The following is a 56,815-nucleotide window of genomic DNA, read 5'->3' as shown; positions in this document are numbered from 1 at the left end:
ACGCCCAACTGGCGTCCTACGCGCGATGACGGTCGGCTACTACCTCACCCATCCGCAGATCGTGATCGATCCCGCCATCCCCGTTCCGCAATGGGGCCTGTCCGAGTTGGGAAAGGCGCGGATCGAGGCCATCACTGGCAGGCCGTGGGTGCGCGGACTCCCCCGCATCTTCTCCAGCGATGAGAAAAAAGCCATTGAAACGGCGCAGATACTCGCCCGAAATTCCTGCTGCCCGATCGAAATCGACGCCATGATGGGCGAGAACGACCGCTCTTCGACCGGCTTCCTTCCACCGCCCGAGTTCGAGAGGGCGGCGGACCGTTTTTTTGCCCAGCCTGAATTGAGCTTCCAGGGGTGGGAGCGGGCGGTGGATGCCCAGGCCCGCATCGTCAATGCCTTCAATGCCGCGCTGGATCGCTACGCGAGCGACGGCCCGGTGATGTTCGTCGGCCATGGCGGCGTCGGCACGCTTTTGAAGTGTTATCTCGGCGGCAAGGCGATTGCGCGCGACCATGACCAGCCGCCCGGCGGTGGAAATATCTTCGCCTTCCGCCTTTCGGACCGCGCGCTGTTATGCGATTGGGAGCCGATAGAGCAATTCCAGGGAAAGGTGTGAAGCGGTTTTTCCGGGAAAAAAGGAACTGTTTTCCCAGCGGATTGCGTAAGTGAATTCAAAACACTCAGCGGTGATTTCCATGGATGAGAATGCGATGCGCGACCGGCTGATCGTCGGCCTCGATGTGCCGACGGTGAAGGAAGCCGAAACCGTGATCGAGACCTTGGGCGACACGGTGTCGTTCTACAAGATCGGCTATCAGCTTGCCTTCGTTGGCGGGCTCGATCTGGCGGGCGAGCTGATTCGCTCGGGCAAAAAAGTGTTCCTCGACATGAAACTGCTCGATATCGACAACACCGTCGCCAAGGGCGTCGAGAATATCGCCAGGATGGGCGTGTCGATGCTGACGCTCCATGCCTATCCCAAGGCAATGCGCGCGGCGGTGGAAGCGGCGAAGGGAAGCGATCTTTGCCTGCTGGGCGTGACGGTGCTGACATCCATGGATGGCGCGGATCTGGCCGAGGCCGGCTATGTGGCCGACCCCGAAGCGCTGGTCTTGAAACGGGCGGAGCAGGCCCGCGAGGTGGGCATGGGCGGCATCGTCTGCGCCGCGCTTGAGGCTGCCGCCGTGCGCGGTGTGATTGGACCGGACATGGCGCTGGTAACGCCCGGCATCCGCCCCGCAGGCGCGGAGAAAGGCGACCAGAAGCGCGTCATGACCCCCGCGGAAGCGCTGCAGGCCGGGGCCAGCCATCTCGTCGTCGCCCGCCCGATTATCGCTGCACCCGATAGAAAAGCCGCTGCACAGGCGATTTTGGCGGAGATGGCGGGAGCTTGAGCGCAGGGTTGGCCAGCGATCCTTCCACCCCCGTCTTCGAGGCTTGGCTCACGCGAGCACCTCAGGATGAGGGCGAAAGGGGCGTCGGCGTTTCAGAACAAGAGATAGCGCTCCAGTAGCCCTCATGGTGAGGTGCGAATGGAGCTCAGCGGAATTCGCCTCGAACCACGAGGGCGCTTGGCTGGTCCGGAAAACATCGGCCGCTTTAAGGCATTTCACGGTTTGATGGAAACTGTTGCTACCGTGATCCCTTCACCCTCGCCCTTCGAGGCTCGCTTCGCGAGCACCTCAGGATGAGGGTGAAGGGGCGTCGGCGCTCGGTAGCCCTCATGGTGATGCGATTGGACCCTGAGCTTGTCGAAGGGGGAATTCGCCTCGAACCACGAGGGCGCTTGGCGCTGATTCCACCAAAACATGAACGGCTCTAAAGCCTCACCGCCGGATCGAACACACCCTTCACCATAATATCGAGCAGCAGGGGCCGCCCCGCATTACCATCCCCGGCGCGGTCGGCTTCACTCATGCCCTCCCACGCGGTAGTGACCAGCATCCGGTGCGCATCCCGCCCGACAAAGGCGGGGCAGGAGGGTTGGCGGGCCGGGACAGTCACGGTGCGGATGAGCTTGCCCTCGGGCGAATAGGCATGCACCGCGCCCGCGCCCCAGCAGGCATTCCAGAGGACGCCATCGGCATCCACCACGGAGCCATCGATGCCGCCATCCTCCGTCCGGTGATGGAATAGGCTCTTTTCGCCAATGGGAAGCCCGGTTTCCGGATCGGTATCGACGCGCCAGATGATGTTTTTCCGCGTATCGGCGAAATAGGCGACGCGCCCATCGGGAGAGAAACAGATCGAATTGGTGATGGTGATGCCGGTGAAAAGCTGGCGCACCTCGCCTTCGCGATACCACCAGATCGAGCCCGCGCCTTCTTCGGCGCGTCGGCCCATTGTCCCCAGCCAGAACGCGCCCGAGGGGTGAACGCGCGCATCGTTCGAGCGGGTGGCGGGATTGTCGGCCTCGATGGGTTTGTGCAGCGTCATCGCGCCGCTCTTGCGCTCGCGAATATAGAGGCCGTTCTCAGTCCAGACGAGTTGCCGCTCCGCGTCGATGACGCCAAGCGCGCTCGCCTTCATGCCGAGGTCATGAACCTTCGTCTCGCCATCCGGCCAGCTTTTTTCCATGAGCCGGCCCGCCAGAATGTTGAACCACCAGACCGTGTTGGTCAGGGGATCGTAGCCCGGCCCTTCGCCAAGCTCGCAGACGATATCGCAAAAGACTGTCGCGCTCATGCGTAGCTCTTTCCGTAGAAGACCGAATCATAGCCGGAAACCGCCATCCACGCCCGCTCCTTCACGTCCGCAACGGTCATGCCCGGCTTGTAAAGGCTGGAGCCGAGGCCGAAGGTGCGAATGCCCACCTCCGCATAGGCGGCGAACTCGCCTTCGGTAACGCCGCCCACCGCGCCGATGACGACACCCTTCGGCAGAACGGTGCTGATTGCCTTGATGCCGTCAGGTCCCAGCACGCTGGCCGGGAAGAATTTGAGCCCCGATGCCCCTGCCTTGCAGGCCGCGAGCGCTTCCGTCGGCGTGAAGACACCCGGCATCGTCACCATGCCCTTGGCGGAAGCGGCGCGGATAACCTCCGGCTCGACATTCGGGCTTACCATCAGCCGTCCGCCCGCATCGTGAAGCCGGGCGACATCGGCGGGGTCGAGCACCGTGCCCGCGCCGACAAGCACATCCGGCAGCGCCTTCGCCATCGTCTCGATGGAGTGGAACGGCTCCGGCGAATTGAGCGGCACTTCGATGGCCTCGAAACCTGCTTCGGCGAGGGCCTGCCCGATGGCGAGCGCCTCTTCCGGCTTGATCCCGCGCAGGATGGCGACGAGATCGCGCTTCAATTTCGGCCATGCAACGGGGGGAGCGTATGTCATGTCGGTATCTCCTCGATCAGGCGTTCAGGTTTGGAACCATAGTCCAGAAGCGGCGGCATGTAAGCCTTTTCTCACCGCGTCGTCGGCATCGACCGTCTCGCAGTCAAACCCTGCGTGCCCAAGCGCTTTGCGGTAAAGCCGCTCCATGCGTCCCGAGGCGACGAGCTGCACCGTCTTGAGCCCGGCAGGAGCCTTCGTCCGCGCATCCGCCGCTTCGGAGCCGATCACCAGGCCGGATAGCTTCGCCGCGGCTTCCGCCTCGCTCTGCCCGTTAAGCAGCATGGCGGCGCGGATTTCGAAGAGCGTGCCCAGCAGGCTGAAACCGGGAGTGAGCGCCTGAGTTAGACCTTCCTCAAACCCCGGCTGGTCCGCATCGACATTCTCGGCTCCAGCGCCGATGGAATGGCGCAGGATCGACTGCCCGGCGAGCAGCGCATAAAGCTCGCCGGTCAGATAGGTCGAGAAACCCGAAACCCTGCCGCCGTCCAGAGAGACCCATTTGGAATGGGTGCCGGGCATTGCGACGAGGCCGGTAAAGCCCGGCTTGCCATGGACGAGGCCGAGAAGCTGGGTTTCCTCGCCGCGCATGACATTGGGCTTTGCGCCTTGGCTAGCCAGCCCCGGCACGATACGGATATCGCGGCTTGCATCGGGAATGCGTGCCGCCGCCGCGAGGATGGTCTCGGGATCGGCGGGCACGTCCACATAGGGCGCTTCCACCCAGCCCTGCCGCGACCCGGCCATGCCGCAGATCACGACCGGCAGGCCATCGGGAGCGCCAAGCGCGGAAAGATGGCCTTCCAGCACATTGGCGAAGCCCTTGGCGCGCGAGGCGTCGAGTCCGTCATCGGCGCGCGCCTCAGTCAGCACATGGCCCTCGCGGTCCATGAGCCAGAGCCGGAAGCGGCTCGTGCCCCAATCGGCCCCGGCAAAGGCGGACGTTTGGCTCACAGACAGCCCCCGTCGACGATGATCGTCTGCGCCGTCAGCATCCGTGCGGCGTCGGAAGCGAGGAACAGGCACGGGCCGACCATGTCGTCCGGCTGGATCTCTTCCTTGAGCGACTGCTTGCCGACATGCGCCTTCATGCCTTCCGGGGTCGCCCAGAGCTGCTTCTGGCGTTCGGTCATCACCCAGCCGGGCGCAATCGCGTTGACGCGGATTTTATCTACGCCAAGCCGCCCGGCGAGACCCTTGGTGAGGCCGATAACCCCCGCCTTGGCAGCGGTATAGACCGGGAGATCCCCTTGATTCATCATGAAGGAGACGGAGGTGAAGTTGACGATCGCCCCGCCGCCCGCTTTGCGCATGCCCGGCAGCACCGCCTGCACCGCGAAGAATTGCGGGCGCAGATTGATCGACTGGTTCAGGTTCCAGTAATCCTCGGTCACCGCTTCGATTTCGTGACGGTCGTCCCAGGCGGCATTGTTGATGAGCACGGTGATCGCGCCATGGGCCGCTTCCGCTTCGGCGACAGCCTTGCGCAGCGCCTCGATGTCGCGCAGATCGGTGTTCAGATAGAGCGGGCGGTTGCCATAGGTCTTTTCCAGACGCTCGGTCAGCTCCCGCGACGGTGCTTCCGCGATGTCGATGAAGGCAACTTTCGCGCCTTGGCTGACGAAACCTTCCGTCAGCGACGCGCCGATGCCGGAGCCGCCGCCGGTAATCAGGACGGAGCGGTCCTTCAGGTCGGGAAACACGGTCGATGGCAGCATAAGAAATCCTCCCGCAATGGGTATGAGTTGCTAGGCTTTTGGTTGGTGGGAGGCTTAGCGTGTTTCAGCCAAATCGTATAGTATGATGAATAAAATTTCCTGTTATCGTGATTGTACCGGTGGCAGTTTGTGGGCCATTTCGAGCATAACGAATCGCGAAAGCATCGAGGACAACAATGGCATTGAAAATCGCGGTCCAGATGGACCATATCCGCTCCATCCGGATCGCCGGCGACACCACCTTTGCACTCTGCCTGGAAGCGGCGCGGCGCGGCCACACGCTTTATCATTATACGCCGGATCGCCTGTCGCTGCGCGACGGCATCGTCAGCGCGCAGATCGAGCCGCTGCAGGTGCGCGATATCGAGGGCGATCATTTCACGCTCGGGACGCCGGAGCGCCGCGACCTCTCGGACATGGATGTGGTGCTGCTGCGCCAGGACCCGCCCTTCGACATGAATTACATCACCACCACCCATCTGCTCGAGCGCATCCACCCGAAGACGCTTGTCGTCAACGACCCCATGTGGGTGCGCAACAGCCCGGAAAAGATCTTCGTCACCGAATTCCCCGACCTGATGCCGGAGACGCTGATCACCAAGGACCCGCAGGAGGTAGCGGCCTTCCGCCGCGAATTCGGCGACATCATCATCAAGCCGCTTTACGGCAATGGCGGCGCGGGCGTGTTCCATCTCCAGAATGGCGACCGCAACCTCGCCTCTCTGCTGGAGATGTTCGCGCAGATGTATCGCGAGCCGTTCATCGCCCAGCGTTATCTGAAGGATGTGCGCGCTGGCGACAAGCGCATCATCCTCATCGACGGCGAGCCGGTGGGGGCGATCAACCGCGTCCCTGCCGAGCACGACGCCCGCTCCAACATGCATGTCGGCGGACGGGCCGAGGCGTCGGAGCTGACGGAGCGCGACCGCGAGATTTGCGCCCGCATCGGCCCCTCGCTGCGCGAGCGCGGCTTCATCCTCGTCGGCATCGACGTCATCGGCAATTATCTGACCGAGATCAACGTCACATCGCCCACTGGCATCCGCGAAATCAAGCGATTCGGCGGCGCAGATATTGCCAGCCTGTTCTGGGATTGCGTGGAGGCCAAGCGACGGTGAGTATAAGGCAGTGATCTTTGCAGCCTCTTGAATAAGACCATGCTTATAAAACCAACCGTTCTATAAACGTTCTTGTTCGCCCCGCTGATCTGTGCTTAGCTTGTCTTGGGCATGAATTGAGGGGCGGGGATATGGTATCGCGGGTCAGCACCGTGGCGTTTCAGGGGATCGAGGCGGTCCCCGTCGATGTGCAGGTGATGATCGCGCCGGGCAAGATGGGCATGTCCATCGTCGGCCTCCCCGACAAGGCGGTGGCCGAAAGCCGCGAACGGGTGCAGGCGGCGCTCCATGCCTCCGGCCTCTCGATGCCGCCCAAGCGGGTGACGATCAATCTCGCGCCCGCCGACTTGCCCAAGGAAGGCTCCCATTACGATCTGCCCATCGCCGTCGGCCTGATGGCGGCGCTGGGCGCGCTTCCGGGCGATGCGCTGCAATCCTTCGTCGTGCTGGGCGAGCTCTCCCTCGATGGCACGATCAGCGCCGTGGCCGGTGTCCTGCCCGCCGCCATCGGCGCCAACCGGCAGGATAAGGGGCTGATCTGCCCGCATGCCTGCGGACCAGAGGCGGCCTGGGCGGGCGCGGAGATCGAAATCCTCGCGCCGCGCAGCCTCATCGCGCTCGCCAATCATTTTCGCGGCACACAGGTGCTCTCCCGTCCCGAACCGGCGATGCGGCTGAAAGCCGACAACCTGCCTGACCTCGCTGATATCAAGGGGCAGGAGACGGCAAAGCGCGCGCTGGAAGTCGCCGCCGCGGGCAATCACAACCTGCTTCTCGTCGGCCCGCCCGGCTCGGGCAAGTCGATGCTGGCGCAGCGCCTGCCCTCCATTCTGCCGCCGCTTTCGCCGCGCGAGCTCCTCGATGTCTCGATGATCGCCTCCATCGCCGGGGAACTCGCTGGCGGCAAACTCTCCGACCGCCGCCCCTTTCGCGCGCCGCACCATTCCGCTTCCATGGCGGCGATGGTCGGCGGCGGCATCAGGGCCAAGCCGGGAGAGGTGTCGCTCGCCCATAATGGAGTACTCTTTCTCGATGAATTCCCGGAGTTCACGCCGCAGGTGCTCGATTCGCTCCGCCAGCCGCTCGAAACCGGCGAATGCATGATCGCCCGCGTCAATCACCGTGTCAGCTATCCGGCCCAGATCCAGCTGATCGCCGCGATGAACCCGTGCCGCTGCGGCATGGCGGGCGAGCCGGGGCATCGCTGCGCACGCGGCCCGCGCTGCCAGGCCGATTACCAGGCGCGCATATCCGGCCCGCTGCTCGACCGCATCGATCTGCGCATCGAAGTGCCCGCCGTTTCCGCCGCCGATCTCATCCGCCCTTCGCAAGCCGAGAGCAGCAAGGCCGTTGCGGAGCGGGTGGCGCGCGCCCGCGCTGTCCAGAAGCGCCGTTACGAAACCCTTGGCTTGCCGCACATCACGACCAACGCCCATTGCTCCGCCGCGCTCATCGAAGAGGTCGCCGCGCCCGATTCAGGCGGACTGGCGCTTTTACGCGAGGCCAGCGAGCAGATGAAATTCTCCGCCCGTGCCTATCACCGCATCCTGAAAGTGGCCCGCACCCTCGCCGATCTCGACGGCGCGGATAAGGTCGGCCGCCTCCACCTCGCCGAAGCCATCGCCTACCGCATGAGCGGGGACAGGATCATGGCGACGGCGTGAGTTATGGGAGGCGTTGTAGGCATCTATACGGGAGGATTATATTTTGGGTCGAAGCCGGAGCGAAGCAATCGAGATGACCGAGCCGCAATTGGCCATCCAAGCGCCAAGGCCAAGGAACTGGCCGAAGCGCTGGCGCGCCGCACGGGGTTGCCGCTGAACCGGCTCATCGAGCAGGCGCTGGAGCATTATGCCATTGAGCTTGGAGAAGCGAAGCATCACCAGTCCATCGATGCGGCGTGGGACTTGGCAATACGGCCTGCCGCTATGATAGCGGTTGACACTCCGGTGATCGTCGCTATCGCTCTGAACGAACCGGCATTTCTTTAGAGCGGTTCACGTTTTGATGGAATCGCTTGGATGCCATTTGGCACCGTTGCTGTAGTGGAGCGGGAGAGGCATGGATTCCTGTGACAAGCACAGGAATGACGGCTGCTTAGCTGTTGGCGGCCCTTCTCCGACCTTTTCGCTTGGCAAGAGCGGTCCTTGATAGCGCAGAAACATCTCCACCCCGTCATTCCTGTGCTTGTCACAGGAATCCATGCCTCAACAGCTGTACTGACTCAACGAGGACGATTACGCGACCGTTTCCGTCTAAAAATGAAATGCTTCAGAGCATTTCATTTTTAGACGGAAACAACTGCGCGCCCCTCGCCTCCGTGGTTCGAAAGCATTTCGCAGTTAAATGGCCTCATTTAACGACCGCGACAATGCGACAAACTAAGAATCTAGAGCGAGCCAATGGATACGATTAAGCGCGACCCGCTCGAGGCTCTTCGAGAGGCTCAATGTCGGCACCTCACCATGGGGTAAAGGGGTGTGCAACGCCACAGTAGCCAGCGCGAGGGAGCTTGGCGATTCCATCAGGCAAGAACCGCTCTAAATATTCTACCCGCTATTCCACCGAGCCAACCAGCAGATTGCTCGGGGCTTCGATGCTGACCCAGCGGCCGCTATTGTTCGCCGCCTGGCGCTTCAGATAGGTATAGCTCGTCTCGGACCAGATTTTGACTTCGTCGGCGAGATTGTCGAGGACGAAATCGCCCCGGTCGGTGCGCACGGTCAGAACCGCGTGGCCCTCGCCGTCGCGCTTGCGAACCACGGTGATCAGCAGGTCGGAAAGCGGAATGCCGGCCTGTGCCAGTTCCTTGCGCTTGAGGAGCACATAATCCTCGCAATCGCCGAACACGGTCGGATAGGCCCAGTACTCTTCCTTGCCGTAGATTTCCTTGTCGGTCATCGGCTTGATCCGCTCGTTGACCGAGGCGTTGACGGCAACGAGCTGGCCCCACATCTCACGGCTAAGCTTCAACGGCGCGGTGTTTTCCGAGCGGTATGCGCATTCGAGCGGCAGGCGCTTGCAGAGCTCGTAATGGCCGATGGGCTGCGAGGTCAGCCCCCCGATGCGCATGAAATCGTCGGACGCCGCGAGGGCCGAAGAGGAAAAAGAAAAAAGCGCGCCGAGCATGACCGCACAGACCGCCCCCCAAGACACCACGCCCCTCGACATACACAACACTCCGCCGCACTTCTAATCGTTAACAAAACGTTAAAAGTTGAAACGGAGTTGAGTCAATTCGAAATGCCAATACTTAACAATTCAATTACATTTATGGTTAAGGCGCGAGGGGTGTGGGGATTGCAACCTAAAGCATGTCTCCCAAAAGTGGGAACCGGTTTTGGGCGAAGACATGCTTAAAAAACAAAAGCCTAAAGCGCGTTGCACGGGTGCGATTAAACGCAACGCGCTTTAGGCGGACGATGGGGGTGGTGGCGCGCGAAATGCGGCAGGTCTTGCCCGGCGCGATCCTTATGGCGCGGCTCTATGCCCTGTCGTTTGCTTGAATGAATTTGAGGATGCGCGGCGCAATCTCATTCCGGAACCGCGAGCCGTTGAAGACGCCATAATGCCCGACCTTGGGCTGCACATAATGCTTCCGCCGCTCATCTGGAATGTTGGTGCAGAGCCTGTGTGCCGCTTCCGTCTGGCCGAGGCCGGATATGTCGTCATTTTCGCCTTCGACGGTCATCAGCGCCGCCTTGCGGATGGCGGAAGGATCGACCGGCTCGCCGCGATGCGTCATCTCGCCCTTCGGCAGGTCGTGGCGGATGAACACGGTTTCGACCGTCTGGAGGTAGAACTCCGCCGGCATGTCCATCACTGCAAGGAATTCATCGTAGAATTCGCGGTGCTTCTCGGCGGAATCGCCGTCATCCTTTACGAGATGAAAGAAGAAATCCTTGTGCGCCGCAATATGCCGGTCGAGATTCATGCTCATGAAACCGGAGAGCTGCAGGAAGCCGGGATAGACCGGCCGCATGAAGCCCGGATGCGGCCAGGGCACCGACATGATGACATGATCGCGGAACCAGCCGATGTCCTTTTCCGCCGCCATCCGGTTGACGGCGGTGGGGTTGATCCGCGTATCGATCGGGCCGCCCATAAGGGTCATTGAAGCGGGGGAGCACGGATCGCCCAACGCCTCCATCCGCGCCACCGCCGCCAGCACCGGCACGGAGGGCTGGCAGACGGCGATGACATGGGTGTTTTCGCCGAGCAGTTGCAGCATCTCCATGAGGTAATCGATATAATCGTCGAGGTCGAACCGACCTTCGCTCGCCGGCACCATGCGCGCATCCACCCAATCGGTGATATGAACATCCGCATGGGGGAGGAGCGTCTCCACCGTGCCGCGCAGAAGCGTTGCATAATGCCCGGACAGCGGCGCGACGAGCAGGATTTTCGGGGCCTGCGGATGGCCTTCCGCCAGATCGCGCCGGAAATGGATGAGATTGCAGAACGGCTTTTGCCAGACAATCTCCTCCGTCACGGCGACCGCTGTGCCATCGATAAGGGTCTCACCGAGATTGAAGGCCGGCTTGTCATAGCGCCGCGTCGTGCGCTCGAACATCTCCATCAGCGCCGCCATGGACCGCCCATAGGAGCTTTGCGAGATCGGATTGTCCGGATTCTGGAAAAACAGCTTCGCAGCATCCGCCAGCGCCCGGTAGGGCTGCAAGGCAGCATGGTTTAATTCGTAAAGCTGATAGTACATCCAGTATGCCCCAACAGTATTTTAAGTATAAAGATATATAGTATATCCTATACTTGCACCCGTCCCCAAGCCTGAACATAAAGGAATACGAGGATATTGCAATGCACACATTTTTGAGAGGTTCCTCTCCCTGCCTTTCGGCGTCACAATCCCGCCAATGTCCTCATGCTTGCCTTTAAGAACCGGATCAGCCAATGCTGCGGATAACGGACCGGCCATTGCCCTGTCCGCCCGCCCTGGCTCCGTTCCGGTGCATCGCTTCAAAGGCCAGAAAATGACAGGCGCTGCCACGCGCAAGGCCACTCCCGACGACATTGAGGCGCTTCTGCGCATAGAGGAGCGTTGCTTCGACGCCGACCGGATATCGCGGCGCTCCTTCCGTGAACTGCTCGCAAGCAGGACGGCCGAAACCATCGTCGCCGAAGAGGATGGGGCCATTATCGGCTATGCGATGCTTCTCTTCCGCAAAGGGACGTCGCTCGCCCGGCTTTACTCGCTCGCCGTCAATCCGGACGCCAAATCGCGCGGCGTCGGCACGCGGTTGCTGGAGGCGGCGGAGCATGCTGCCTTCGACCATGACCGGCTCCTCTTGCGCCTGGAGGTGCGGGAGGACAATGCCCGGGCCATCGCGCTTTACCGGCGTCACGGCTTTCGCCCGCTCGGGCGCTGCCTCGATTATTATGCCGACCATTCCGACGCGCTGCGCTTCGAGAAGACGCTGCGCGGCGATGCGCCGGTTTCCGCCCGCGTACCCTATTACGAGCAGACGACGGATTTCACCTGCGGCGCAGCCTGCCTGATGATGGCGCTCACCGCCCTTATCCCCTCGGTCAAGCTCGATCCGGTTCTGGAAATCCGCCTGTGGCGCGAGGCGACGACCATTTTCATGCAGTCAGGCCCCGGCGGGTGCGAACCCTTCGGCCTCGCGGTCGCGGCCTATGAGCACGGGCTGAAATCGTCGGTCGCGGTCTCGACCAAGGCGTTCCTTTTTCTCGACTCGGTGCGCGATCCGGAAAAGCGAATCGTCATGGAACTCGCCCAGACGGATTTCCGCCGCCGCGCCAAGGCCTATGGCATCGGCGTCAGCCATAAGGGCTTCACCATGGCCGATCTTCGCGCGGCATTGGGGCGGGGCGCTACGGCAATCGTCCTCGTCAGCGGCTATCATATGTTCGGCAAGAAGGTGCCGCACTGGGTGCTCGCTCATGGCGACGACGGACGCCATATCATGATCCATGACCCTTGGGTGGAGGATGAGGTGGGCGAGACGGTCGCCGACGCCGCCAATGTCCCGGTGCCCTATGACATTTTCGACCGTATGGCGCGGTTTGGCAAAAGCGGCCTGCGCGCGGCGGTGTTTCTAGAGCATGATCCCGATAAAGTTGCAGATTTTTCGGGCAAGACGACGCGCGGCCAGCCAAGGAAAAGGACCTGACGATGCCCATCTGTGTCATTCTCGTCGGGCGCCCGTCCGATATCGATAACGGCGCAACCCCCCATAAGGTGATGACCACACGCGATTATCTCGCCCATCCCGCGCTGTTCAGCGGCCAGCGCCCGCGCATTATCAATCTCTCCCGCACCTATGCCTATCAGAGCCGCGGCTATTATGCCTCGCTGCTGGCCGAGGCGCGCGGCCATCGCGTCATCCCATCGGTCGAAACCATGATCGACCTTTCCGAGCGGCGGCTTTATGAGAATGCGATCCCTGAACTGGAGGACGTGCTCAACAAGGCCTTGAGCGCGCATCCGGAGCAGGCGCCTGCCACCATCCGGGTTTATTTCGGCTTTTCCCCCAGCCATCAGTTGGAGCGCTTCAGCCGCCTCCTGTTCGACTGGTTCCGCGCGCCTGCCCTCGAGGTTTCGGTGGAGACCGGCGAATGGGCGCGCATTCGCAAGATCGGCTTCGTCAACCTGGCGAAGCTCGACGAAGCGGAGAAGGCGCAGTTCAATCACGCGCTCGCCCGCTATACCCAGCGCGAATGGCGAGCCGCGCCGCAAAAGACACCAGCGCGCTATTCCTTCGCCACGCTGTGCGATCCGCACGAGGCGATGCCGCCTTCGACGGTTTCCTCGCTCAAGCATTGGGCGCGCATCGCCAGCCGCCTTGGCGTCGATGTCGAGCCCATCGGCAAAAGGGATCTGGCGCGGCTCGCCAATTACGATGCGCTGTTCATCCGCGAGACGACCTCGATCTCCAACCATACCTACCGCTTTGCCCGGCGCGCCCAGCAGGAGGGAATGCCTGTTATCGATGATCCCGTGTCGATGATCCGCTGCACCAACAAGGTTTATTTGAACGAGCTGATGCAGGGGAACAATGTTCCGGTTCCGCCGACGGTTATGATCGCGGGCGACGAGGATCTCTCCCGCGCCGCCGATCTGCTGGGCTTTCCGATGGTGATCAAGATCCCGGATTCCTCTTTCTCACGCGGGGTGAAGAAGGTAGCTTCCCACGGGGAACTGAAGGCGCTGGCGACGGCATGGCTCGCCGATAGCGACCTGCTTATCGCGCAAAAATACATGCCGACGAAATTCGACTGGCGGGTTGGCGTGCTTGGCGGCAAGCCGATTTTCGCCTGCCAGTATATGATGGCGCGGCACCATTGGCAGATCGTCAAGCACGATACCGGCAATGGCAAGCCGCTCGAAGGCGGGTCCCGCTCCTTTACCTTGGCCGATGCGCCGCCGCTGGTCATCGAGACCGGGCTCAGGGCGGCGCGCTGCATCGGTAACGGGCTTTATGGCGTCGATCTCAAGGAGACCGATGACGGCGTCTTCGTCATAGAGGTCAACGACAACCCCAATATCGAGCACGGCATCGAGGATGCCGCCGAAAAGGACGAGGTCTGGCTCAACCTGACGCGCTGGTTCATCGAGCGCCTGGAGCGGGGAAGGCAATAGGCTCCCCTCTCCGGATTATCCCGGCATACGGGTTTTTTCTATCTCGCTAATACAAACTTTTGTGTGCCCCGCGCCGATGAAACCGAGGCGGGCTGCCGCACCCTTGGAAAGATCGAGGATGCGTCCGCGAATGAATGGGCCGCGGTCATTGATGCGCACGACAAGCGATTTGCCGTTCCGCTCGTTCGTTACTTTTACCTTGGTGCCCAGCGGCAGCGTGCGATGCGCCGCCGTCATTGCGCTGGGGTTCATCCGTTCGCCCGAGGCTGTGCGCGAGTGGAGCGCATACCAGGAAGCGCCGCCGCACTGCGCTGAAGCCCCGATCACCGATGCGGAGAGAATGCCGGCCGTTGCCGCGGCCATGAATATCCTGCGTGTATGAAAGATCATGCCTTCTTCACTTAGCTGTTTCGGAAGTGCTTCCGGCAGATTATCCCCTGGGAAGCCAGGCTTTGCTGAAGTGAGAATGTGGCAATAAAAGGTTTCACCGAAGGTTACAAATCGAGTCACTTGCGTGATCTTTGAGGAAAATTATCCTATACATAAGTAGAGTGATGGTTAAAATTTAATTACTATTGTCAAATCTTCTTTATGCTTTTGCACCTGATGGATCATTTTACTTTGCCACCTCTGTTATCAGGACGAGGCGGGCAGGGCAGTCGCAAGTTGCGATACTTGGATTCCGAAACAGTTTCCGCGTTCACACGCCCGTGATTGGCTCGGGAGCCGGAATCGTTATTTGCCTCCCAAGTTTTATGGAGGTGAGGTCAAGTTGAGCATTTTTTTCGCGCGGAGCGCCGGATTTCGCTCTATAGAGCGTCTGTTCCGTGCGAAGGGAGCTGAAATCCGCCATGGGTGACAAGATCGAGGGCGAGAAACCGGGGCGGGGAACCTCCCCGCGAGCGTCTGGCGCGCTGCGCTGGGCCTATTTCGCCCTGGGCGTCGTGATGCTCGCGCTGGGTATCATCGGTGCTTTCCTGCCGGTCATGCCGACGACGGTTTTCATCATTCTCGCGGCTTGGTTTTTCGGACGTTCGTCGCCAAGGCTGGAACGCTGGCTGCTTGGCCACCCCACCTTCGGCCCGGCGCTGCGCGGCTGGCGCGACAAGGGCGCGATCCCGCGTCGGGCCAAGATCGCCGCCTGCGCCGGCATGACGGCGGGCTATGCGGTCTTCTGGTGGAGCGTGCGCCCTAGCTGGGCGCTTGGGCTGGGAGTGGCGGTTTTCATGCTTGCCTCCGCCGCCTTTGTCCTGTCCCGCCCCGACTGAGGCTACGGAACTCACCCAACAAGGCAGAGAGAAAATGACTGAATTGCTGATCCGTGGCCGTGTGCTGACATTCATCGAAGAGCCGCGCGATATCGCCGATACGGTCTCCTGCCGCTATGTCGAGGATGGCGCGCTTCTGGTCCGCGACGGCAAGATCGCCGCGATGGGCGACTATGCCGATATCGCCCGGCTTGCAGGTGAGGGGACGCCCATTGCCGATCACCGTCCGCACCTGGTCGTGCCGGGGCTGATCGACGCCCATATCCATTTTCCGCAAGTCCAGGCTGTCGCCTCCTACGCGGCCCAGCTTCTGGAATGGCTCAACACCTACACCTTCATCGAGGAGCAGAAATTCGCCGACGAGCAGCATGCTGAGTTCATTGCCGAGCGCTTCATGGACGAGCTTCTGCGCCACGGCACGACCACCGTTGCCGCCTATTGCACCGTGCATCCGCAGAGCGTCGATGCCTTCTTCCGTGCGGCTGAACGGCGGGATATGTGCGTCATCGGCGGCAAGGTGATGATGGACCGCAACGCGCCGCCGGCGCTCCTCGACACGGCGCAATCGGGCTATGACGATACGAAAGCGCTGATCGCCCGCTGGCAGGGGAAGGGGCGGCTGCATTACGCCATCACGCCGCGCTTCGCCATCACCTCGACGCCGGAACAGATGGAGATGAGCGGCGCGCTCGCCCGCGAGCATCCCGATTGTTACATCCAGACGCATCTCTCCGAGAACCATGAGGAGATCGCGCTCACCCGCTCGCTCTATCCGGATGCGCCCGACTATACCGGCATCTACGAGCATTATGGGCTGCTCGGCAGCAAGACCCTGCTCGGCCATTGCATTCACCTGACGGAACGCGAGACGAAGGTGCTGGCAGAAACCGGATCGGTCGCGGTCTTCTGCCCCACCTCCAATCTTTTCCTCGGCAGCGGCCTCTTCGACCGCGCGCGGCTACAGGCGGAAGGCGTGCGCATCGCGGTCGCCACCGATATCGGCGGCGGCACCAGCTTCTCGATGCTGAAGACGATGGACGAGGCCTACAAGGTGTTGCAATTGCGCGGCCAGCGCCTCTCGCCGCTCCATTCCTTCTATATGATGACGCTCGGCAATGCCCGCGCCCTCTCGCTGGAGGACCGGATCGGCACGCTGGAACCGGGCACCGACGCTGACATCACAATCCTCGACGCCAGGGCCACGGCCGCCATGCGGATGCGCATGGAAACCGTGCGTACGCTCGCCGAAGAACTCTTCCTGTTGCAGACGCTTGGCGACGACCGCGCCGTGGCGGAGGTCTACGTCGCCGGAAAAGCGATGAAAAAGGACATCTGAGACGAGGGCGGGCAAAAAATACCCGGCCCTGAAAACCGTAGGGAATCAAAGGGATTCCGCCGGTGTCACGGCTTGATACGGTTCTGTAACATTGCTGTCATATCACTGTAATATAGATTCCGTAGAGGGCTAGCGACGTCGGACACGTCACCCAATTCTTCCAACAGGAGCTGCTCCTATGAAAAAGATGATCTATACGACCGCTGCGCTGGCGATTGCCGCCGCCATGTCGGTCTCCGCCGCTGAGGCACGCGACCAGATTCAGGTGGCAGGTTCCTCGACCGTGCTGCCCTACGCCAAGATCGTTGCCGAGACCTTCGGCGAGACCTACCCGAACTTCAAGACCCCGGTCGTCGAGTCCGGCGGCTCGGGCGCCGGCATCAAGGAATTCTGCAAGGGCGTCGGTGAAAACACCATCGATATCGCCAATGCTTCGCGCGCCATGAAGGATAGCGAACTGAAGTCGTGCGCCGACGCCGGCGTCAAGGACGTGCAGGAAGTCCGCATCGGCTATGACGGCATCGTCTTCGCCACCGACATCAAGGGCCCGAACTGGAACCTGACGCCGAAGGACATCTTCTCCGCTCTCGCCGCCAAGGTCGCCGTCGACGGCAAGCTGGTTGACAATCCGAACACCAAGTGGAGCCAGGTCAACAAGGACCTGCCGGATTGGGATATCGCCGCCTACATCCCGGGCGAAAAGCACGGCACCCGCGAAGTCTTCGAAGAGAAGCTTCTCGCCGAGGGCTGCAAGGAAACCGGCACGCTCGAAGCCATGGAAAAGGGCGGCATGGACAAGAAGGCCGCCGAAAAGGCCTGCCTCCAGGTCCGCAAGGACGGCAAGGCTGTCGACATCGACGGCGACTATAGCGAAACCCTCGCCCGCATCTCGTCCAACAAGACCGGCGTCGGCGTGTTCGGCCTCGCTTTCTATGAAAACAATGCCGACAAGCTGAAGGTCGCCACCGTTGAGGGCGTCACCCCCTCGGTCGAGACCATCTCCAGCGGCAAGTATCCGGTTTCGCGCCCGCTGTTCTTCTATGTGAAGAAGGCTCACATCGGCGTCATCCCGGGCCTGAAGGAATATGTCGATTTCTTCCTGTCCGACCAGATGATCGGCCCTGACTCGCCGCTCGCCGATTACGGCCTCGTTCCGGCTCCGGATTCCGAGCGCGTCTCCCAGCGCGAAGCCTTCGACGCCGGCAAGACCATGCAGGCCAAGTAAGGCTTGACTATCGGACACAGGCGGTATCCGCCTGTGTCCTCCTCAGTTTAATAGGGGCAACCGGGGAAATCTGATGTCCGTAATGCTGGTTCTGCTTATCGTCTTCGGAATAGGCCTCGTCGGTTACTTCGTCGGGCGCCAGCGCGCGCGCGCCAGGGAAACCGTGGGCGTCAAGGTCCATTCCCGCTCCCATTACCATGGCTGGTGGGTATTCCTCGTAACGGTGCTCCCCGCGGTGTTGTTCATCGTTCTCTGGTCCGCCGGCTCCGCGATCTATCTTGAGCATTCCGCCAAGGAGAGCCTGCCGCCGCAGACGGCGCAGAGCGCGCTCGCCAGCCGCAGCCTCGCGCTCGGCATGGTGCAAAGCCTGGCGGACGGCCTTGATCGCCTCGATCCCGTCGAGCGCCAGAGCCTGCCGCAAACCTACACTGAATTGCGTACCCTGCTGGCGACCAAGGGCGTTGCGCTTGCCTCCGAGGGGCAGGACTATATGGTCCCCATCGCCGAGCGCTGGAACGGCCAGGCAGCCACGGCGCGCACCATCGGCGCGGCCATCGCCATCGCGCTCGCCATCGCCGGGCTGGTCTTCGGCCTTTCGGGCATCCACCCCCGCGCCCGCGCCCGCAACAATGTCGAGCGCATCGTGCTCTGGGGGCTGCTCGCCGCATCCACCATTGCGATCCTCACCACGGTCGGCATCATCTTCTCGATGCTGTTCCAGACGATCACCTTCTTCCGCGACATTCCGCCCGCGAGCTTCTTCTTCGGAACGGTCTGGGATCCGCGCTTCGCCGACGCCGGCTCGGGCGGCGCCGAGGGACAGTTCGGCCTGATCCCGCTTCTCGCCGGCACGCTCTATATCGCCCTCGTCGCCATGCTGGTGGCGGTGCCGGTCGGCCTCTTCGCAGCCATCTACATGGCGGAATATGCCAGCCCCCGGGTCCGCGCCATCGTCAAGCCGCTGCTGGAAATCCTCGCCGGCATCCCCACCATCGTCTATGGCTTCTTCGCGCTCATCACGGTCGGCCCTTTCCTGCGCGACATGAGCGCCGCGATCTCGGGCGGACCGGCCTTCATCATGGCCCAGAGCGTGCTGACGGCGGGCCTCGTGATGGGCATCATGCTGATCCCCTTCGTCTCGTCGCTTTCCGATGACATCATCACCGCCGTTCCGGGCGCCATGCGCGACGGTTCGCTGGGCCTGGGCGCCACCCGCTCCGAAACGATCAAGCGCGTCATCCTCCCCGCCGCGCTTCCGGGCATCGTCGGCGCGCTGCTCTTGACCGCCTCCCGCGCCGTCGGCGAAACGATGATCGTCGTGCTTGCCGCGGGCGTCGCCGCCAGAATCAATATCAACCCGTTCGACGCGATGACCACCATCACGGTCAAGATCGTCAACCAGCTGACCGGCGACCTCGAGTTCAATTCGCCGCAGACGCTGGTGGCCTTCGCCCTCGGCATCACGCTTTTCTTTCTCACCCTCGCGATGAACGTCTTCGCCCTCTATATCGTGCGCAAGTACCGGGAGCAGTACGAATGACTGACGCAACGCTCAACTCGAACGTGGCGGCCGCCACGGCCCGCCCGGCGCGGCGCGATATCGGGATCAAGCGCCGCTATGCAGCGGAACGCCGCTTCCGCTTCTACGGCATCCTCGCCATCGCGATAGGCATCTTCTTCCTGTTCGCGCTGCTGTTCTCCGTCATCTCCAATGGCTACACCGCCTTCTGGCAGACGACGATCGAGCTGCCGGTCAAGCTGGACGAGAAGATCATCGACCCGCAAAATCAGCGCGCCACCAATCCGGCTGTGCTGATGACGGCCAATTATCCGCTCCTGGTGCGCAATGCCCTTGCGGAGAAGCTGGGCGTTGCCTCGTCCGACCGCCCGGCGATGCGTGATGTGAGCCGGTTCTTCTCGGACGGCGTGCGCAACCAGCTGCGCGAGATGGTCACGGGCAATCCCTCGCTGATCGGCACGACGCAGACCATTCCGGTGCTCGCCGCCGGCGACGTCGACTCCGCCTTCAAGGGGCAGATCGATCTCTCCGTGCCGGAGGCCAACCGCAAGGTTTCGGACCGTCAGGTCGGCTGGATGAAGAAGCTCACCGACGAAGGCGTGATGAAGGAAGAGTTCAACACCGGCCTCTTCACCTTCGGCGCATCGAGCCGGCCGGAAACCGCAGGCCTCGGCGTCGCGCTCATCGGCTCGCTCTATATGATGCTGATCGTGCTGGTGCTGGCGCTGCCCATCGGCGTCGCCGCCTCCATCTATCTGGAGGAATACGCCAAGAAGAGCCGCCTGACCGACCTGATCGAAGTCAACATCAACAATCTGGCGGCGGTGCCCTCCATCGTCTACGGCCTCCTGGGGCTGGCGGTGTTCATCAACTTCTTCGGCCTGCCGCGCTCGGCCTCGCTGGTCGGCGGCCTGGTGTTGACGCTGATGACCCTGCCGACGATCATCATCGCCACCCGCGCTGCGCTGCGCGCCGTGCCGCCGTCGATCCGCGCCGCGGCGCTGGGTCTCGGCGCCTCCAAGACGCAGACCGTGTTCCATCACGTGCTGCCGCTTGCCGCGCCCGGCATCATGACCGGCACCATCATCGGCCTCGCCCATGCGCTGGGCGAAACCGCGCCTCTGCTCCTCATCGGCATGGTCGCCTTCGTCGTCGGCTATCCGACAACGCCGCTCGATCCCTCGACCGCGCTGCCGGTGCAGATCTATATGTGGGCCAATGAGGCGGAGCGTGCCTTTGTGGAGCGCACTTCGGGCGCCATCATCGTGCTGCTCCTGTTCCTCGCCGTTATGAATATCGGAGCCATCCTCCTGCGCCGCCGTTTCGAGCGCCGCTGGTAAAACGGGAGATAAGACACATGAACCTGATGACCGAGCGATCTCTCGAGAAAGCAGTGGGTGAGAAGATGAACGCTGTTACCACCAAGAGCAAAATGAAGGGCGAAAAGGTCTGCGTCTTCTACGGCGCGAAGCAGGCGCTGTTCGATGTCGATCTCGACATTCCCGAGAAGATGGTGACCGCGCTGATCGGTCCCTCCGGCTGCGGCAAGTCTACCTTCCTGCGCTCGCTGAACCGCATGAACGACACGGTCGAGGGCTGCCGCGTCGTCGGCGACATCACCCTTGACGGCGAAGACATCTACGATCCCAAGATCGACGTTGTCGAGCTTCGCGCCCGCGTCGGCATGGTCTTCCAGAAGCCCAATCCGTTCCCGAAGTCGATCTATGAGAACGTCGCCTACGGCCCGCGCATCCATGGCCTCGCCAAGAACCGCCACGAGATGGACGAGATCGTTGAAAGCAGCTTGCGCCGCGCCAGCCTGTTCGACGAGGTGAAGGACCGCCTGCACGATGCCGGCACCGGCCTTTCCGGTGGCCAGCAGCAGCGCCTCTGCATCGCCCGCGCCATCGCGGTAAGCCCCGAGGTAATCCTGATGGACGAGCCCTGCTCCGCGCTCGACCCCATCGCCACCGCCAAGGTGGAAGAACTGATCGATGAGCTGCGTCAGAACTACACCATCGTCATCGTTACCCACTCGATGCAGCAGGCGGCCCGCGTGTCGCAGCGCACCGCCATGTTCCATCTTGGCAATCTGGTCGAGGTCGGCGACACCGAGATGATGTTCACGACGCCCAAGGAAAAACGCACCCAGGATTACATCACCGGGCGCTTCGGCTGACGCATGATCCCAAAAAGTTGCAGACTTTTTGGATAAGATCATGCGGGAAAAAAGCATGATCCCAAAAAGTTGCAGACTTTTTGGACAAGATTATGCGGGGGAAAAGCGGCCTACCAGGACGCTCCCGGTCTCGAGATATTAAGGACAGAAGAAATGCCATCCCAGCACACAGTCCGCTCCTATGACGAGGAGTTGAAGTTCCTGGCCCATAAGATCGCCGAGATGGGCGGCCATGCCGAGCGCATGGTCGAGCAGTCGGTCGAGGCCATCGTCAATGCCGACAATGCGCTGGCCCAGCGCGTCATCTCCGACGATCTGATCCTCGACGCCAGCGAGCGCGAGATCGACGACCGCGCCGTCACCATCATCGCCAAGCGCCAGCCCATGGCTTCTGACTTACGCGAGATCATCGGCGCCATCCGCATCTCGTCCGATCTGGAGCGTGTCGGTGATCTAGGCAAGAACATTGCCAAGCGCGTCGCCGCAGTGTCGGAAGCCCGCCAGCCGATCAAGGTCTATCGCGGTCTCCAGACGCTGGCCGAGCTGGCGCTGACGCAGCTGAAGGACGTGCTCGACGCCTTCGCTTCGCGTTCGGTGCAGCAGATCAACATCGTCCGCGACCGCGACGACGAGATCGACGCGATGTACACCTCGCTGTTCCGCGAGCTCCTGACCTATATGATGGAAGATCCGCGCAACATTTCGGCCTGCACGCATCTTCTCTTCTGCGCGAAGAACATCGAGCGCATCGGCGACCACGCGACCAACATCGCCGAGACGGTCTATTACATCGTCACCGGCCAGCAGATGCCGCCCGATCGCCCGAAGGAAGATCTGAGCCACGGCATCGTCGTGGACGAGGCCCGGCGGGCCTAAACGGCTCGCGCCCACCCTCCCCGCAAGGGGGAAGGGGGGCGAGAACCCGCCCGGCGGAGAGTTACGGAGATGCCTTGGGGGCCGGCAGATCCGCGTCGACATGCATATTCTGATAGGAAACTGCTGAAATGGCCCATGCACCCAAGGTCGCGGTTGTCGAAGACGAAGAGGCGCTGAGCGTCCTCCTCCGTTACAATCTCGAGGCGGAAGGCTATCTGGTCGATACCATCCTGCGCGGGGACGAGGCGGAAATCGCCCTTCGCGAGAATGTGCCTGATCTCTTGATCCTCGACTGGATGCTGCCCGGCGTCTCCGGCATCGAGCTTTGCCGCCGCCTGCGCCAGCGGGTGGAGACGGAGCGCCTGCCGATCATCATGCTGACTGCGCGCGGCGAGGAAAGCGAGCGCGTGCGTGGCCTCGGCGTCGGCGCGGACGACTATGTCGTCAAGCCCTTCTCGACCCCGGAACTGCTCGCCCGCGTGAAGGCGATGCTGCGCCGCGCCAAGCCGAGCTTGCTCTCCCATGTGCTGAAAGTAGGCGACCTCGTGCTCGACCGCGAGCAGCACCGCGTCTACCGCAAGGACCGGGAAATCCGCTTGGGCCCGACCGAGTTCCGCCTGCTCGAATATTTCATGATGTCGCCGGGCCGAGTCTTCTCGCGCAGCCAGTTGCTCGACGGTGTCTGGGGCCCTGATATCTATGTCGACGACCGTACGGTGGACGTGCATGTCGGGCGTCTGCGCAAGGCGATCAACACCGGCCGCGCTGTCGATCCGATTCGCACGGTACGGGGCGCGGGCTACTCGTTCGGGTAGAATAATATTGTGGCGAAGCTCCAATAAAGTGAAAGGTTAATAAAACGTAAATATTACTATACTTGTAAGAAATACTGATAAATAGTTAGATGACGGCGGGGTATTATGCTTATCTCGCCGTTTTTCTTCTTCGCCATTCTTTGGCCCAAAACATGCTCCCTCATGGCTGCCTTCGTTGAGGGGTCCAAGCATGAGATTGAGCTTTTGAAGAGCGCTGGAAACTGGAAAATCCTGGCCGTGGCCGGTGCGATGATCGCGCCTGTCGTCATGACCGGATGCACGACGTCGAAGGGTAGCGGGTCCGGCCAATCGGCCAAGGGAACCGTCACACAGTCGAGTGCCTCGAAGGGCTATGGCTATACGGCTGGCGGCAAGAAGACCTATGCCTATACCGCCAAGGACAGGGAATGCCTCAAGCGGGCGATGTATTTCGAATCGAACCGCTCCAGCGAGGATGGTTTCCTCGCGGTCGGGACGGTGGTGATGAACCGCCTGGCATCCGGCAAGTACCCGGACACGATCTGCGGCGTCGTCGGCCAGAAAAACCAGTTCGCGCCCGGCGTGCTTTCGCGCCAGATGAAATCGCTGCCTGAGCTCGATGAAGCCGCGGATGCGGTGCTGCGCGGCGAGCGGCACCCTAAGGTGAAGCAGGCCATGTTCTTCCACACCGCCGGGCTGAAATTCCCCTATCGCAACATGCACTATGTGCTGGTCGCTGGTGGCAATGCCTTCTACGAGAAGCGCCGCCGCGACGGCACGCTCGAAACGCCGATCCTTGATACGCCGCGCCTCATCGCCGCCGCGGATGTGCTGAAGCCCGCAATGCCCGCCCTCGGCCATGAGCGTGCGGTGCCTGTCCCCACGGCCTCGCCCGTCGACCGGACGCTGGTCGCCAGCATCACGCCTGACCAGGGTTTCGGCCCGCGCGCAAAGGGCGATCGCGTGGCGCGAGCCCCTGCGGCGCGGGTCGAGACGGTCGCCTGGCAGACCGGCCCGGCCCCGGTGCGCATGGGAACGGCAACGGCCGCGCCGCAAACCGAGCTCGGCTATGACGGAGCCAAAAGGCCCGTCGACGCCATCGGCGAACTGCTCCTCTCGCAGGACCGGCCCGAGCCTAGATATCAATAATCAGCGAGGGCGGACCCGCACCGGAACCGGCTGGTAGATCACCATGGGCGGGCCGAACGGACGGTAGAACGGCTCGTCGAAAGCGGCGCGGCGGTCCGCCCGGCGGTCGAGATCGAGCTGCAGCAGGCAATTGGCGAGCGCGTCGGTGTTCGGACGGAAGCCATAGGCCCGGCAGGTCTGGATATCGGCGGCGCGCCGCTCTTCCGGCGTCATCGTCGTGCATCCGGCAAGCGCGGCGGTGAGAAGGATGCCGCAGAACGCAAGTTTCTTCATCGGTTCGTCTTTCCTGATCCGCTGCCGAATATAGCAGAGGGCGCGGCGCAATGGCTACTGGCGCGAGAGGGTAGCCAGCTTCGGTCGGCGGGAGTAAGAAGGAGGCCTTTCGTCTTTCTTCAACGATCGGATGCGCCATGACCATACATTCCCGAGATGCAATCATTGATCCCGTCAAGCTCGACCGTCTGGCGGAGGTGGCCGTGAAGGTCGGGCTACAGCTCCAGCCGGGGCAGGATTTGGTCATCACCGCGCCCGTCGCGGCCCTGCCGCTGGTGCGCCGTATCGCCGAGCATGCCTACAAGGCGGGCGCCGGGCTGGTGACGCCCTTCTTCGGCGATGAGGAGGTGACGCTGGCGCGCTATCGCTTTGCGCCGGACGAGAGCTTCGACCGCGCCTCCGGCTGGCTTTATGAGGGAATGGCCAAGGCCTATGCCAACGGCGCGGCGCGCCTTGCCATTGCCGGCGACAATCCGCTGCTCCTCTCTTCGCAGGATCCGGCCAAGGTCGCCCGCGCCAACAAGGCCAATTCCATCGCCTATCAGCCGGCGCTGGAGAAGATCGCCAATTTCGACATCAACTGGAACATTGTCTCCTACCCCAACCCGTCCTGGGCCAGGCAGGTCTTCCCCGATGATCCCGAGGATGTGGCGACCGCCAAGCTCGCCGAAGCCATCTTCGCCGCCTCGCGCGTCGATGTCGAGGATCCGATTGCCGCCTGGGCAGACCACAACGCCGCGCTGCGCCGCCGCAGCGCCTGGCTCAACGAAAACGCCTTCCACGCGCTGCATTTCACCGGACCGGGCACCGATCTGACGGTGGGCCTCGCCGATGGGCATGAGTGGCATGGCGGCGCTTCGACCGCGAAGAATGGCGTCACCTGCAATCCGAACATCCCCACCGAGGAAGTGTTCACCACGCCCCACGCCCGCCGGGTGGAAGGCTATGTGACAAGCACCAAGCCGCTTTCGCATCAGGGCACGCTGATCGACAACATCTCTGTGCGCTTCGAGGAAGGCCGCATCGTCGAGGCGAAGGCGACCCGCGGCGAGGAGGTTCTCCTGAAAGTGCTCGACACGGATGAAGGTGCGCGGCGGCTGGGCGAGGTGGCGCTGGTGCCGCATTCCTCGCCGATCTCCAAGAGCGGGCTCCTGTTCTACAACACCCTGTTCGACGAGAACGCCGCCTGCCACATCGCGCTCGGCCAGTGCTATTCGAAATGCTTCATCGACGGCGCATCGCTTTCCCCCGACGAAATCGCCGCGCGCGGCGGCAATAAGAGCCTCATCCACATCGACTGGATGATCGGCTCGGACAAGATCGACATCGACGGTCTCGCCAAGGACGGCACCCGCGTGCCGGTCATGCGCGGCGGCGAATGGGCGGTTTAAAGCGCTTTTCTTATGTGAGGGAATCGCGAGGCACACCCCCCTCTGTCCTGCCGGACATCTCCCCCACAAGGGGGGAGATTGGCTGAGAGTTCCGCTTTCGCCAATTGCCAGCGTTGCAGGATTAGAAGCCGTCATCGATGAAGCCCAATCTCCCCCCTTGTGGGGGAGATCCCGGCAGGACAGAAGGGGTACTGCCCCGCCAACCCTTCCAAGCTTCAGCTCTCAGCCAACAAAAAAGCCCGGAAAGCATGGCGCTTCCCGGGCTTTTGAGTGAAAAAGCTTCTTCCGTCAGATGCCGTGCGCGGCGCGGCTATGTCCGGCATGAGGCGCCGGTGCGCGCCGCAGCAGGAGGCCGGCCTCCGTCGCCGCATGAATGAAGGCGCGCCGCGCCTTGGCGACGGGTTTCAGCCCATCGAGTGCATCAAGGCATGTCTGGAGCGCCTGGCGATAGGTACGTCCCTGTTCACGATTGCGCCAATAGGTGCGGAGGCACTCCACGGCCTCCCAGGCGCTCGCCACGACGCGGCTGCGAGCCTCGCCGATACGGATGACCACGGGAACGGGAAAAAGCTTGTCGTCCATGGGGTTAGCTCCATTGTTATCAAGCATTGTATTGGGGGTAAGCCCCGCCCAGTCCGGGCAACAAACGTATGAACCAGCTGCCGGTTCCATCCAGATAGGAAGAAACTTTGTGCCTGAAAGGGAGGATCCTGATTTTCTCGATATGCACAAAATTAGAATGATTCCAATATTGTACGATTATGCCGGTTGTCTTCGCGGTGGTTTTGCCTAACTTTAAAGACATGACTGCGCTGCCCTCGAACAAACCTTTCCTGGATGACCTGCCCGGCATCGATTCGCTCGGAAACTGGGCGGTGTTTTTCGACATCGACGGAACGCTTCTGGATATAGCGGAGAGTCCGGAGGCGGTGCGCGTCCCCGATGGCCTCATCGACAATCTTCTCGATCTGGGCGGAAAGCTCGGCGGCGCGCTTGCGCTGGTGACGGGGCGGTCCATCAGTTTCGTCGATACGCTTTTCCCTGATGCCCGGTTCCCCGTCGCCGGCCTTCACGGCGGAGAAATCCGCGATGCGACCGGACGTGTCGAACGGTCCGAACCGACGGCGGATTTTTTGCGCGCCAAGGAGGAGCTGCGCGAGAGGGCGGCGCGCTGGCCGGATATCCTCGTCGAGGACAAGCAGGCCGCCATTGCCGTCCACTACCGCCAGGCGCCGCAATTGGAAGGCGAAATGCGCCGGCTCATGGAGGAGATTGCCGCCCTCGCCGGGCCCGGCTGGATCCTCCAACACGGCAAGATGGTGCTGGAATTGCGCCCGGCGGCGCATGACAAGGGCCATGCGGTTGAAACCTTTATGCGCGCTCCGCCGTTTGTGGGGAGGCGTCCGCTCGCCTTCGGCGACGATGTGACGGATGAGGCGATGTTCGCTGAGGTGAACGCCCGCGGCGGTCTCTCTGTCAGGATCGGTTTACCCGGTGAACGGTCGTCTGCCGCGGGGCTTTATCTGGAAAACCCCGCGGCGCTCAGAAACTGGATATCGCAACGGGCGCGATGAGGGAGACAAACATATGAGCCGGCTAATCGTCATATCGAACAGAGTTCCGCTCCCGGATAAAAGCGGCGCGGCACCCGCGGGCGGTCTCGCCGTCGCGCTGCAGGCGGCGCTCGATGAGCGGGGCGGCATATGGATGGGTTGGTCTGGCAAGGCGCTCCCCGCCGACGAGACGCCCGGCATCGATATCCACGAGCGGGGCCGCATCACCTACGCGCTGGTCGATCTCAACCGGCAGGATGTGGACGAATATTATGCGGGCTTCGCCAATCGCGTTCTCTGGCCGCTCTGCCATTACCGCCTCGACTTGACGGAATATGCCCGCAAGGACATGGCGGGCTATTTCCGCGTCAACCGCCTCTTCGCCCAGCACCTTGCGTCGCTCGTAAAGCCTGACGATGTGATCTGGGTGCATGATTATCATCTGATCCCGCTTGCCGCCGAATTGCGGAACATGGGATTGAAAAACCGCATCGGCTTCTTCCTGCACATCCCTTGGCCGTCCGCGGACGTGCTTTTCACCCTGCCCGTGCATGAGATCATCATGCGCGGCCTTGCCTCCTATGATGTGGTCGGGTTCCAGACCGCCCATGACGCGGAAAACTTTGCCGGCTGCCTGCGCCGTGAAGGCATCGGCCGGGAACTGGGGCAGGGGCTGTTCGAGGCCTATGGCCATATTTTCCGCGCCGACGTGTTCCCCATCAGCATCGACACCGCGGCTTTCGCCGAAGTGGCCAGCGCCTCGCACCGCCATAGCCTGGTGGAGCGAATGCGCGAAAGCCTGGGCGACAAGGACTTGATTATCGGGGTGGACCGGCTCGATTATTCCAAGGGCATTACCAACCGCATCGAAGCCTTCGAGCGCTTCCTGACCAACAATCTAGACAGCCGGGGCAGGGTGACATTCTTGCAGATCACGCCGAAATCCCGCTCTGAAGTGCCGGAATATGGCGACATGCAGCGTGCGCTGGCGGAGCTCGCGGGCCGGGTGAATGGCGCGATGAGCGCGGTGGATTGGACCCCGATCCGCTACGTCAACCGCTCCATCGGGCGCAATGTACTGGCCGGTCTCTATCGCATGGCGAAAATCGGCCTGGTGACGCCGCTGCGCGACGGCATGAACCTCGTCGCCAAGGAATATGTCGCGGCGCAGGACCCGGATAATCCAGGCGTTCTCATCCTGTCGCGCTTTGCCGGCGCGGCGCGCGAGCTTGATGGCGCGCTGCTCGTCAATCCCTATGATGTCGACGGTGTGTCGGACGCCATCGCGCGCGCCCTGTCCATGCCGCTTGAGGCGCGCCGCGAGCGGTGGAGCGGAATGATGCCGCATCTTTTGGAAAACGACGTTTCCCACTGGTGCGAGAATTTCCTGAAAGCCCTGGTCGGACATGGCACGGCGAAGGAACGGGACCCAGTGGTTCTGGCTTCCTAGGGCGTTCCTCTCCCCTACGGTAGTGGGGGAGAGGTGGCCGCGTAGCGGACGGTGAGGGGGTGCTTGGCGTGACGGGCAACCGAATGAGAGCATGCTGGCGTTTCCATCAAAACATGAACGACTCTAAGCTGCGAATCGGTCGTCCCATCGAAAGGCCTGCCTGCTCGCAGGCCTTTTCCATTGCTTTGATGCATTTATGCAGCGCCAGATGATTCCATCGGGCGGCAAAATGCTTTAGGCGATTGGATAAGATGAAGATTCTTAGCCTGGATACCGCCGCCAGTTTCTGCGCCGCCGCCATCTATGATGCGGATGAGGGGCGTTTGCTGGCGTCCGCCAGCGAAAATATCGGCAAGGGCCATGCGGAAGTGCTGATGGCCTATGTCGAGCGGGCGCTGCAGGAGGCCAACATCGGCCTTGACGCCATCGACCGCATCGCCGTCAATGTCGGGCCCGGTTCCTTTACCGGGGTTCGCATCGGCGTTTCGGCGGCGCGGGGCTTTGCATTGGCTCTTTCGCGCCCGGCCATCGGTGTGACTGCCTTCGAGGGGCTGTCACGGGAGGCACTGGACAGCCATCCCGAAAAGCCGGTTCTGGTGGCCATCGACGCGCATCGCGGCGAAATCTATGCGCAAGAATTCGGAACGGATGGTGTCGTCCTGGGCGAGCCGATAGCGGGGAACCCCGAGGATGTTCTCGCGCTCCTTGGCGGTCTCCCTCAATCGCCGGTTCTGGCCGGATCTGCGGCGGCGCGCCTCAATGAGCTGCTGGCGGAGCCGCTTCCAATTGCCGGAGATTCTGCCACCGCCCGAATCGAAACCTATGCCCGCATTGCTGCCTCGCGCGAGCCGGGTGAGGCGCCCAAGCCGCTTTACTTACGCGGTCCCGACGCCAAGCCGCAGACGGGCTTTGCTCTTCCGAGGAAACCCTGAAGATGATCGGCCTGCCCTTCGGCCCGCTTTTCGGCAGGAATTTCGCCATCGAGCCCCTGGGCGCAGAGGATTGCCATCATCTGCAGCGCATCCACGCCGAAACCTTCCGGCATCCGTGGAGCGAGGAGGATTTCCACGGCCTCGTCGGGCAGGGCACGGTCTTCGGCTTCATCGCGCGGGAGGAGGGGAAGCCCGGCGGCGCGGCGGGTTTCGTGCTGGCGCGCCTGACCATAGATGAGGCGGAAATATTGACCATCGCGGTCTCCCATGCCTACAGGCGCAGGGGCGTGGGTCGCGCGCTGATGGATGCCGTGCTGCGCCATCTGCACCATGAGCGGGCACGCACGCTTTTTTTGGAAGTGGACCAGGCGAATATCGCCGCCCAGGCCCTCTATCGCCGCCTGGGTTTCGCGAAGGTCGGCGAGCGCCCCGGCTATTATGCGACGGAGGTCGGGCGATCGACGGCACTGATTCTCCGTCGCGATTTTCGTCCTCGGGAATGACGCGATGATCCGCACGCTGCGCATAGGCCTTGTATTGTCGGGCATGGCGGCGCTGATGCTGACGTTCGTGCCGGTCCAATATCTCCTGCTGAAGGCCGGCTGGGCGCGCAAAAGCAGCATCCCGCGCTATTTCCATCGCATTCTGGCTTGGCTTCTGGGCTTTCGCATCCATGTCCATGGCGCGATGACCGGGGATCGGCCGCTACTGCTGGTTTCGAACCACACATCCTGGAGCGATATCGTCCTCCTTTCCACGGTTGGCGATATCTCCTTCATCGCCAAGACCGAGGTGCGCGACTGGCCCTTGTTCGGCTTTTTCGCGGTGCTGCAGCGTTCCGTCTTTGTCGAGCGCGACCGGCGCGGCAAGACCGGCGAGCAGGCCTCGGAAATTGCGCAAAGGCTGGTGGAGGGCGACGTGATGGTGCTTTTCGCCGAAGGCACCACATCGGATGGCAACCGCGTATTGCCGTTCAAGAGCTCGCTCTTCGGCGCGGCGTCCGCGGCAATCCGCGAAACGGATGTGGAAACCGTGGCGGTGCAGCCAGTGGCAATCGCCTACACAAAACTCCACGGGCTTCCCATGGGCCGCTATCACCGCCCCATCGCCTCATGGCCCGGCGACGTCGAATTGCTGCCGCATCTGAAAGGAATCCTCAGGGAAGGCGCGATCGACGTCGATATCCGTTTCGGCGAACCGGTCGAAATCCGCGCGGGCACGGACAGGAAGCGGCTGGCCAGCAATATGGAAGCTCAGGTCCGCTCGATGCTCCTGACGTCCCTCATGGGGCGGGAGGAATAGAGGTGCCCTATTCTCAATCGCGCCAAAAAGCGGTAAAAGCCCCAGGATGAAAGAAACAAGTTCCGCTCTGACCCTGGAAACCGCCGCGCCTCCCCGCAAGGTCTTCGTCAAGACCTATGGCTGCCAGATGAATGTCTATGACAGCCAGCGCATGGCCGACAGCCTGGCGGAAGAAGGCTATGTGACGACCGACACGCCTGAAGAGGCGGATCTCGTTCTGCTCAACACCTGCCATATTCGCGAAAAGGCATCCGAGAAGCTCTATTCGGCGCTGGGCCGCCTGCGCAAGATGAAGGACGAGCGCGCCGCCGATGGCAGGGAGATGCTGATCGGCGTCGCCGGCTGCGTGGCGCAAGCCGAGGGCGAGGAAATCATCCGCCGCGCGCCTACGGTCGATCTCGTCATCGGTCCCCAGACCTATCACCGCCTGCCGCAGGCGCTCGCCCGCGTCGGGCGCGGCGAAAAGGTGGTCGAGACGGATTACGCCATCGAGGACAAGTTCGAGCATCTGCCCGCGCCGAAACAGGAGCAGGTGAGGAGCCGTGGCGTTTCCGCCTTCCTGACCGTGCAGGAAGGCTGCGACAAGTTCTGCACCTTCTGCGTCGTGCCCTATACGCGCGGCTCTGAGATATCCCGGCCTGTCTCGCAAATCATTGCCGAGGCGGAGAAGCTTGCCGCCGCTGGCGTGCGCGAACTGACCCTCTTGGGGCAGAACGTCAATGCCTGGCATGGCGCTGGCGAGGATGGCCGCGAATGGGGGCTGGGCGAGCTTCTGTTCCGCTTGGCGAAAATTCCGGGTATCGCCCGCCTGCGCTATACCACCAGCCATCCGCGCGACATGGACGATGCGCTGATCGCGGCCCATCGCGACCTCGACATGCTGATGCCCTATCTGCATCTGCCGGTACAGGCGGGCTCCGACCGCATCTTGAAGGCCATGAACCGCCGCCACACCGCCGCCGACTATCTCCGTTTGGTGGAGCGCATCCGCGCCGCGCGGCCCGACATCGCCCTCTCGGGTGATTTCATCGTCGGCTTCCCCGGCGAAACCGACGAGGATTTCGAGGCGACCATGCGGCTGGTGCGCGAGGTCGATTACGCACAGGCCTATTCGTTCAAATATTCGCCGCGTCCCGGCACACCGGGGGCAGACTTGCCGGATCATGTCGACGAGGCGGTCAAGGATGAGCGTCTCCAGCAGCTGCAGGCGCTCCTGACGGAGCAGCAATATGCCTTCCAGAAGAGCATGGTCGGCAGGACGATGGGTGTGCTCCTGGAAAAGCCCGGCCGCCTGCCCGGCCAGATGGTTGGGCGTTCGCCCTGGCTTCTACCCGTAATTGTTGGTGAAAACCCCGGCGAAATCGGCGACATTATCGACGTGCGAATCATCGCCACCGGAACCAACAGCCTCGTGGCAGAGCGTGTGGATGCCTGAACATGATCCACACGACTGGAAAACTTGAGCCGGATCGAAAAAAGGTGCAGACTTTGGACGAGATCATGCTGCTGCGAAAAATTTCGATCATGAGGAGATCCGGTTGACCGCCACCGAAAAGCTGAAGACAGCCCCCTCAGGGGCCTCGGACATGGCGCATATCGTACTGACATTCGACAACAACCGGCTGGCTAGCGCGCTCTTCGGCCAGTTCGATGAAAATCTCGCTCGCATAGAACAGAAGCTCGGCATCGATGTCCGCTCCAAGGGCAACCAGCTTTCGATCCGAGGCGAGCCTGTAGCCACCGAGCAGGCGCGCCGTTCGCTCGACCATCTCTACGCCCTGGTGCAGAAGGGGCATGAATTGACCGCATCCGATGTCGATGGCGCAATTCGCATGGCGGTTGCCGCCGACGACCAGCTCACGCTCCCGACGATGGAGAACAAGGGCAAGATGGCGGCGGCCCAGATTTCAACCCGCAAGAAGACCATCTTTGCCCGCACCCCGACGCAGGACGCCTATATGCGGGCGCTGGACCGCTCGGAACTGGTGTTCGGCGTCGGCCCCGCCGGCACCGGCAAGACCTATCTCGCCGTTGCCCACGCCGCCATGCTGCTGGAACGCGGGCTGGTGGAGCGCATCGTCCTGTCGCGTCCCGCCGTCGAGGCGGGCGAGCGGCTGGGCTTCCTGCCCGGTGATATGAAGGAAAAGGTCGATCCTTATCTTCGCCCCCTCTACGATGCCCTTTACGACATGATGCCAGCCGAAAAGGTTGAGCGCGCTCTGGCGGCAGGCGTCATCGAGATCGCGCCGCTCGCCTTCATGCGCGGACGCACGCTTGCCCACGCCGCCGTGATTCTCGACGAGGCGCAGAACACCACATCCATGCAGATGAAGATGTTCCTGACCCGTCTGGGTGAAAATGCGCGCATGATCGTCACCGGCGATCCGAGCCAGATCGACCTGCCGCCGGGCCAGAAATCCGGCCTCGTCGATGCGTTGCGCATCCTGAGCGACGTGTCCGGCATCGTCACCGTCCGCTTTACCGAGAAGGATGTGGTGCGCCATCCGCTCGTCGCGGCTATCGTTACCGCCTGGGACAAGGATGCCAAGGGCCATGCCAAGACATGAGCTTGCGGAAAAAGAGCGTCACGCATCTGCGGGATGGCCTGATTTGATCGATATCGACCTGACGATCGAGACGGAAGGCTGGCCGGATGAGGCAGCGTTGCATGCGCTCGCCACGCGGGCGGTTGCGGCTTCATGGCAAGCGCTCGCCCTGCCGGATGGAGACGGGACGGAACTCAGTATCGTCTTCACCGACGATGCCGCGATTCAGGAACTGAATGCTGAGTGGCGCGGCAAGGACAAGCCGACCAATGTGCTGTCCTTCCCTGCCTTTCCCGTGAAAGCGGGGGACGCGCCGGGGCCGATGCTTGGCGATATCGTGATCGCCCGCGAAACCGTGGAGCGCGAGGCGGCTCTGGAAAAGAAGCCCTTCGATCACCATCTCACTCATTTGATTGTCCACGGACTCCTGCATCTTCTGGGCTATGACCATGAAAATGAAGAGGACGCGGAAGAAATGGAGAACTGGGAGCGCCGAATTCTTCTGGCTCTCGCCATTCCCGATCCTTATGCCTCGCCGAAAGACGATGAAACCGATTGACCATGTCTGACCTGACAGCCCAGCCTTCATCTGCCGCCGATGTGCCGCAGAAAAACGACGTCGACGAGCAGAGTACGCAGCGGCCGGTACCGGCCGAGAAGCGTTCCCTCTTCGCAGGCATTTTCCCCTTTTTGCGTGGCCGCCCGAGCACCTCGCTCAGGCAGGATCTCGTGGAAGCCCTCTCCGACAAGGAAAGCACCGATCAGGCGTTCTCGCCCGAGGAACGTGCGATGCTCGTCAATATCCTGCAATTGCAGGGGGTGCGGGTCGAGGATGTGATGATCCCCCGTTCCGACATCGAGGCGGTGGAAATTGAGACGCCGCTCGGCGAGGTGCTTGAGCTTTTCGAGCAATCCGGCCATTCGCGCATGCCGGTCTATAGCGAGACGCTCGACGATCCGCGCGGCATGATCCATATCCGCGACGTGCTGAATCATATCACGCGTTCCGGCCGCGCCCGCAACGGTGGCCCGTCGAAGCCCGATTTGAGCCGTGTCGATCTCGACAAGAGCATCGGCGAGCTCAATCTGTTGCGCAAGGTGCTGTTCGTGCCGCCCTCCATGCAGGCAAGCACGCTGATGGCCCGCATGCAGGCGACCCATATCCAGATGGCGCTGGTCATAGACGAATATGGCGGCACGGACGGACTCGTCTCGCTCGAGGATATCCTTGAGATGGTCGTCGGCGATATCGAGGACGAGCATGACGACGAGGAGCCGATGATCGCGCAGGAAGCCGATGGCTCCTATGTGGTCGATGCCCGCGCCGAGCTCGACGAACTGGCCGAACGGATCGGCCCGCATTTCGTCGTCGGCGAGCATGGCGAGGAGGTCGACACTGTTGGCGGACTGATTTTCTCGGTGCTGGGCCGTATTCCCACCCGTGGCGAGGTGGTCGAGGCGCTTCCGGACTATCAGTTCCATGTGCTGGAAGCCGATCGCCGCCGCATCCGCAAGGTGCGCATCGTGCCGCTCAATGGCAGCGAACGCGATCCGGAACCGGATGCCGACAGCGCCGCCGGGGGTATATGAGAGGGATCGGGGGGCTTTCCGGCTGGATCATATTGCTGAGCGGCTGGCGCCGGGCGCTTGCCGCTTTCCTTGCAGGGGCGCTGGCGACACTGGCTCTCCCCCCTTATGATTTCTTCGCCGTCTGCTTCGTTTCCTTCCCCGTTCTCGTCTGGCTCATCGATGGTGCGGTCGATACCGCCGATAGCGGCCCGGTCCGCCGTGTTTTGCCCGCCGCCATCGTCGGCTGGTGGTTCGGCTTCGGCTATTTTCTAGGTGGCCTGTGGTGGATCGGCTCCGCCCTTCTGGTGGACGCGGAGAATTTCGCCTGGGCGCTTCCTTTGGCGGTGGTGGGCCTGCCTGCTTTCCTCGCCCTGTTCTATGCGCTGGCGGCGTTGATTGCCCGGCTTCTCTGGTCCGATGGACTGGGACGGATTTTCGCCTTGGCCTTCGGCTTCGGGATAGCCGAGTGGCTGCGCTCCTTCCTGCTCACCGGCTTTCCGTGGAACGCCATCGGCTATGCCGCCATGCCCACGCCGCTGCTGATGCAGTCCGACGCGGTGCTCGGCCTTTTTGCTATGAGCGCGCTTGCCGTTCTCGTCTTCGCCATGCCTGCGCTTCTGGCCGACAGGCGGCATCTTAAAGCGGGTACGGCGATTGCGTTGGCGCTTGTCGCTGCCCATGTCGGTTTCGGCTTCTACCGGTTGCACAACGCGCCGCTGGTGAACAAGGACGCTCCGGACGGCGTGCGCCTGCGCATCGTCCAGCCCTCTATCGCCCAGGCCATGAAATGGGACAATGACGCCCGCCGTGCCATATTCGACAAGCTGATCGCGCTCAGCGAATTGCCGCCTGCAAGCGGCCAGCCCAGGCCCTCCGTTATTGTCTGGCCCGAAACCTCCATTCCGTACATCCTGACCCGCACGCCGGAAGCGTTGGAGCGGATCGGCGCGGCGCTGTCGGTGGGGCAGGTGCTGCTTGCCGGCGCTGTGCGCGAGGAGGACGGGGCGGGCGCAACCGAGCCCCGCTATTACAACTCCATCTACGCCATCGATGACCGGGGCGAGATTCTCGACGCGGTGGACAAGGTGCATCTCGTGCCCTTCGGCGAATATCTGCCCCTGGAAAAATGGCTGCGCGCGCTCGGTCTGCAGGAAGTGGTGGAAATGCCCGGCGGCTTCACCGCTGCCGCAAGTCGTCATTCCCTGAAGGTTAACAATAGTTTGGCGTTCCTGCCCCTGATCTGCTATGAAGCTATTTTCCCTTCGGAATTGGGCTATAGCGGGCCCGCCGCGAAGGCGATTCTCAACGTGACGAACGATGCCTGGTATGGCGACACGCCCGGTCCCTACCAGCATTTCCGCCAGGCGCAGTTGCGGGCGGTGGAACAGGGATTGCCGCTGGTTCGGGCGGCCAATAACGGCTTGTCGGCAGTTGTCGATCCCTATGGTCGAATCACCGATGGCCTCGCACTTAATGCGGTTGGTGTCATCGATGTTTCCCTTCCGTCACCAATTGATCCGTTTTGGGGCAAGCCGCCGGGGCAGGGGGGAACGTGGACGGTTCTGGCCCTGTTGTTGAGCATTTCATGGGGTTTTGTAGTGTTGTGTCGCAGGCGTTTCGATTGACAACGCATTTTTGATACTATGTTATGCGGCTGCGACAAATGTTCGATGTTTCATTTGTCCGACTACCTCCCATATAATAGTATTTTCCGACCTGTTCACAGCAGGACTGATAAATGCCGAAGGCGCGCAATCGGCTAGGAGCAACATTTGATGACTGAGAACAAGAAGAAGCCCAATCCCATCGATGTTCATGTCGGAAGCCGTATTCGCTTGCGCCGGAACATGCTGGGCTTGAGTCAGGAAAAGCTTGGCGAAAGCCTTGGAATTACATTTCAGCAAATTCAAAAATACGAAAAGGGCACGAACCGCGTCGGCGCGAGCCGCCTCCAGGCGATTTCGTCGATCCTGAATGTTCCCGTCGCTTTCTTTTTCGAAGACGCGCCCGGTAGCAACCCAAATCCGGGAGCCGGCGGCTTCGAGGACAAAGAGGCGACCTATGTGGTCGATTTCCTCAACAGCAACGAAGGCGTGCAACTGACCCGCTCTTTCACCAAGATTTCCGATCCCAAGATCCGGCGCAAGATCATCGATCTCGTCAAGTCGCTCGCCGACGATAACGAATAATTGCGAAACCGGAGGAGTAAAATTCCTCCGGATGGCCTCTTTCGAAAACGAATCTCCATTGACGGTCCTTGTCTATATTGGCAAAGAAAAGGTGGCTGTTCTTTCTGCGATGTCTCCCGCAGAACTTTCAAGAGGGGTTTCCCGTGCTACGCAGTTCGTATCTCTTCACCAGCGAATCTGTGTCCGAAGGCCATCCGGACAAGGTTTGCGATCGAATTTCCGATGAAATCGTAGATATGATCTACCGGGAGGCGCGCAAGACCGGCGTCGATCCCTGGTCGGTCCGCATCGCCTGCGAAACGCTTGCCACCACCAACCGCGTCGTCATTGCCGGTGAGGTGCGTGTGCCTGAGACGCTCCTGAAGAAGGACAAGGACGGCAACATCGTGAAAGATGCCCGGGGCAATCCGGTCATCAATCCCTCACGCTTCCGCGCCGCCGCCCGCCGCGCCATCCGCGACATCGGTTACGAGCAGGACGGCTTCCACTGGAAGACGGCGAAGATCGAGGTGCTGCTCCATCCGCAATCTGCCGACATCGCGCAGGGCGTCGATAACGCCGCCGACCGGCAGGGCGAGGAAGGCGCGGGCGACCAGGGCATCATGTTCGGCTATGCTTGCCGCGAAACGCCGGATCTCATGCCCGCCCCGATCTATTATTCCCACAAGATCCTCGAGTTGCTCTCCGCCGCCCGCCACAAGGGCGAGGGCGATGCGGGCAAGCTTGGCCCTGACGCCAAGAGCCAGGTGACCGTTCGCTATATCGACGGCAAGCCCACCGAGGTCACGCAGATCGTGCTTTCGACCCAGCATCTCGATCCCAACTGGGATTCCAAGAAGGTGCGCGAGGTCGTCGAGCCCTATATCCGCGAGGCGCTGGGCGATCTGGCCATTGCCCACAATTGCAACTGGTATATCAACCCGACCGGCAAATTCGTCATCGGCGGGCCGGATGGCGATGCGGGCTTGACGGGACGCAAGATCATCGTGGATACCTATGGCGGTGCGGCCCCGCATGGCGGCGGCGCATTCTCCGGCAAGGACACCACCAAGGTGGACCGTTCCGCCGCTTACGCCGCGCGCTACCTCGCCAAGAACGTGGTTGCCGCCGGTCTTGCCGACCGCTGCACGATCCAGCTTGCCTACGCCATCGGCGTGGCGCAGCCGCTGGCGGTCTATGTCAACCTCCACGGCACCGGCAAGGTTTCGGAAGCGACGGTGGAAGGCGCGATCCGCGACGTGATGGATCTGTCTCCGACCGGCATCCGCAAGCATCTGGACTTGAATCGTCCCATCTATGCCCGCACCTCGTCCTACGGCCATTTCGGCCGCAAGCCCGGCCGTGACGGCTCCTTCTCCTGGGAGAAGACCGATCTGGTCAAGGCTTTGCGGGACGCGGTCGCGATAGCGGCCTGAGCAGGACTTCCGAAAAGTGGACACCGGTTTTCGGATAAAAATCCTGCTGAAAAGAATGCCCCTATGACACATGAACCCCGCCACGGGCGCGCGACCGAAGCTTTCTTCGGTCGCCGTCATGGGAAACCCTTGCGCCCCGCCCAGCGCGCCACCCGCGACGATCTCCTGCCGCAACTGCGCCTCGACCTCGCTTCGCCAGCCCCTTCCGATCTGACCACGCTTTTCCACATTCCCGTGAAGGGCGTCCGGCTCGAAATCGGCTTCGGCGGCGGCGAGCATCTGCTGCATGAGGCGCGGCGTTTTCCCGATATCGGCTTCATCGGCGTCGAGCCGTTCGTCAACGGCATGGCCAAGCTGCTTGCAGCGTTGAAAGACGAGCCGCTCGACAATCTGCGCCTCTACGACGAGGACGCCACGCAACTGCTCGACTGGCTGCCGGAGGCATCGCTCGACGGCATCGACCTTTTCTACCCGGACCCCTGGCCGAAGAAGAAGCATTGGAAGCGCCGCTTCGTCAATGCGAAGAACCTCGACCGCTTCGCCCGCGTCATGAAGCCAGGCAGCCGTTTCCGCTTCGCCTCCGACATAGACATCTATGTCAACTGGACGCTGCTTCACTGCCGCGACCATCCGGCATTCGAATGGCAGGCATCGTCCCCGGCGGACTGGCACACGCCTTACGAGGCATGGCCCGGCACGCGCTACGAGGCGAAGGCCTTCCGAGAAGGGCGACGAGCGGCCTATCTCACTTTTTTAAGGCGGTAAGGAAATAAGGGGGAGGGAATATGTGAGAAAAAACATACTCCCTTACTCCCCCTCTCCCTTACTCCCCCTCGCATTGGTGGATTGACAATCATCGCCATGCAGGCTTGTTTGACGGCGAGAGGCGGGATGAACGGTGGAGCGGTTCCATCCCGCATAACGGAGGATTCTTCGGCTTGCGTAGAAGCCGAAGCAGGGAGGACATTATGAATCCGATAAGCAAATCTTTGCTCGGCCTCGGTCTCGCGATGGCGTTTTCAACGTCAGCCTTCGCGGCCGATTACAAGATCATGGCTCCGGCGGCGCCGGGCGGCGGCTGGGACCAGACCGCCCGCACCATGCAGACCGTCCTGCAGGAGGACGGCATCTCCAAGAGCGTGCAGGTGGTGAATGTTCCGGGCGCTGGCGGCACCATCGGCTTGGCGCAGTTCGCCAACCAGGCCAAGGGAGATCCCACGCAGCTCATCGTCGGCGGCTATGTCATGGTCGGCGCCATCCTCACCAACGCTTCGCCCGTGACGCTTTCTGACGTCACCCCCATCGCCCGCCTGACCGGCGAGTATGAGGCGGTGGTGGTCCCGGCGTCCTCGCCGATCAAGTCGATGAAGGAACTGGTCGAGAAGCTCAAGGCCGATCCGGGCTCCGTCTCCTGGGGCGGCGGATCCGCCGGCGGCACGGATCACATCGCGGCCGGCCTCATCGCCAAGGCGGTGGGCGTCGATCCGACCAAGATCAACTATATCGCCTATTCCGGTGGCGGCGAGGCGCTGGCCGCCATTCTCGGCAGTCAGGTGACCGCAGGTATCTCCGGCTATGGCGAGTTCGAATCGCAGATCAAGGCTGGCACGCTGCGCCTCCTCGCCGTCTCCAGCGAGAAGCGGATCGAAGGCGTCGATGCGCCCACGTTCAAGGAAGAGGGCATCGACGTCGCCGTGCAGAACTGGCGCATGGTCGCCGCCGCTCCCGGCATCACGGCTGAGCAGAAGGCTGCGATCACGGCGGATATCGAGAAGATGGTGAAGTCGAAGCCTTGGCAGGATGCCCTTGTCGCAAAGGGCTGGCAGGACACGTTCCTCGCCGGCGAGGCCTTCGACAAGCAGCTTGCCGACGATGTCGCCTCTACCACGACTATCCTGAAGGACATCGGTCTCGTCAAATGACCGGTATGATTGAGAAAAAAGGCCGCGCAAGGCCGGGCAAGGCGGCACTCGTTTTTGCCGCCGGTCTTGCCATCCTCGCCATCGTCGTCTTCTGGAAGACGGCGACGATGGGCGGCGCGGCAAGCTATGCCCGCATAGGCCCCACCGCCTTCCCCTACGCCATTTCCGCCGGACTTCTGATCCTGTCGGTCTGGACGGCGGTCGAGGCCTGGCGCGGCGATTTTCCCGAGCGCGAGCCGCAGGAGACGCGGCCAATCCTCTGGATCGTCGGCGGGCTGGCCGTGCAGATGCTGCTCTTGAAAACGGTCGGCTTCTCGATTGCCACGGGCCTGCTCTTCGCCGCCACCGCACGCGGCTTCGGCAAAGGCCCGCTCTGGCAGACAATCCCGATCGGCATCGTGCTCGCTTTCGTCATCTGGCTGGTCTTCGCCAAGGGCTTGCAGCTATCGCTGCCCGCGGGGCCGCTTGAGCAGTTGTTTTAGGAAGCGGCAGTCATATGGACACATTCGCCCTTCTGGCGCACGGTTTCCTCGTCGCCCTCGAGCCGATGAATCTTCTTTATGCGCTTATCGGCGTGACGCTCGGCACCGCCGTCGGCGTGCTGCCCGGCATCGGCCCGGCATTGACCGTCGCCCTGCTTCTGCCCGTCACTTACAAGCTGGATCCCGCCGGTTCGCTCATCATGTTCGCCGGTATTTATTATGGCGGCATGTATGGGGGATCGACCACGTCGATCCTGCTCAACACGCCAGGCGAAAGCTCCTCCATCGTCACCGCCATCGAGGGCAACAAGATGGCGCGGGCGGGGCGTGGCGGTCCGGCGCTGGCTACATCGGCCATAGGCTCCTTCGTGGCAGGCCTACTCGCCACGCTGGGCCTCGCGCTGCTCGCGCCATGGGTGGTCAAGTTCGCTCTTTCCTTCGGCCCGGCGGAATATTTCGCGCTGATGGTTCTGGCTTTCATGACGGTTTCCGCCGCCTTCGGCGATTCCACCCTGCGCGGTCTTACCTCGCTTTTCCTTGGCCTCACGCTTGGGCTCATCGGCATCGACCTGCAAACGGGACAGGCGCGGCTTGCCTTCGGCATTCCCGATCTTCTCGACGGCGTCGAAGTGACGACGCTCGCCGTCGCCCTCTTCGCCATCGGCGAGACGCTGAGTGTCGCAGCCTCGCACAAATTCGGCAAGGATGAGATTGAGACGGTCAAGGGCTCGGTCTGGATGAGCCGTGAGGACTGGGCGCGCTCGTGGAAGCCCTGGCTGCGCGGCACGGCGATCGGCTTTCCCATCGGCGCCATGCCGGCCGGCGGAGCGGAGATCGGCACCTTCCTCTCCTACTCCGTCGAAAAGCAGCTGGCGAAAAAGCCGGAGGAATTCGGCCATGGCGCCATCGAGGGCGTCGCCGGTCCCGAGGCTGCCAACAATGCCTCCGCCGCCGGAACGCTGGTGCCGCTCCTGACACTGGGCCTGCCGACCACGGCCACGGCCGCGATCATGCTGGCCGGCTTCCAGCAATTCGGCCTCCAGCCGGGGCCGCTGCTCTTCGTCACCAACGCGCCGCTGGTCTGGGGCCTGATTGCCAGCCTGCTCGTCGCCAATCTGATGCTGCTGGTCCTGAACCTGCCGCTCATCGGCCTTTGGGTGAAGCTCCTGTCGATCCCGCGCCATTGGCTTTATGCCGGCATCGTCGTGTTCGCCACGCTCGGCACCATCGGCGCCAACCCCTCCACCTTCGAGCTCGGCATGCTCCTGGTCTTCGGCCTGCTCGGCTACTTCCTGCGCCGTTTCGGCTATCCGATCGCGCCTGTCGTGGTCGGCCTGATTCTGGGGCCGATGGCGGAGCAGCAATTGCGCCGCGCCTTGTCGATAAGCCAGGGCGACCCGACCGTGCTGGTGCATTCGCCGATATCCATCTTCCTCTTGATATTGGCTATTGCGGCGGTGGTCGTACCGCTCGTCCTGCGCGCCCGCGGCAAGGGCAAATTGCTGGCGGAACTGGCGGCGAATGAGGATTGATCCTTTTTCCGCCCGCCCTTGAAAATTCTCGGGCGGGCGGGTATATAGATTTCAAATTCTTGGTCGTCAGAACAAGAGTGGGTCCTTCCGGTCCCGCTCTTTTTTGTTACCTGACGCATGTTTGCATAAGGGAATAGGTCCGGGTGACGGAAGAAGCTGCAAAGCTCAATGACAACGCGCTTGAGCAAAATGAAGCGCCTGTTAACGATGAACGCATCATTCGCGAAACCGGCGTCGACGCGCGCGTGGCCGGCATTGTCGAGCCGGTATTGGAGGCGCTGGGCTTTCGCCTCGTGCGGGTTCGCCTCTCGGGCCTCAACGGCCTGACACTCCAGATCATGGCTGAGCGCTTCGACGGCACGATGACGGTCGAGGATTGCGAACTGGTCAGCCGCACGGTCTCGCCGGTCCTCGACGTCGAGGACCCCATAGACCGGAAATATCATCTGGAAGTCTCCTCGCCCGGCATCGACCGGCCCCTGGTGCGCAAGTCGGATTTCGCCAACTGGCAGGGCCACATCGCCAAGGTGGAAACCTCAATGGTCCATGACGGGCGCAAGAAGTTTCGCGGGCGCATCACTGAAGCCGATGTCGAGGGCATCACCCTCGAAAGCGACCAGGCCACCTATGGTACGGAAGCTATCGTGCGTATTCCCTTCGACCTCGTTTCGGATGCGCGGCTGATCCTGACCGACGATTTGATCCGCGATGCGCTGCGCAAGGACAAGGCCCTGCGCGAGGGCCGCATTCCGGGCGACGAGGTGGGCTCGCTGGACGCGCCGGAAGGCGAAGGCAGCAACGACGAAAGCGCCGATACGAACTGAACATATCTCATGCGGCCGGGCGATGGACGACAATCGCGGGCGCGACATCAATGAGCAAGTCCAGGAAAAATGAAGCGGTTTTCCGTCCGGACGAGCGACCAAAGGAGAGAACCATGGCAGTCAGTGCAAACAGGCTAGAGCTTCTGCAGATCGCCGATGCGGTCGCGCGCGAGAAGTCGATCGACCGCGAAATCGTCATCGCGGCCATGGCCGACGCCATCCAGAAGGCGGCGCGTTCGCGCTACGGCCAGGAGACCAATATCCGCGCCGACATCAACGCCAAGACCGGCGAAATCCGCCTGCAGCGCCTCCTCGAAGTGGTGGAAACGGTCGAGGATTACGCGACGCAGGTCGCGCTCGACACCGCCCGTGATCGCAATCCCGATGCGCAGGTTGGCGATTTCATCGCCGACCAGCTGCCGCCCATGGATTTCGGACGCATCGCCGCGCAGTCGGCCAAGCAGGTCATCGTGCAGAAGGTGCGCGAGGCCGAGCGCGACAAGCAGTATGACGAATACAAGGATCGCGTCGGCGAGATCATCAACGGCTCGGTCAAGCGCGTCGAATATGGCAATGTCATCGTCGATCTCGGCAAGGGCGAGGCCATCGTCCGCCGCGACGAGCTGATCCCGCGCGAAACCTTCCGCTATGGCGACCGCATCCGCGCTTATGTCTATGACGTGCGCCGCGAGCAGCGGGGCCCGCAGATTTTCCTGTCGCGCACCCATCCGCAGTTCATGGCCAAGCTCTTCACCATGGAAGTGCCGGAAATCTATGACGGCATCATCGAGATCAAGTCGGTGGCCCGTGACCCCGGCTCCCGCGCCAAGATCGCCGTCATCTCGCGCGATGCCTCCATCGACCCGGTCGGCGCCTGCGTCGGCATGCGCGGCTCGCGCGTCCAGGCGGTCGTCGCCGAACTGCAGGGCGAGAAGATCGATATCATTCCGTGGTCGCCCGATGCGGCTTCATTCATCGTCAACGCGCTTCAGCCTGCCGAAGTGGCCAAGGTCGTGCTCGATGAAGACGCGGAGCGTATTGAAGTTGTCGTTCCGGATGACCAACTATCGCTTGCGATCGGTCGTCGCGGCCAGAATGTCCGCCTCGCCTCGCAATTGACCGGCTGGGATATCGACATCCTCACGGAGCAGGAAGAATCCGAGCGCCGCCAGAAGGAATTCACCGAGCGCTCGAACCTCTTCATGGATGCGCTCAACGTGGATGAGATGGTCGGCCAGGTGCTGGCTTCGGAAGGCTTCGCCTCGGTCGAGGAAATTGCCTTTGTCGAGTCGGACGAGATTGCATCTATCGACGGTTTCGACGAAGATACCGCGAGCGAAATCCAGGAGCGGGCCAGGGAATATCTCGACCGCATCGAAAGCGAGCGCGATGCGCGCCGCAAGGAACTGGGCGTCTCCGACGAACTGCGCGAGCTGCCCGGCATCACCACGGCCATGCTCGTGGCGTTGGGCGAGGACGGCGTCAAGACCATTGAGGACTTCGCTGGCTATGCGGTGGACGAACTGGTCGGCTGGCGCGAGCGCAAGGAAGGCGAGACGACCAATCATACCGGCGTATTGTCGTCCTATGAGGTTTCTCGGGCTGATGCCGAGCAGATGGTTCTCGCAGCTCGCCTGAAATGCGGCTGGATCACGGAAGAGGATCTGGCGAAGGGGCTCGACGAGGAGGCCGCTGACGAAGGCGCGGAAGCGGAAGTGGAAGCGGACGGCGAGGCGGCAGCCGAGTAAGCGGGCATTCCGGCGACAGCCAAAGGGTGGTGTTGGGAGCGGGGCGCGTGGAACCGGAAATGAACGACAGGACTTGCATCGTTACGCGCGAAAGCGGCGACGCCGAAGGCATGATCCGTTTCGTGGCGGGGCCGGATGGCTCCGTCGTTCCGGACTTGAAGCGCAATCTTCCCGGACGCGGATGCTGGGTCAAGGCGGAGCGGCGCTATGTGGATGAGGCGGTGCGGAAGAAGCTCTTCCCCCGCGCGCTGAAAGCGGGCGTGACCGCGCCGGACGATCTGGGTGATCTGGTGGACCGGCTTCTGGTCAAGTCCGCCGTGGGAAGCCTTTCCTTGGCGCGCAAGGCCGGCGCCGTGGTGACGGGCTCGGCCAAGGTCGACGATGCGATCCGCAGCGGCCGGGCGGCTCTGGTGCTCCACGCAGTGGAAGCGGCTGCCGACGGCGTAAGAAAACTTGATCAGGCCCGCCGTGCTGTTGTGCATGCGGGAGGGCCTGAAATACCCGCCTTCACTCTTTTTACAGGCGGCGAAATGGATTTGGCATTTGGTGGCGGAAATGTGATACATGCTGCCGTGCTTGAAGGAACGGCGGCGACCGGGTTCGTCACGCGGGCGCGTCTGCTGCATCAATTTCGCGGCGGAAGCGCAACGGATTCGGATAAAGATGCGGCAAAGGCCGCGAAGGAAACGGAATGAGCGATAGCAAATCGAGCGACGACAAGACGCTGAGCGTCAATACCAAGAAGACGTTGAGCCTGAAGCGGCCCGGCGTCGAGCAGAGCACCGTGCGCCAGAATTTCAGCCATGGGCGTACGAAGTCCGTCGTCGTTGAAACGAAGAAGCGTAAATTTTCCGTGCCTGGCGAGAAGCCGGAGGCAGCCGCGCCTGTCGCTCCCCCGCCGGTGGCGAAGCCGCATGTGGCCCCGCGCCCTGCGCCGCGCACCGAGACGCCCCAGCCCCCGCGCCAGAAACCTGCCGACCGCTCGGGCATGGTGCTGAACACGCTTTCGCGCTCGGAGATCGAGGCGCGCCGCCGTGCGCTCGAAGGCGCGCAGGTGCGCGATGCGGAAGAACGCGCCCGCGCTGTCGAAGAGGCGAAGCGCCGGGCTGAGGAAGAGGCGCGCCGGGCGCAGGAGCGCGAGGAATCCGCGCGCCGCCAGGCCGAGGAAGAAGCAAGGCTGAAGGCCGAGGCCGAAGCGCGCAAGCGCGCCGAGGAAGAAGCGCGCCGCCGCTCCCCTGAGCCGACAAAACCCGCAAGCCCCGCTCCCGAAGTGGCTGTGGCAAAGCCCGCTCCTGTTGTGCGCGGCAAGGGCCTGCTCGCCGACGAAGAGGGAGAGCGCCGTGGTCCCGCCGGCGTCCGCCGTGGTGGCGGTAGCGCGCCGGCCAAGCCCGAAGTGCGCACGCCGAAGGTCACCAAGACCGATGACGACCGTCGTCGCGGCAAGCTGACGCTGACCAGCGCCCTTGATGATGACTCGGCGCGCGGCCGTTCGATGGCGGCCATGCGCCGCCGTCAGGAAAAGGCCAAGCGCGCCATGCACCAGCAAGACCGCGAGAAGATTTCCCGCGAAGTGACTGTCCCCGAGACGATCACCATCCAGGAACTGGCGCAGCGCATGACCGAGCGTTCGGTCGACGTCATCAAATATCTGATGAAGCAGGGCCAGATGATGAAGCCCGGCGACGTCATCGACGCGGACATGGCGCAGCTCATCGCCGAGGAATTCGGCCATACGGTTCGCCGCGTTGCCGAGTCGGACGTCGAGGAAGGCATCTTCAATGTCGAGGACAAGGCCGAAGCGCTGAAATCCCGTCCGCCTGTCGTCACCATCATGGGTCACGTCGACCACGGCAAGACCTCGCTGCTCGACGCCATCCGCCATGCCAATGTGGTCTCCGGTGAAGCCGGCGGCATCACGCAGCATATCGGCGCCTATCAGGTGGAGCAGAACGGCCAGAAGATCACCTTCATCGATACGCCGGGCCACGCCGCCTTCACCGCCATGCGTGCCCGCGGCGCGCAGGCGACCGATATTGCCGTGCTGGTCGTGGCGGCGGATGACAGCGTCATGCCGCAGACGATCGAATCGATCAATCACGCCAAGGCGGCCGGTGTTCCGATCATCGTTGCCATCAACAAGATCGACAAGCCGCAGGCCGATCCGCAGAAGGTCCGCACCGGGCTGCTGCAGCACGAGGTCTTCGTGGAATCGCTGGGCGGCGAAACGCTCGACGTCGAGGTTTCCGCCAAGACCGGCGTCGGTCTCGACAAGCTGCTGGAAGCGATCCTCCTCCAGGCCGAGATCCTCGATCTCAAGGCTGATCCGGAGCGCACCGCCGAGGGCGTCGTCATTGAGGCGAAGCTCGACCGTGGCCGGGGTTCCGTCGCGACCGTGCTGGTGCAGAAGGGTACGCTCCATCCGGGCGATATCATCGTCGCCGGCAGCGAGTGGGGCCGCGTGCGCGCGCTCATCAATGATCGTGGCGAGAACGTCAAGGAAGCGGGCCCGGCAATGCCGGTCGAGATCCTGGGTCTCCAGGGTCCCCCGCAGGCCGGCGATCGCCTCGCCGTGGTGGAAAACGAAGCCCGCGCTCGCGAGATTTCGGAATACCGCCAGCGCCTCGCCCGCGAAAAGGCCGTGGCAAGACAGGCCGGTTCGCGCGGCTCGCTGGAGCAGATGATGAGCCAGTTGCAGGTGAGCGGCGTGAAGGAATTCCCGCTGGTCATCAAGGGCGACGTGCAGGGCTCGATCGAAGCCATCGCCGGCGCGCTCGACAAGCTGGGCACCGACGAGGTGCGCGCCCGCATCGTCCATTCGGGCGCGGGCGGCATCACCGAGAGCGACGTGTCGCTGGCGGAAGCCTCGGGCGCGGCGATCATCGGCTTCAACGTCCGTGCCAACGTGCAGGCGCGCAACGCCGCCGAGCAGCAGGGCATCGAGATCCGCTACTACAACATCATCTACGATCTGGTGGATGACGTGAAGGCGGCTATGTCGGGCCTGCTCTCGCCGGAACGCCGCGAAACCTTCCTCGGCAATGCGGAGATCCTCGAGGTCTTCAACATCACCAAGGTCGGCAAGGTCGCGGGCTGCCGCGTCACCGAAGGCAAGGTCGAGCGCGGTGCAGGCGTGCGCCTCATCCGCGACAACGTCGTCATCCACGAAGGCAAGCTCAAGACGCTCAAGCGCTTCAAGGACGAAGTCTCCGAAGTGCCGGGCGGCCAGGAATGCGGCATGGCCTTCGAGAATTACGACGATATGCGCCCCGGCGATGTCATCGAGGCCTTCCGCGTCGAGCACATCACGCGCACGCTCTGATACGCGCCCTTAATATTGATAAGCACCGGCCCGGAGAACCTTGCACGGTTTTCGGGCCGGAAGGATTTTGCCCATGTCCCGTTCTTCTTCCTCCGGCCTCTCGCAGCGCCAGCTTCGCATCGGCGAGCAGGTCCGCCATGAACTGAGCAATGTGCTCCAGCGCGGCGAAATCACCGACAGCGTCCTGGAGACGAGCGTGCTTTCGGTTTCCGAGGTGCGCATGTCGCCTGATTTGAAAATCGCCACCTGCTTCATTGCGCCCATCGGCGCACTCGACGCCGAGGCTGTCATCAAGGCGCTCAACGTCCATGCGAAATTCATCCGCGGGCGCGTCGCGCCTGGCTTGCGGCAAATGAAATACATGCCCGAATTCCGGTTCCGGCTGGATACGAGCTTCGACAATTTCTCCAAGATCGACGCGCTCCTGCGCTCGCCTGAAGTCTCCCGCGACCTGCCCAATCCCCGCCGGGATGATGGGGACGGGGATGATATGGATGGCGATGGCGACGGCGGGAACGATTAGGATATTCCATCATAAGGTGGAAACGCTGGCGGGACAGCGCCCCCCTCTGTCCTGCCGGACATCTCCCCCGCACGGGGGGAGATTACGACTTCATTGATGCCGGCATCAATCGCATATGTCGAGAGGTGAGCGGCACGATCCGTATCGGCCAATCTCCCCCCGTGCGGGGGAGATGTCCGGCAGGACAGAGGGGGGCGCCTCGGACCAGCGTTTCCGAATAAATGAAATTACAACAGGGCAATCTCTAAGAATGGCAAGACGCGGCAAGAAAAAGGGTCGGCCGATTTCCGGCTGGGTGGTGTTCGACAAGCCGAAAGGCATGGGATCGACCGAGGCGGTCTCCAAGATCAAATGGCTGTTCAACGCCGAGAAGGCGGGCCATGCCGGCACGCTCGACCCGCTGGCTTCGGGAATGCTGCCGATCGCGCTGGGCGAGGCGACCAAGACGGTGCCCTATGTCATGGACGGCGCGAAGATCTACCGCTTCACCGTCGCCTGGGGCGAGGAGCGCTCCACCGACGATCTGGAGGGCGGCGTGACGCAGACCTCCGACAAGCGCCCCGGCAAGGATGAGATTCTTGCGCTGCTGCCGCGCTATACCGGTCTGATCCAGCAGGTGCCCCCGCAATTCTCCGCCATCAAGATCGGCGGCGAGCGCGCCTATGATCTGGCGCGCGAGGGCGAAAGCATCGAAATTCCCGCCCGTGAGGTTGAAATCGCCCGGCTGGAAATCATCGAAATGCCGGATGAAACTCACACAATGTTCGAAATCGAATGCGGCAAGGGCACCTATGTCCGTTCGCTCGCCCGTGACATGGGCCGGGATCTCGGCTGCTACGGCCACATCTCCGATCTGCGCCGTATCGAGGTCGCCCCGTTCACGCAGGAAGATTTCGTCACGCTGGAAGAACTGGAGGCCGCATGGCCGCCGCTCCCGCCGCGAGACGAGGAAGGCGAAGACGCCGCGCCGGCACCGAAACGCGATTTCAGCGCCATCGACGCACTGGTCATCGATACCGGCGCCGCGCTCGACTGCCTGCCACAGGTGGCGCTCTCCGACGAGCAGGCCCACCGCATCCGCACGGGCAATCCCGTCATCCTGCGCGGCCGCGACGCGCCCGTCGAGGCGGACGAGGCATGCGTGACGATCCGCGGCAAGCTGCTGGCCATCGGTTATATCGAGCAGGGGCAATTCAAGCCGAAGCGGGTGTTTACGGCTGGGTAAGTGGGGATTGCCCCTCACCCTTACCCTCTCCCCGTGAAAAACGGGGAGAGGGAGACATAGATGTTTGCGCTTTTTCTTCTGCCAGGTGCAGGGGAGACGGAAAAGCGGCAACGCTGACGCCCCCCTCTCCCCGTTTTTCACGGGGAGAGGGTAAGGGTGAGGGGTGGCGCTACGCTCAAGCCAGAAATAACTGGTATTCCTGCCCTATTTCCACTATATGCGCGGCATCGGCGGGCGTCTGCCTGTCCGTAATTAAACCGGCCCCCGCTGGACGACATCCCGGCCGTGGGCGACTCTTCTCCTCTCACATGAAAGGGTTTGCGATGTCGATTACCGCTGAACGCAAGCAGGCACTCATCCAGGAATACGCTACGAAGGCAGGCGACACCGGCTCTCCGGAAGTCCAGGTTGCCGTTCTCTCCGAGCGTATCTCCAACCTGACCGAGCACTTCAAGGACCACAAGAAGGACAACCACTCCCGCCGTGGCCTCCTGAAGCTCGTCTCGCAGCGCCGCCGTCTCCTTGACTATCTCAAGGGCGTGGACGAAGGCCGCTACCAGACGCTGATCGGCAAGCTGGGCCTGCGCCGCTAAGCAATTTTCCGGCGGGCGCGTTATTCGCGCCCGCCGATTTTCAACCGGGCTTTCGTTTGAAGCAAGTCCAGGAAAAGTGTGTAACGGTTTTCCCGGGAAAAACAGGAACTGTTTTCCCATCGGACTTGCGTAAAGAAAAAATGGAAGCCAGCCAGGACCTGTCATGGGGCAGGATTGCAAAGAGCTTGGCGCGCATAGCCGCCACTTCCAAGCTTTCTGCTGTCTTGCCCATGGCCTGTCCGCCAACGAAGCAGGGAATGAGCCCGCGCAGGCGCACGGAAACATTCCCAACAAAGGACTGAACCATGTTCAATACCCATAAAGTCGAAATCGAATGGGGCGGCCGTCCGCTCGTTCTCGAAACCGGCAAGATCGCCCGTCAGGCTGACGGCGCGGTTCTGGCCACCTACGGTGAAACCGTCGTCCTCGCCACCGTCGTTTCCGCCAAGGAGCCGAAGCCGGGCCAGGACTTCTTCCCGCTCACCGTCAATTATCAGGAAAAGACCTACGCGGCCGGCCGCATTCCCGGCGGATATTTCAAGCGCGAGGGCCGTCCGAGCGAGAACGAGACGCTCGTTTCCCGCCTGATCGACCGCCCGATCCGCCCGCTCTTCGCCGACGGCTACAAGAACGACACGCAGGTCATCATCACCGTCCTGCAGCATGATCTCGAAAACAACCCGGACGTAGTGTCGATGGTCGCGGCTTCCGCGGCGCTGACCCTCTCCGGCGTGCCCTTCATGGGCCCGATCGGCGGCGCGCGCGTCGGCTATATCAATGGCCAGTATGTGCTCAACCCGCATATCGATGAAATGCCGGAATCGAAGCTCGACCTCATCGTCGCCGGCACGTCCGACGCCGTGCTGATGGTGGAATCGGAAGCCCAGGAGCTGGCTGAAGATGTGATGCTCGGCGCCGTCGTGTTCGGCCAGAAGGCATTCCAGCTTGTCATCGACGCGATCATCAAGCTCGCCGAAGTCGCCGCCAAGGAGCCGCGCGAATTCCAGCCGGAAGACCTCTCCGCGCTCGAAAGCAAGATGCTCGCCTTCATCGAGAGCGACCTGCGCGAGGCCTACAAGATCACCGACAAGCAGGCCCGTTATGCCGCCGTCGATGCCGCCAAGGCCAAGGTCAAGGCGCATTTCCTGCCCGAGGGCGCGGAAGCCACGGAATTCAGCGCCGAACAGGTCGCAACCGTGTTCAAGGAGCTCCAGGCCAAGATCGTGCGCTGGAACATTCTCGACACCGGCACCCGCATCGATGGCCGCGATCTGAAGACGGTCCGCCCGATCGAGGCGCAGGTCGGCATCCTGCCGCGCACCCATGGCTCGGCGCTCTTCACGCGCGGCGAGACCCAGGCGATCGTCGTCGCTACGCTCGGCACCGGCGAGGATGAGCAGTTCGTCGACTCGCTGACCGGCATGTACAAGGAAACCTTCCTTCTGCATTACAACTTCCCGCCCTTCTCGGTGGGTGAGACGGGCCGCATGGGTTCGCCCGGCCGCCGCGAAATCGGCCATGGCAAGCTTGCCTGGCGCGCCATCCATCCGATGCTGCCCGCCAAGGAGCAGTTCCCCTACACGATCCGCGCCGTCTCAGAGATCACCGAGTCGAACGGCTCGTCCTCGATGGCAACCGTCTGCGGCACCTCGCTGGCGCTGATGGATGCGGGCGTTCCGCTGCAGAGCCCGGTGGCGGGCATCGCCATGGGCCTCATCAAGGAAGGCGAGCGCTTCGCCGTTCTCTCCGACATCCTCGGTGACGAGGATCATCTCGGCGACATGGACTTCAAGGTCGCCGGCACGGAAAACGGCGTCACCTCGCTGCAGATGGACATCAAGATCGCCGGCATCACCGAGGAGATCATGAAGGTCGCCCTCGACCAGGCCAAGGGCGGTCGCGTTCACATTCTCGGCGAAATGTCGAAGGCGCTCTCCGGCGCCCGCGCCGAGCTGGGCGAGTTCGCTCCGCGCATCGAGGTGATGAACATCCCGACCGAGAAGATCCGCGACGTCATCGGCTCCGGCGGCAAGATCATCCGCGAAATCGTTGAGAAGACCGGCGCCAAGATCAACATCGAGGATGACGGCACGGTCAAGATCGCCTCTTCCAACGCCAAGGAGATCGAGGCGGCGAAGAAGTGGATCCATTCCATCGTCGCCGAGCCGGAAGTGGGCGAGATTTACGAGGGCACGGTTGTCAAGACCGCCGATTTCGGCGCTTTCGTCAATTTCTTCGGCCCGCGCGACGGCCTCGTCCACATCTCCCAGCTCGCGTCCGAGCGCGTGCAGAAGACGACCGACGTGGTCAAGGAAGGCCAGAAAGTCTGGGTCAAGCTGATGGGCTTCGACGAGCGCGGCAAGGTCCGCCTCTCGATGAAGGTCGTCGATCAGGAGACGGGCAAGGAAATCGCGCAGGACAAGAAGAAGTCCGACGATTTCGACGGCGAATAATCCTCCCGCCATTCGATTTCTTGAAAAGCGCGCCTCCGGGCGCGCTTTTTTATTTGGTGGTTTCGTGCTGTAAGGGCGCATGGTTTCGCTCGCACAACAGACACTCTTCCTGCCTTTCGAGAACGGCATATTGCCTTCGCCGGAAACGCTGGCGGGACAGCGCCCCCCTCTGCCCTCCCGGGCATCTCCCCCGCATGGGGAGAGATTGGCTGGCACGGCTTCCACAGCCCATTCTGCGACATCCGAGATTGGCGGAAGCTTCGATGAAGGCGCAATCTCCCCCCTTGCGGGGGAGATGTCCGGCAGGACAGAGGGGGGCGCCTCACGCCTCCAGCAAAACAATGGCTTCCTCGCCTTCGGCATAGAAGCTGACGCTACCTTGGGCGAGGAATGGAAAAAGGCCCTCACGATCATCCAGCCCTTCCGTCCGGCTTTCATCAAGCTGGAACGGGCGGGCTACCATGTCGTCCCCCGCCTTAGCGGGGGCGACCGCTTCGACGGCGGGCTTCTTCTCCTCGGCAAGCATCGCGGGCGCAATGAGCAATGGTTCGCCGATTTGCTCGCCAATGTGATGCCCGGCGGCCTCATCGTGGTCTGCGGCGATAAGAAGCTTGGCATCGATGGCTTCCGCAAATGGGTGGAGAAGATCGTCCCGAGCGAGGGCCGCCTCTCCAAGAACCACGCCGTCGCCTTCTGGGTGAAGCGTCCGGCGGATATCACGGATAACGCGATAGACGCCCTGCGCCCGTCTCCGGCGCGCGTCGATGACCGTTTCGATACCGCGCCCGGCATGTTCTCCCATGGCGAGATCGACCGTGGATCGGCACTACTCGCCCGCCATCTCAAGGGCCGGCTGAGCGGCGCGGTGGCGGATTTCGGCGCAGGCTGGGGTTATCTTTCGGCCGAGTGCCTGACGCATCCCCAAAAAATGAAAAAACTGGACCTCTACGAGGCGGACTATGAGGCGCTGGAAGCCGCGCGTAGCAATCTATCCGGGCTCGCCGGAAACATCCCGCTCGCCTTCCACTGGCACGATCTTACGGCTGAGCCGATAACGGAAATTTACGACACGATCGTTATGAACCCGCCGTTCCATATGGCCCGCGCGGCGGATGTCTCGCTCGGGCAGGGCTTCATAGCCGCCGCCGCCAAAAGGCTGAAGCCGGGCGGCAGGCTGCTCCTCGTCGCCAACCGCCAATTGCCCTATGAGGCGACATTGAAGGGGCTATTTCGTGGGGTGGAGGTGCTGGAAGTGGCGGAAGGGTTCAAGGTGATCGAGGCGCGGAAGTAATTTCTAATGGCACCGCGAGACGCGCCCCTCTGCCCTGCCGGGCATCTCCCCCGCAAGGGGGGGAGATTAGCTTTCATGAGCGCCGGTATCAATCATCGGCGTTGCAGAGTGAGCGAGGAGGGCCGTATCAGCCAATCTCCCCCCTTGCGGGGAGATGTCCGGCAGGACAGAGGGGGGCGACGTAGAGCGCCAGCGTTTCCGCGTCAAACTACTCCGCGCTGAGCGTCCCGCCCGACACCGTAAAATACTGCGCCCGATCCCCCAGCGCATCGAACAGCGCGCGGTCGGTTCCGGTCATGAACGCTTGGCCGCCGAGATCGTCGATGATGTCGAACAGCGCCGCCCGGCGTCCTTCATCAAGATGCGCGGCGATTTCATCGAGAAGCAGCATCGGCGCCATGCCGGACAGTTCCCCCGTCAGGCGCGCATGGGCGAGGATGAGGCCGATCAGCAGCGCCTTCTGCTCGCCGGTGGAGCAGAGCGCCGCGGGCATCGCCTTCGGCCTGTGACGGACGATAAGATCAGTGCGGTGCGGCCCGTCGAGCGTGCGCCCCGCGGCGCGGTCGCGCGGGCGGCCATCGCGAAGCGCGCGGCGGAAATCCTCCTCCACATCGACCGCCGCCATGCTGGCGATACGCTCCTCCAACACGCCTTCGAGGGCGCAATCGGATTGAGGAAACGGCCCTTCCTGCGGCAGGCGTTCGACCATGGCGGTGATGAGGTGCATCAGTTCCGCTCGCGCGGCGGCGATGGCTGTGCCAAGCTCCGCCATCTGCGCCTCGATGGCGTCGAGCCAGGCCGCGTCGCTGCGTTCCTGGTCGAGCAGGCGGTTGCGGCTGCGCATCGCCTTATCATAGTCGAGTACGCGCTTGCCATGGGCGGTGTCGATGGCAAGCACCATGCGGTCGAGAAAGCGCCGCCTGTCGCCTGCGGGACCGGTGAAGAGCCCATCCATCGCCGGCGTTAGCCAGAGGATGCGGGAATAGTCGAGCAGCGCGTCGCCGGACGCAGCCGGCACGCCATTGATCCGCACCTTGCGCGCCGTCTCGCCGGGAGCATTTCCGGCAAGCCCCGTGCCGATCTCCACCTCGCCATAGGTCTGGCATTCCAGCGCCGCATGGATGGCGAATCCATCGGGTGCACCACTGCGCGTCACATCCGTATAGGTCGCGCGGCGCAGGCCCCGTCCGGGTGAGAGAAAGGAGACGGCTTCGAGGAGATTGGTCTTGCCCGATCCGTTCTCGCCGGTCAGCACCACATGGGTAGGGGCAAGCGCAAGCGAGAGGCTGGTATAATTGCGGAACTGCGCCAGTTGCAACCGCCGGACCGCCACCCGGTCCGGACGTTTCTCATTCGCCTTTATGGAATCGCTCACGGTCAGACGCGCATCGGCATCAGCACGTAGAGCGCGTCCTCGTCGCCGGTGTCGCGCACCAGGGTCGGCGATCCGGCATCCGCCAGCAGGAAGATGGCATTGCTGCCGGAGAGCTGCGAGGTGATGTCGAGCAGATATTTGGAGTTGAAGCCGATCTCGATGGCGTCGGCGTCGTATTCGGCGGGCAGTTCGTCCGTGGCGCTGCCGGAATCGGGATTATTGACGGTGAGCGTCAATTGCCCGTCGGCTATGGCCAGCTTTACGGCGCGGCCGCGCTCGCTCGAAATGGTCGAGACGCGATCGACGGCGGCGGCGAAGCTCTGCCGGTCGATGGTCAGCTTCTTGTCATTGCCCAGCGGGATGACGCGCTGGTAATCCGGGAAGGTGCCGTCGATCAGCTTCGAGGTCAGGACCACGGAGCCGATGGTGAAGCGGATCTTGGATTCGGAAAGCTCGACCGTGACGGTCAGTTCCGGGTCGTCCATCAGCTTCTGCAGTTCGGCGACCGTCTTGCGCGGAATGATGATGCCGGGCATGCCCTCGCAGCCGGCCGGCGCCTCCAGTTCAGCGCGCGCCAGGCGATGCCCATCGGTCGCCACGGCGCGCAGCTTGAGCGCGCCATTGTCTTCGATGGAATGCAGATAGATGCCGTTGAGGTAATATCGCGTTTCCTCGGTGGAAATGGCGAATTGCGTGCGGTCGATAAGCCGCTTCAAAGCCGTCGCGGGCAGCTGGAACGTATGGCTGAAGGACCCGGCGGTAAGCTCAGGAAAATC

The 56,815-nt window shown here is 62.5% G+C and carries 55 protein-coding genes (2 of these 55 only partly in view); 43 read left to right on the top strand and 12 right to left on the bottom strand.

Annotated elements, in window-relative coordinates:
• The 3 genes from IEX53_RS08655 to pyrF form a co-directional block, all read left to right on the top strand.
• Positions 1-29: the 3' end of an NADPH-dependent FMN reductase gene (locus tag IEX53_RS08655; protein WP_188823430.1), read on the top strand. Its footprint begins 556 nt before the window's first position; only the last 29 of its 585 coding nucleotides appear in the window; its start codon lies off the left edge, out of view; its stop codon occupies positions 27-29.
• A complete protein-coding gene (locus tag IEX53_RS08650) occupies positions 26-616 on the top strand; it encodes a histidine phosphatase family protein (RefSeq protein ID WP_188823427.1) in 591 nt (196 codons plus the stop codon). The genes IEX53_RS08655 and IEX53_RS08650 overlap by 4 nt, the downstream gene beginning before the upstream one ends.
• Before the next feature lie 79 nt (positions 617-695).
• Positions 696-1,394, top strand: coding sequence for an orotidine-5'-phosphate decarboxylase (pyrF, locus tag IEX53_RS08645; RefSeq protein ID WP_188823425.1), 699 nt, complete (start codon positions 696-698; stop codon positions 1,392-1,394).
• Between the two features lie 424 nt (positions 1,395-1,818).
• On the opposite strand, the gene IEX53_RS08640 is transcribed toward pyrF, so the two are convergent.
• The 4 genes from IEX53_RS08640 to IEX53_RS08625 are packed head-to-tail and all read right to left on the bottom strand — an operon-like array spanning position 1,819 to position 5,047.
• Positions 1,819-2,685 (bottom strand): SMP-30/gluconolactonase/LRE family protein, encoded by an 867-nt coding sequence (locus IEX53_RS08640; RefSeq protein ID WP_188823423.1) that lies wholly within the window; start codon positions 2,683-2,685, stop codon positions 1,819-1,821.
• Positions 2,682-3,332 carry a 2-dehydro-3-deoxy-6-phosphogalactonate aldolase gene (locus tag IEX53_RS08635; protein ID WP_188823420.1) on the bottom strand — a complete coding sequence of 217 codons (651 nt, stop codon included), beginning with the start codon at positions 3,330-3,332 and terminating at the stop codon, positions 2,682-2,684. Before IEX53_RS08635 ends, IEX53_RS08640 begins: the two co-directional genes overlap by 4 nt.
• Positions 3,333-3,356: 24 nt before the next feature.
• The gene (locus IEX53_RS08630) at positions 3,357-4,283 is read right to left on the bottom strand and encodes a 2-dehydro-3-deoxygalactonokinase (RefSeq protein ID WP_188823418.1); all 927 of its coding nucleotides are present in this window, start codon (positions 4,281-4,283) and stop codon (positions 3,357-3,359) included.
• A complete protein-coding gene (locus tag IEX53_RS08625; protein WP_188823416.1) occupies positions 4,280-5,047 on the bottom strand; it encodes an SDR family NAD(P)-dependent oxidoreductase in 768 nt (255 codons plus the stop codon). The genes IEX53_RS08630 and IEX53_RS08625 overlap by 4 nt, the downstream gene beginning before the upstream one ends.
• Before the next feature lie 176 nt (positions 5,048-5,223).
• On the opposite strand from IEX53_RS08625, the gene gshB reads away from it, so the two are divergent.
• From gshB to IEX53_RS08610, 3 genes are all read left to right on the top strand, one after another.
• Entirely contained in the window at positions 5,224-6,165 is a 942-nt protein-coding gene (gshB, locus tag IEX53_RS08620; protein WP_188823414.1) for a glutathione synthase, read from the top strand.
• A gap of 131 nt (positions 6,166-6,296) precedes the next feature.
• Complete coding sequence (locus IEX53_RS08615) at positions 6,297-7,829, top strand: YifB family Mg chelatase-like AAA ATPase (RefSeq protein WP_188823413.1); 1,533 nt, start codon at positions 6,297-6,299, stop codon at positions 7,827-7,829.
• Between the two features lie 3 nt (positions 7,830-7,832).
• Complete coding sequence (locus IEX53_RS08610) at positions 7,833-8,156, top strand: hypothetical protein (RefSeq protein ID WP_188823411.1); 324 nt, start codon at positions 7,833-7,835, stop codon at positions 8,154-8,156.
• Between the two features lie 565 nt (positions 8,157-8,721).
• On the opposite strand, the gene IEX53_RS08605 is transcribed toward IEX53_RS08610, so the two are convergent.
• On the bottom strand, positions 8,722-9,294 hold the full coding sequence (locus IEX53_RS08605; protein WP_236016107.1) for a transglutaminase-like cysteine peptidase: 573 nt from the start codon (positions 9,292-9,294) through the stop codon (positions 8,722-8,724).
• Positions 9,295-9,649: 355 nt separating this feature from the next.
• Positions 9,650-10,882: a polyhydroxyalkanoate depolymerase gene (locus IEX53_RS08600; protein WP_188823407.1), complete on the bottom strand. Its 1,233-nt coding sequence runs from the start codon at positions 10,880-10,882 to the stop codon at positions 9,650-9,652.
• Between the two features lie 274 nt (positions 10,883-11,156).
• Here IEX53_RS08600 and IEX53_RS08595 point away from each other — a divergent pair, with 274 nt between their 5' ends.
• Positions 11,157-12,317, top strand: a complete 1,161-nt coding sequence (locus tag IEX53_RS08595) for a GNAT family N-acetyltransferase/peptidase C39 family protein (RefSeq protein ID WP_188823405.1) — start codon at positions 11,157-11,159, stop codon at positions 12,315-12,317.
• Between the two features lie 2 nt (positions 12,318-12,319).
• A complete protein-coding gene (locus IEX53_RS08590) occupies positions 12,320-13,786 on the top strand; it encodes a RimK family ATP-grasp domain-containing protein (RefSeq protein WP_188823403.1) in 1,467 nt (488 codons plus the stop codon).
• Between the two features lie 15 nt (positions 13,787-13,801).
• Here the strand turns inward: IEX53_RS08590 and IEX53_RS08585 are convergent, their stop codons facing one another.
• Positions 13,802-14,176, bottom strand: coding sequence for a septal ring lytic transglycosylase RlpA family protein (locus IEX53_RS08585; RefSeq protein WP_188823518.1), 375 nt, complete (start codon positions 14,174-14,176; stop codon positions 13,802-13,804).
• Positions 14,177-14,637: 461 nt separating this feature from the next.
• Between IEX53_RS08585 and IEX53_RS08580 the strand changes: the two genes are divergently transcribed.
• From IEX53_RS08580 to IEX53_RS08540, 9 genes are all read left to right on the top strand, one after another.
• On the top strand, positions 14,638-15,054 hold the full coding sequence (locus tag IEX53_RS08580; RefSeq protein ID WP_188823401.1) for a YbaN family protein: 417 nt from the start codon (positions 14,638-14,640) through the stop codon (positions 15,052-15,054).
• Between the two features lie 34 nt (positions 15,055-15,088).
• Entirely contained in the window at positions 15,089-16,390 is a 1,302-nt protein-coding gene (gene guaD / locus IEX53_RS08575) for a guanine deaminase (protein ID WP_188823399.1), read from the top strand.
• Positions 16,391-16,568: 178 nt separating this feature from the next.
• Positions 16,569-17,615, top strand: a complete 1,047-nt coding sequence (locus IEX53_RS08570) for a PstS family phosphate ABC transporter substrate-binding protein (RefSeq protein ID WP_188823397.1) — start codon at positions 16,569-16,571, stop codon at positions 17,613-17,615.
• A 73-nt stretch (positions 17,616-17,688) separates the two neighbouring features.
• Positions 17,689-19,155, top strand: coding sequence for a phosphate ABC transporter permease subunit PstC (gene pstC / locus IEX53_RS08565; RefSeq protein WP_188823396.1), 1,467 nt, complete (start codon positions 17,689-17,691; stop codon positions 19,153-19,155).
• A complete protein-coding gene (gene pstA, locus IEX53_RS08560; RefSeq protein ID WP_188823394.1) occupies positions 19,152-20,474 on the top strand; it encodes a phosphate ABC transporter permease PstA in 1,323 nt (440 codons plus the stop codon). The genes pstC and pstA overlap by 4 nt, the downstream gene beginning before the upstream one ends.
• A gap of 65 nt (positions 20,475-20,539) precedes the next feature.
• Positions 20,540-21,313, top strand: a complete 774-nt coding sequence (gene pstB, locus IEX53_RS08555; RefSeq protein WP_236016106.1) for a phosphate ABC transporter ATP-binding protein PstB — start codon at positions 20,540-20,542, stop codon at positions 21,311-21,313.
• 153 nt (positions 21,314-21,466) lie between these two features.
• On the top strand, positions 21,467-22,189 hold the full coding sequence (phoU, locus tag IEX53_RS08550) for a phosphate signaling complex protein PhoU (protein ID WP_188823390.1): 723 nt from the start codon (positions 21,467-21,469) through the stop codon (positions 22,187-22,189).
• A gap of 128 nt (positions 22,190-22,317) precedes the next feature.
• Complete coding sequence (gene phoB / locus IEX53_RS08545; protein ID WP_188823389.1) at positions 22,318-23,004, top strand: phosphate regulon transcriptional regulator PhoB; 687 nt, start codon at positions 22,318-22,320, stop codon at positions 23,002-23,004.
• Between the two features lie 162 nt (positions 23,005-23,166).
• The gene (locus tag IEX53_RS08540) at positions 23,167-24,132 is read left to right on the top strand and encodes a cell wall hydrolase (RefSeq protein ID WP_188823387.1); all 966 of its coding nucleotides are present in this window, start codon (positions 23,167-23,169) and stop codon (positions 24,130-24,132) included.
• Here the strand turns inward: IEX53_RS08540 and IEX53_RS08535 are convergent, their stop codons facing one another.
• Positions 24,133-24,405 (bottom strand): hypothetical protein, encoded by a 273-nt coding sequence (locus IEX53_RS08535; RefSeq protein ID WP_188823385.1) that lies wholly within the window; start codon positions 24,403-24,405, stop codon positions 24,133-24,135.
• A gap of 137 nt (positions 24,406-24,542) precedes the next feature.
• Between IEX53_RS08535 and IEX53_RS08530 the strand changes: the two genes are divergently transcribed.
• A complete protein-coding gene (locus tag IEX53_RS08530; RefSeq protein ID WP_188823383.1) occupies positions 24,543-25,796 on the top strand; it encodes an aminopeptidase in 1,254 nt (417 codons plus the stop codon).
• A gap of 288 nt (positions 25,797-26,084) precedes the next feature.
• Here IEX53_RS08530 and IEX53_RS08525 read toward each other — a convergent pair whose 3' ends face one another.
• Positions 26,085-26,378 (bottom strand): DUF982 domain-containing protein, encoded by a 294-nt coding sequence (locus tag IEX53_RS08525; RefSeq protein ID WP_188823381.1) that lies wholly within the window; start codon positions 26,376-26,378, stop codon positions 26,085-26,087.
• 221 nt (positions 26,379-26,599) lie between these two features.
• On the opposite strand from IEX53_RS08525, the gene otsB reads away from it, so the two are divergent.
• The 23 genes from otsB (at position 26,600) to rpsO (ending at position 50,920) form a co-directional block, all read left to right on the top strand.
• A complete protein-coding gene (otsB, locus tag IEX53_RS08520) occupies positions 26,600-27,370 on the top strand; it encodes a trehalose-phosphatase (RefSeq protein WP_188823379.1) in 771 nt (256 codons plus the stop codon).
• A gap of 13 nt (positions 27,371-27,383) precedes the next feature.
• The gene (otsA, locus tag IEX53_RS08515; protein WP_188823369.1) at positions 27,384-28,799 is read left to right on the top strand and encodes an alpha,alpha-trehalose-phosphate synthase (UDP-forming); all 1,416 of its coding nucleotides are present in this window, start codon (positions 27,384-27,386) and stop codon (positions 28,797-28,799) included.
• 251 nt (positions 28,800-29,050) lie between these two features.
• Positions 29,051-29,731, top strand: coding sequence for a tRNA (adenosine(37)-N6)-threonylcarbamoyltransferase complex dimerization subunit type 1 TsaB (gene tsaB / locus IEX53_RS08510; protein WP_188823367.1), 681 nt, complete (start codon positions 29,051-29,053; stop codon positions 29,729-29,731).
• A 2-nt stretch (positions 29,732-29,733) separates the two neighbouring features.
• A complete protein-coding gene (gene rimI, locus IEX53_RS08505) occupies positions 29,734-30,234 on the top strand; it encodes a ribosomal protein S18-alanine N-acetyltransferase (RefSeq protein ID WP_188823365.1) in 501 nt (166 codons plus the stop codon).
• Positions 30,235-30,238: 4 nt separating this feature from the next.
• Positions 30,239-31,033 (top strand): lyso-ornithine lipid O-acyltransferase, encoded by a 795-nt coding sequence (gene olsA / locus IEX53_RS08500; RefSeq protein ID WP_188823363.1) that lies wholly within the window; start codon positions 30,239-30,241, stop codon positions 31,031-31,033.
• Between the two features lie 46 nt (positions 31,034-31,079).
• Positions 31,080-32,468 carry a tRNA (N6-isopentenyl adenosine(37)-C2)-methylthiotransferase MiaB gene (miaB, locus tag IEX53_RS08495; protein ID WP_188823361.1) on the top strand — a complete coding sequence of 463 codons (1,389 nt, stop codon included), beginning with the start codon at positions 31,080-31,082 and terminating at the stop codon, positions 32,466-32,468.
• 103 nt (positions 32,469-32,571) lie between these two features.
• Positions 32,572-33,600, top strand: coding sequence for a PhoH family protein (locus tag IEX53_RS08490; RefSeq protein WP_373288611.1), 1,029 nt, complete (start codon positions 32,572-32,574; stop codon positions 33,598-33,600).
• Positions 33,587-34,138, top strand: coding sequence for an rRNA maturation RNase YbeY (gene ybeY, locus IEX53_RS08485; RefSeq protein ID WP_188823359.1), 552 nt, complete (start codon positions 33,587-33,589; stop codon positions 34,136-34,138). Before IEX53_RS08490 ends, ybeY begins: the two co-directional genes overlap by 14 nt.
• A 2-nt stretch (positions 34,139-34,140) precedes the next feature.
• Entirely contained in the window at positions 34,141-35,169 is a 1,029-nt protein-coding gene (locus IEX53_RS08480; protein ID WP_188823351.1) for a hemolysin family protein, read from the top strand.
• Entirely contained in the window at positions 35,166-36,773 is a 1,608-nt protein-coding gene (gene lnt / locus IEX53_RS08475) for an apolipoprotein N-acyltransferase (protein ID WP_188823349.1), read from the top strand. Before IEX53_RS08480 ends, lnt begins: the two co-directional genes overlap by 4 nt.
• Positions 36,774-36,923: 150 nt before the next feature.
• Positions 36,924-37,337: a helix-turn-helix domain-containing protein gene (locus IEX53_RS08470; RefSeq protein WP_188823347.1), complete on the top strand. Its 414-nt coding sequence runs from the start codon at positions 36,924-36,926 to the stop codon at positions 37,335-37,337.
• A gap of 143 nt (positions 37,338-37,480) precedes the next feature.
• Positions 37,481-38,752, top strand: coding sequence for a methionine adenosyltransferase (gene metK / locus IEX53_RS08465; protein WP_188823345.1), 1,272 nt, complete (start codon positions 37,481-37,483; stop codon positions 38,750-38,752).
• A 63-nt stretch (positions 38,753-38,815) separates the two neighbouring features.
• Positions 38,816-39,517 carry a tRNA (guanine(46)-N(7))-methyltransferase TrmB gene (trmB, locus tag IEX53_RS08460; RefSeq protein ID WP_188823343.1) on the top strand — a complete coding sequence of 234 codons (702 nt, stop codon included), beginning with the start codon at positions 38,816-38,818 and terminating at the stop codon, positions 39,515-39,517.
• A 203-nt stretch (positions 39,518-39,720) separates the two neighbouring features.
• On the top strand, positions 39,721-40,674 hold the full coding sequence (locus IEX53_RS08455) for a Bug family tripartite tricarboxylate transporter substrate binding protein (RefSeq protein ID WP_373288609.1): 954 nt from the start codon (positions 39,721-39,723) through the stop codon (positions 40,672-40,674).
• Positions 40,671-41,156, top strand: coding sequence for a tripartite tricarboxylate transporter TctB family protein (locus IEX53_RS08450; RefSeq protein WP_188823341.1), 486 nt, complete (start codon positions 40,671-40,673; stop codon positions 41,154-41,156). The genes IEX53_RS08455 and IEX53_RS08450 overlap by 4 nt, the downstream gene beginning before the upstream one ends.
• Positions 41,157-41,170: 14 nt before the next feature.
• Positions 41,171-42,688, top strand: a complete 1,518-nt coding sequence (locus IEX53_RS08445) for a tripartite tricarboxylate transporter permease (RefSeq protein WP_188823339.1) — start codon at positions 41,171-41,173, stop codon at positions 42,686-42,688.
• 143 nt (positions 42,689-42,831) lie between these two features.
• Positions 42,832-43,512 (top strand): ribosome maturation factor RimP, encoded by a 681-nt coding sequence (rimP, locus tag IEX53_RS08440; protein WP_188823337.1) that lies wholly within the window; start codon positions 42,832-42,834, stop codon positions 43,510-43,512.
• A gap of 113 nt (positions 43,513-43,625) precedes the next feature.
• Positions 43,626-45,260, top strand: a complete 1,635-nt coding sequence (nusA, locus tag IEX53_RS08435; protein WP_188823335.1) for a transcription termination factor NusA — start codon at positions 43,626-43,628, stop codon at positions 45,258-45,260.
• A 59-nt stretch (positions 45,261-45,319) separates the two neighbouring features.
• The gene (locus tag IEX53_RS08430; RefSeq protein WP_188823333.1) at positions 45,320-45,955 is read left to right on the top strand and encodes an RNA-binding protein; all 636 of its coding nucleotides are present in this window, start codon (positions 45,320-45,322) and stop codon (positions 45,953-45,955) included.
• Complete coding sequence (infB, locus tag IEX53_RS08425) at positions 45,952-48,579, top strand: translation initiation factor IF-2 (RefSeq protein WP_188823331.1); 2,628 nt, start codon at positions 45,952-45,954, stop codon at positions 48,577-48,579. The genes IEX53_RS08430 and infB overlap by 4 nt, the downstream gene beginning before the upstream one ends.
• A 73-nt stretch (positions 48,580-48,652) precedes the next feature.
• The gene (rbfA, locus tag IEX53_RS08420) at positions 48,653-49,102 is read left to right on the top strand and encodes a 30S ribosome-binding factor RbfA (protein WP_188823329.1); all 450 of its coding nucleotides are present in this window, start codon (positions 48,653-48,655) and stop codon (positions 49,100-49,102) included.
• A 250-nt stretch (positions 49,103-49,352) separates the two neighbouring features.
• Complete coding sequence (truB, locus tag IEX53_RS08415) at positions 49,353-50,327, top strand: tRNA pseudouridine(55) synthase TruB (protein WP_188823327.1); 975 nt, start codon at positions 49,353-49,355, stop codon at positions 50,325-50,327.
• 323 nt (positions 50,328-50,650) lie between these two features.
• A complete protein-coding gene (gene rpsO, locus IEX53_RS08410; RefSeq protein WP_188823325.1) occupies positions 50,651-50,920 on the top strand; it encodes a 30S ribosomal protein S15 in 270 nt (89 codons plus the stop codon).
• Positions 50,921-50,960: 40 nt separating this feature from the next.
• Here the strand turns inward: rpsO and IEX53_RS08405 are convergent, their stop codons facing one another.
• The gene (locus IEX53_RS08405; RefSeq protein ID WP_188823323.1) at positions 50,961-51,227 is read right to left on the bottom strand and encodes a hypothetical protein; all 267 of its coding nucleotides are present in this window, start codon (positions 51,225-51,227) and stop codon (positions 50,961-50,963) included.
• On the opposite strand from IEX53_RS08405, the gene pnp reads away from it, so the two are divergent.
• Both pnp and IEX53_RS08395 read left to right on the top strand, forming a co-directional pair.
• On the top strand, positions 51,226-53,373 hold the full coding sequence (gene pnp / locus IEX53_RS08400) for a polyribonucleotide nucleotidyltransferase (protein WP_188823321.1): 2,148 nt from the start codon (positions 51,226-51,228) through the stop codon (positions 53,371-53,373). The two genes, IEX53_RS08405 and pnp, sit on opposite strands and share 2 nt — an antisense overlap.
• A 295-nt stretch (positions 53,374-53,668) precedes the next feature.
• Positions 53,669-54,664 carry a class I SAM-dependent methyltransferase gene (locus IEX53_RS08395; RefSeq protein ID WP_188823319.1) on the top strand — a complete coding sequence of 332 codons (996 nt, stop codon included), beginning with the start codon at positions 53,669-53,671 and terminating at the stop codon, positions 54,662-54,664.
• Between the two features lie 208 nt (positions 54,665-54,872).
• Here the strand turns inward: IEX53_RS08395 and recF are convergent, their stop codons facing one another.
• Together recF and dnaN are read right to left on the bottom strand one after the other, a co-directional pair.
• A complete protein-coding gene (gene recF / locus IEX53_RS08390) occupies positions 54,873-56,039 on the bottom strand; it encodes a DNA replication/repair protein RecF (RefSeq protein WP_236016097.1) in 1,167 nt (388 codons plus the stop codon).
• A gap of 2 nt (positions 56,040-56,041) precedes the next feature.
• Positions 56,042-56,815 carry the 3' portion of a DNA polymerase III subunit beta gene (gene dnaN, locus IEX53_RS08385; protein WP_188823317.1) on the bottom strand. Its footprint extends 345 nt past the window's final position, so the window shows 774 of its 1,119 coding nt (coding positions 346-1,119); its start codon lies beyond the right edge, outside the window; it ends in the stop codon at positions 56,042-56,044.

This window comes from Paramesorhizobium endophyticum, assembly GCF_014640615.1.
Taxonomy (GTDB): Bacteria; Pseudomonadota; Alphaproteobacteria; order Rhizobiales; family Rhizobiaceae; genus Paramesorhizobium; species Paramesorhizobium endophyticum.
The sequence above is the reverse complement of the archived record's forward strand: the minus strand, read 5'-3'. Positions and strand labels throughout refer to the sequence as shown.

Coding starts and splice junctions, on each gene's coding strand:
- IEX53_RS08650 (WP_188823427.1), top strand. CDS start 26: ATGACGGTCGGCTACTACCTCACCCATCCGCAGATCGTGATCGATCCC.
- pyrF (WP_188823425.1), top strand. CDS start 696: ATGGATGAGAATGCGATGCGCGACCGGCTGATCGTCGGCCTCGATGTG.
- IEX53_RS08640 (WP_188823423.1), bottom strand. CDS start 2,685: ATGAGCGCGACAGTCTTTTGCGATATCGTCTGCGAGCTTGGCGAAGGG.
- IEX53_RS08635 (WP_188823420.1), bottom strand. CDS start 3,332: ATGACATACGCTCCCCCCGTTGCATGGCCGAAATTGAAGCGCGATCTC.
- IEX53_RS08625 (WP_188823416.1), bottom strand. CDS start 5,047: ATGCTGCCATCGACCGTGTTTCCCGACCTGAAGGACCGCTCCGTCCTG.
- gshB (WP_188823414.1), top strand. CDS start 5,224: ATGGCATTGAAAATCGCGGTCCAGATGGACCATATCCGCTCCATCCGG.
- IEX53_RS08615 (WP_188823413.1), top strand. CDS start 6,297: ATGGTATCGCGGGTCAGCACCGTGGCGTTTCAGGGGATCGAGGCGGTC.
- IEX53_RS08610 (WP_188823411.1), top strand. CDS start 7,833: ATGGGAGGCGTTGTAGGCATCTATACGGGAGGATTATATTTTGGGTCG.
- IEX53_RS08605 (WP_236016107.1), bottom strand. CDS start 9,294: ATGCTCGGCGCGCTTTTTTCTTTTTCCTCTTCGGCCCTCGCGGCGTCC.
- IEX53_RS08600 (WP_188823407.1), bottom strand. CDS start 10,882: ATGTACTATCAGCTTTACGAATTAAACCATGCTGCCTTGCAGCCCTAC.
- IEX53_RS08595 (WP_188823405.1), top strand. CDS start 11,157: ATGACAGGCGCTGCCACGCGCAAGGCCACTCCCGACGACATTGAGGCG.
- IEX53_RS08590 (WP_188823403.1), top strand. CDS start 12,320: ATGCCCATCTGTGTCATTCTCGTCGGGCGCCCGTCCGATATCGATAAC.
- IEX53_RS08585 (WP_188823518.1), bottom strand. CDS start 14,176: ATGATCTTTCATACACGCAGGATATTCATGGCCGCGGCAACGGCCGGC.
- IEX53_RS08580 (WP_188823401.1), top strand. CDS start 14,638: ATGGGTGACAAGATCGAGGGCGAGAAACCGGGGCGGGGAACCTCCCCG.
- guaD (WP_188823399.1), top strand. CDS start 15,089: ATGACTGAATTGCTGATCCGTGGCCGTGTGCTGACATTCATCGAAGAG.
- IEX53_RS08570 (WP_188823397.1), top strand. CDS start 16,569: ATGAAAAAGATGATCTATACGACCGCTGCGCTGGCGATTGCCGCCGCC.
- pstC (WP_188823396.1), top strand. CDS start 17,689: ATGTCCGTAATGCTGGTTCTGCTTATCGTCTTCGGAATAGGCCTCGTC.
- pstA (WP_188823394.1), top strand. CDS start 19,152: ATGACTGACGCAACGCTCAACTCGAACGTGGCGGCCGCCACGGCCCGC.
- pstB (WP_236016106.1), top strand. CDS start 20,540: ATGAACGCTGTTACCACCAAGAGCAAAATGAAGGGCGAAAAGGTCTGC.
- phoU (WP_188823390.1), top strand. CDS start 21,467: ATGCCATCCCAGCACACAGTCCGCTCCTATGACGAGGAGTTGAAGTTC.
- phoB (WP_188823389.1), top strand. CDS start 22,318: ATGGCCCATGCACCCAAGGTCGCGGTTGTCGAAGACGAAGAGGCGCTG.
- IEX53_RS08540 (WP_188823387.1), top strand. CDS start 23,167: ATGGCTGCCTTCGTTGAGGGGTCCAAGCATGAGATTGAGCTTTTGAAG.
- IEX53_RS08535 (WP_188823385.1), bottom strand. CDS start 24,405: ATGAAGAAACTTGCGTTCTGCGGCATCCTTCTCACCGCCGCGCTTGCC.
- IEX53_RS08530 (WP_188823383.1), top strand. CDS start 24,543: ATGACCATACATTCCCGAGATGCAATCATTGATCCCGTCAAGCTCGAC.
- IEX53_RS08525 (WP_188823381.1), bottom strand. CDS start 26,378: ATGGACGACAAGCTTTTTCCCGTTCCCGTGGTCATCCGTATCGGCGAG.
- otsB (WP_188823379.1), top strand. CDS start 26,600: ATGACTGCGCTGCCCTCGAACAAACCTTTCCTGGATGACCTGCCCGGC.
- otsA (WP_188823369.1), top strand. CDS start 27,384: ATGAGCCGGCTAATCGTCATATCGAACAGAGTTCCGCTCCCGGATAAA.
- tsaB (WP_188823367.1), top strand. CDS start 29,051: ATGAAGATTCTTAGCCTGGATACCGCCGCCAGTTTCTGCGCCGCCGCC.
- rimI (WP_188823365.1), top strand. CDS start 29,734: ATGATCGGCCTGCCCTTCGGCCCGCTTTTCGGCAGGAATTTCGCCATC.
- olsA (WP_188823363.1), top strand. CDS start 30,239: ATGATCCGCACGCTGCGCATAGGCCTTGTATTGTCGGGCATGGCGGCG.
- miaB (WP_188823361.1), top strand. CDS start 31,080: ATGAAAGAAACAAGTTCCGCTCTGACCCTGGAAACCGCCGCGCCTCCC.
- ybeY (WP_188823359.1), top strand. CDS start 33,587: ATGCCAAGACATGAGCTTGCGGAAAAAGAGCGTCACGCATCTGCGGGA.
- IEX53_RS08480 (WP_188823351.1), top strand. CDS start 34,141: ATGTCTGACCTGACAGCCCAGCCTTCATCTGCCGCCGATGTGCCGCAG.
- lnt (WP_188823349.1), top strand. CDS start 35,166: ATGAGAGGGATCGGGGGGCTTTCCGGCTGGATCATATTGCTGAGCGGC.
- IEX53_RS08470 (WP_188823347.1), top strand. CDS start 36,924: ATGACTGAGAACAAGAAGAAGCCCAATCCCATCGATGTTCATGTCGGA.
- trmB (WP_188823343.1), top strand. CDS start 38,816: ATGACACATGAACCCCGCCACGGGCGCGCGACCGAAGCTTTCTTCGGT.
- IEX53_RS08455 (WP_373288609.1), top strand. CDS start 39,721: ATGAATCCGATAAGCAAATCTTTGCTCGGCCTCGGTCTCGCGATGGCG.
- IEX53_RS08450 (WP_188823341.1), top strand. CDS start 40,671: ATGACCGGTATGATTGAGAAAAAAGGCCGCGCAAGGCCGGGCAAGGCG.
- IEX53_RS08445 (WP_188823339.1), top strand. CDS start 41,171: ATGGACACATTCGCCCTTCTGGCGCACGGTTTCCTCGTCGCCCTCGAG.
- nusA (WP_188823335.1), top strand. CDS start 43,626: ATGGCAGTCAGTGCAAACAGGCTAGAGCTTCTGCAGATCGCCGATGCG.
- IEX53_RS08430 (WP_188823333.1), top strand. CDS start 45,320: ATGAACGACAGGACTTGCATCGTTACGCGCGAAAGCGGCGACGCCGAA.
- infB (WP_188823331.1), top strand. CDS start 45,952: ATGAGCGATAGCAAATCGAGCGACGACAAGACGCTGAGCGTCAATACC.
- rbfA (WP_188823329.1), top strand. CDS start 48,653: ATGTCCCGTTCTTCTTCCTCCGGCCTCTCGCAGCGCCAGCTTCGCATC.
- truB (WP_188823327.1), top strand. CDS start 49,353: ATGGCAAGACGCGGCAAGAAAAAGGGTCGGCCGATTTCCGGCTGGGTG.
- rpsO (WP_188823325.1), top strand. CDS start 50,651: ATGTCGATTACCGCTGAACGCAAGCAGGCACTCATCCAGGAATACGCT.
- pnp (WP_188823321.1), top strand. CDS start 51,226: ATGTTCAATACCCATAAAGTCGAAATCGAATGGGGCGGCCGTCCGCTC.
- IEX53_RS08405 (WP_188823323.1), bottom strand. CDS start 51,227: ATGGTTCAGTCCTTTGTTGGGAATGTTTCCGTGCGCCTGCGCGGGCTC.
- IEX53_RS08395 (WP_188823319.1), top strand. CDS start 53,669: ATGTCCGGCAGGACAGAGGGGGGCGCCTCACGCCTCCAGCAAAACAAT.